At 33.3% G+C, this 57671-nt stretch carries 45 protein-coding genes and 1 other RNA gene (1 of these 46 running past the window's edge); 31 read left to right on the forward strand and 15 right to left on the reverse strand.

Annotated features, from left to right (window positions below; all coding sequences use genetic code 11):
• Both HGK31_RS13920 and hutH read right to left on the reverse strand, forming a co-directional pair.
• A partial coding sequence (locus tag HGK31_RS13920) for a hypothetical protein (protein ID WP_191860879.1) occupies positions 1-742 on the reverse strand: 742 nt, incomplete at its 3' end.
• A gap of 397 nt (positions 743-1139) precedes the next feature.
• On the reverse strand, positions 1140-2648 hold the full coding sequence (hutH, locus tag HGK31_RS13925) for a histidine ammonia-lyase (RefSeq protein WP_191860882.1): 1509 nt from the start codon (positions 2646-2648) through the stop codon (positions 1140-1142).
• A gap of 119 nt (positions 2649-2767) precedes the next feature.
• On the opposite strand from hutH, the gene HGK31_RS13930 reads away from it, so the two are divergent.
• Positions 2768-3811: a TlpA family protein disulfide reductase gene (locus HGK31_RS13930; protein ID WP_191860884.1), complete on the forward strand. Its 1044-nt coding sequence runs from the start codon at positions 2768-2770 to the stop codon at positions 3809-3811.
• Positions 3812-3842: 31 nt separating this feature from the next.
• Here HGK31_RS13930 and HGK31_RS13935 read toward each other — a convergent pair whose 3' ends face one another.
• A complete protein-coding gene (locus HGK31_RS13935) occupies positions 3843-5414 on the reverse strand; it encodes an NAD(P)H-hydrate dehydratase (RefSeq protein ID WP_191860886.1) in 1572 nt (523 codons plus the stop codon).
• Positions 5415-5706: 292 nt separating this feature from the next.
• Here HGK31_RS13935 and thrA point away from each other — a divergent pair, with 292 nt between their 5' ends.
• The 6 genes from thrA to HGK31_RS13965 all read left to right on the forward strand — a co-directional run bounded on the left by thrA (position 5707) and on the right by HGK31_RS13965 (position 12435).
• Positions 5707-8154: a bifunctional aspartate kinase/homoserine dehydrogenase I gene (gene thrA, locus HGK31_RS13940; RefSeq protein ID WP_191860888.1), complete on the forward strand. Its 2448-nt coding sequence runs from the start codon at positions 5707-5709 to the stop codon at positions 8152-8154.
• Positions 8155-8157: 3 nt separating this feature from the next.
• A complete protein-coding gene (locus tag HGK31_RS13945; RefSeq protein ID WP_191860890.1) occupies positions 8158-9081 on the forward strand; it encodes a homoserine kinase in 924 nt (307 codons plus the stop codon).
• Positions 9082-10377, forward strand: a complete 1296-nt coding sequence (thrC, locus tag HGK31_RS13950; protein ID WP_191860892.1) for a threonine synthase — start codon at positions 9082-9084, stop codon at positions 10375-10377. It abuts the gene before it with no gap.
• 210 nt (positions 10378-10587) lie between these two features.
• Positions 10588-11103, forward strand: a complete 516-nt coding sequence (locus HGK31_RS13955; RefSeq protein WP_191860894.1) for a GNAT family N-acetyltransferase — start codon at positions 10588-10590, stop codon at positions 11101-11103.
• A 226-nt stretch (positions 11104-11329) separates the two neighbouring features.
• Positions 11330-11839: a hypothetical protein gene (locus tag HGK31_RS13960; RefSeq protein ID WP_191860896.1), complete on the forward strand. Its 510-nt coding sequence runs from the start codon at positions 11330-11332 to the stop codon at positions 11837-11839.
• A gap of 158 nt (positions 11840-11997) precedes the next feature.
• Positions 11998-12435, forward strand: coding sequence for a hypothetical protein (locus HGK31_RS13965; protein ID WP_191860898.1), 438 nt, complete (start codon positions 11998-12000; stop codon positions 12433-12435).
• 192 nt (positions 12436-12627) lie between these two features.
• Here the strand turns inward: HGK31_RS13965 and HGK31_RS13970 are convergent, their stop codons facing one another.
• Positions 12628-12774 (reverse strand): hypothetical protein, encoded by a 147-nt coding sequence (locus HGK31_RS13970; protein WP_191860900.1) that lies wholly within the window; start codon positions 12772-12774, stop codon positions 12628-12630.
• A gap of 221 nt (positions 12775-12995) precedes the next feature.
• On the reverse strand, positions 12996-14630 hold the full coding sequence (locus HGK31_RS13975) for an aminopeptidase P N-terminal domain-containing protein (RefSeq protein WP_191860902.1): 1635 nt from the start codon (positions 14628-14630) through the stop codon (positions 12996-12998).
• A 197-nt stretch (positions 14631-14827) separates the two neighbouring features.
• Between HGK31_RS13975 and gcvT the strand changes: the two genes are divergently transcribed.
• From gcvT to HGK31_RS14015, 8 genes are all read left to right on the forward strand, one after another.
• Positions 14828-15910 carry a glycine cleavage system aminomethyltransferase GcvT gene (gcvT, locus tag HGK31_RS13980; RefSeq protein WP_191860904.1) on the forward strand — a complete coding sequence of 361 codons (1083 nt, stop codon included), beginning with the start codon at positions 14828-14830 and terminating at the stop codon, positions 15908-15910.
• Positions 15911-15914: 4 nt separating this feature from the next.
• Positions 15915-16829, forward strand: coding sequence for a glutaminase (locus tag HGK31_RS13985; protein ID WP_191860906.1), 915 nt, complete (start codon positions 15915-15917; stop codon positions 16827-16829).
• A 22-nt stretch (positions 16830-16851) separates the two neighbouring features.
• A complete protein-coding gene (locus tag HGK31_RS13990) occupies positions 16852-17682 on the forward strand; it encodes a sugar nucleotide-binding protein (RefSeq protein WP_191860908.1) in 831 nt (276 codons plus the stop codon).
• A gap of 50 nt (positions 17683-17732) precedes the next feature.
• Complete coding sequence (locus tag HGK31_RS13995) at positions 17733-18023, forward strand: 4a-hydroxytetrahydrobiopterin dehydratase (protein ID WP_191860910.1); 291 nt, start codon at positions 17733-17735, stop codon at positions 18021-18023.
• Positions 18024-18071: 48 nt separating this feature from the next.
• On the forward strand, positions 18072-20129 hold the full coding sequence (locus tag HGK31_RS14000; protein ID WP_191860911.1) for a carboxy terminal-processing peptidase: 2058 nt from the start codon (positions 18072-18074) through the stop codon (positions 20127-20129).
• 1 nt (position 20130) lies between these two features.
• Positions 20131-21168 carry a hypothetical protein gene (locus HGK31_RS14005; protein ID WP_191860913.1) on the forward strand — a complete coding sequence of 346 codons (1038 nt, stop codon included), beginning with the start codon at positions 20131-20133 and terminating at the stop codon, positions 21166-21168.
• 46 nt (positions 21169-21214) lie between these two features.
• Positions 21215-21961, forward strand: a complete 747-nt coding sequence (locus HGK31_RS14010) for a YebC/PmpR family DNA-binding transcriptional regulator (protein WP_191860915.1) — start codon at positions 21215-21217, stop codon at positions 21959-21961.
• Between the two features lie 146 nt (positions 21962-22107).
• Positions 22108-23547 (forward strand): carboxypeptidase-like regulatory domain-containing protein, encoded by a 1440-nt coding sequence (locus HGK31_RS14015; RefSeq protein ID WP_223115354.1) that lies wholly within the window; start codon positions 22108-22110, stop codon positions 23545-23547.
• Positions 23548-23669: 122 nt separating this feature from the next.
• Here the strand turns inward: HGK31_RS14015 and HGK31_RS14020 are convergent, their stop codons facing one another.
• From HGK31_RS14020 to HGK31_RS14040, 5 genes are all read right to left on the reverse strand, one after another.
• Entirely contained in the window at positions 23670-24218 is a 549-nt protein-coding gene (locus HGK31_RS14020) for a 1-acyl-sn-glycerol-3-phosphate acyltransferase (RefSeq protein ID WP_104735898.1), read from the reverse strand.
• A 1-nt stretch (position 24219) separates the two neighbouring features.
• Positions 24220-25302 (reverse strand): iron-containing alcohol dehydrogenase family protein, encoded by a 1083-nt coding sequence (locus HGK31_RS14025; protein WP_230401639.1) that lies wholly within the window; start codon positions 25300-25302, stop codon positions 24220-24222.
• Positions 25303-25333: 31 nt separating this feature from the next.
• Complete coding sequence (locus HGK31_RS14030; protein ID WP_104735899.1) at positions 25334-26038, reverse strand: HAD family hydrolase; 705 nt, start codon at positions 26036-26038, stop codon at positions 25334-25336.
• On the reverse strand, positions 26029-26760 hold the full coding sequence (kdsB, locus tag HGK31_RS14035) for a 3-deoxy-manno-octulosonate cytidylyltransferase (RefSeq protein ID WP_233451137.1): 732 nt from the start codon (positions 26758-26760) through the stop codon (positions 26029-26031). The genes HGK31_RS14030 and kdsB overlap by 10 nt, the downstream gene beginning before the upstream one ends.
• Positions 26761-26882: 122 nt before the next feature.
• Complete coding sequence (locus tag HGK31_RS14040; protein ID WP_104735901.1) at positions 26883-28307, reverse strand: ATP-dependent DNA helicase; 1425 nt, start codon at positions 28305-28307, stop codon at positions 26883-26885.
• A gap of 121 nt (positions 28308-28428) precedes the next feature.
• Between HGK31_RS14040 and HGK31_RS14045 the strand changes: the two genes are divergently transcribed.
• The 5 genes from HGK31_RS14045 to HGK31_RS14065 all read left to right on the forward strand — a co-directional run bounded on the left by HGK31_RS14045 (position 28429) and on the right by HGK31_RS14065 (position 32380).
• On the forward strand, positions 28429-29169 hold the full coding sequence (locus tag HGK31_RS14045; RefSeq protein WP_191860919.1) for a hypothetical protein: 741 nt from the start codon (positions 28429-28431) through the stop codon (positions 29167-29169).
• A complete protein-coding gene (locus HGK31_RS14050) occupies positions 29117-29974 on the forward strand; it encodes a DUF3822 family protein (RefSeq protein WP_233451138.1) in 858 nt (285 codons plus the stop codon). The genes HGK31_RS14045 and HGK31_RS14050 overlap by 53 nt, the downstream gene beginning before the upstream one ends.
• Entirely contained in the window at positions 29974-30513 is a 540-nt protein-coding gene (locus tag HGK31_RS14055; RefSeq protein WP_191860921.1) for an RsmD family RNA methyltransferase, read from the forward strand. Before HGK31_RS14050 ends, HGK31_RS14055 begins: the two co-directional genes overlap by 1 nt.
• A 174-nt stretch (positions 30514-30687) precedes the next feature.
• Positions 30688-31452, forward strand: a complete 765-nt coding sequence (locus HGK31_RS14060) for a hypothetical protein (RefSeq protein WP_191860923.1) — start codon at positions 30688-30690, stop codon at positions 31450-31452.
• A gap of 31 nt (positions 31453-31483) precedes the next feature.
• Positions 31484-32380, forward strand: coding sequence for an ester cyclase (locus HGK31_RS14065; protein WP_191860925.1), 897 nt, complete (start codon positions 31484-31486; stop codon positions 32378-32380).
• A gap of 65 nt (positions 32381-32445) precedes the next feature.
• Here HGK31_RS14065 and rnpB read toward each other — a convergent pair.
• An RNA gene (gene rnpB / locus HGK31_RS14070) (RNase P RNA component class A) lies at positions 32446-32771 on the reverse strand.
• A 103-nt stretch (positions 32772-32874) separates the two neighbouring features.
• Between rnpB and HGK31_RS14075 the strand changes: the two genes are divergently transcribed.
• Genes HGK31_RS14075 through HGK31_RS14090 form a run of 4 tightly spaced genes read left to right on the forward strand, consistent with a single transcriptional unit; the run spans position 32875 to position 36930 of the window.
• Complete coding sequence (locus tag HGK31_RS14075) at positions 32875-34626, forward strand: DNA polymerase III subunit gamma/tau (protein WP_191860927.1); 1752 nt, start codon at positions 32875-32877, stop codon at positions 34624-34626.
• Between the two features lie 4 nt (positions 34627-34630).
• Entirely contained in the window at positions 34631-35194 is a 564-nt protein-coding gene (locus HGK31_RS14080) for a hypothetical protein (protein ID WP_191860929.1), read from the forward strand.
• A gap of 4 nt (positions 35195-35198) precedes the next feature.
• Entirely contained in the window at positions 35199-35780 is a 582-nt protein-coding gene (miaE, locus tag HGK31_RS14085; protein ID WP_191860931.1) for a tRNA-(ms[2]io[6]A)-hydroxylase, read from the forward strand.
• A 34-nt stretch (positions 35781-35814) separates the two neighbouring features.
• Positions 35815-36930, forward strand: coding sequence for a T9SS type A sorting domain-containing protein (locus HGK31_RS14090; protein ID WP_191860933.1), 1116 nt, complete (start codon positions 35815-35817; stop codon positions 36928-36930).
• Between the two features lie 335 nt (positions 36931-37265).
• Here the strand turns inward: HGK31_RS14090 and HGK31_RS14095 are convergent, their stop codons facing one another.
• From HGK31_RS14095 to ppk1, 3 genes are all read right to left on the reverse strand, one after another.
• Positions 37266-37796 (reverse strand): porin family protein, encoded by a 531-nt coding sequence (locus tag HGK31_RS14095; RefSeq protein WP_191860935.1) that lies wholly within the window; start codon positions 37794-37796, stop codon positions 37266-37268.
• Positions 37797-37896: 100 nt separating this feature from the next.
• Positions 37897-38802, reverse strand: coding sequence for a Ppx/GppA phosphatase family protein (locus tag HGK31_RS14100; protein WP_191860937.1), 906 nt, complete (start codon positions 38800-38802; stop codon positions 37897-37899).
• On the reverse strand, positions 38803-40863 hold the full coding sequence (gene ppk1, locus HGK31_RS14105) for a polyphosphate kinase 1 (RefSeq protein ID WP_191860939.1): 2061 nt from the start codon (positions 40861-40863) through the stop codon (positions 38803-38805).
• 222 nt (positions 40864-41085) lie between these two features.
• Here ppk1 and HGK31_RS14110 point away from each other — a divergent pair, with 222 nt between their 5' ends.
• The 6 genes from HGK31_RS14110 (at position 41086) to HGK31_RS14135 (ending at position 56529) form a co-directional block, all read left to right on the forward strand.
• Positions 41086-41535, forward strand: a complete 450-nt coding sequence (locus HGK31_RS14110) for a hypothetical protein (protein WP_104735913.1) — start codon at positions 41086-41088, stop codon at positions 41533-41535.
• Positions 41536-41871: 336 nt separating this feature from the next.
• Positions 41872-43167, forward strand: a complete 1296-nt coding sequence (locus HGK31_RS14115; protein ID WP_191860941.1) for a hypothetical protein — start codon at positions 41872-41874, stop codon at positions 43165-43167.
• 100 nt (positions 43168-43267) lie between these two features.
• Positions 43268-44725 (forward strand): T9SS type B sorting domain-containing protein, encoded by a 1458-nt coding sequence (locus HGK31_RS14120; protein WP_191860943.1) that lies wholly within the window; start codon positions 43268-43270, stop codon positions 44723-44725.
• Position 44726: 1 nt separating this feature from the next.
• The gene (locus tag HGK31_RS14125; protein WP_191860945.1) at positions 44727-47255 is read left to right on the forward strand and encodes a PorP/SprF family type IX secretion system membrane protein; all 2529 of its coding nucleotides are present in this window, start codon (positions 44727-44729) and stop codon (positions 47253-47255) included.
• A 64-nt stretch (positions 47256-47319) separates the two neighbouring features.
• Positions 47320-55524 carry a T9SS type B sorting domain-containing protein gene (locus HGK31_RS14130; RefSeq protein ID WP_191860947.1) on the forward strand — a complete coding sequence of 2735 codons (8205 nt, stop codon included), beginning with the start codon at positions 47320-47322 and terminating at the stop codon, positions 55522-55524.
• A 39-nt stretch (positions 55525-55563) separates the two neighbouring features.
• On the forward strand, positions 55564-56529 hold the full coding sequence (locus HGK31_RS14135; RefSeq protein ID WP_191860949.1) for a PorP/SprF family type IX secretion system membrane protein: 966 nt from the start codon (positions 55564-55566) through the stop codon (positions 56527-56529).
• A 19-nt stretch (positions 56530-56548) separates the two neighbouring features.
• On the opposite strand, the gene HGK31_RS14140 is transcribed toward HGK31_RS14135, so the two are convergent.
• On the reverse strand, positions 56549-57034 hold the full coding sequence (locus HGK31_RS14140; RefSeq protein ID WP_191860951.1) for a SixA phosphatase family protein: 486 nt from the start codon (positions 57032-57034) through the stop codon (positions 56549-56551).
• Positions 57035-57496: 462 nt separating this feature from the next.
• On the opposite strand from HGK31_RS14140, the gene HGK31_RS14145 reads away from it, so the two are divergent.
• On the forward strand, positions 57497-57671 hold part of the coding region annotated (locus HGK31_RS14145; RefSeq protein ID WP_191860953.1) for an HYR-like domain-containing protein (this coding region is incomplete at its 3' end). Its footprint extends 1702 nt past the window's final position; 175 of 1877 annotated nt are visible.

The raw sequence follows: 57671 nt of genomic DNA on the forward strand, positions 1-57671 counted from the left end.
GGCTATATGCACATCCGTCATTTGTTGGACCTGCTGTTGTTACTATTGGCTCACCTACACCACAGTTGTCTGTTGCTTCAAACATTGGTGGTACCAATTCAGCATTACAGCCTAAATCACCTGATTCAGAACTATCGGGATTCAAAGAAATCACAGGTGCTTCATCATCAAAAGTCCATGTGTATGTTACACTACAAGCTTCAAAATCATATGATGTATTACCACATGGATCTGTAGCTTTAAAGATATATGTTACACTTCTCTCACATCCTTCATCATCAAGTATTGTTTCATCAACAAAAACAACTGAATTATCAGCTGCTCCAAAACAATTATCATCTACAGTTATAAAATCTATTAAACTTTCTCCGCTTGGTATAGATTCAGGGTTACAACCTAGATCACCTCCTGGAATTGCACTACAATTAACCTTGGGAGGCAGATTGTCTTCTGTCCATGTATATGTGATAGAGACTGGGGTTGCGGTGTAACCACAATTCTTTACTAAATATGCCGTCCACGTTTGAGAAAAACTACAATCAAATCCACCAGCATTTTGTGGTCCGTTTGTAGTAACAAAAATATCGCATTTGACATCTGTATCAAATTCAGGCGGAACCACAATAGGGTTACATCCTAAATTAGAATCAACTGCATTTGTTGTAATAACAGCTTGTTGCTGTTCATCTCCAAGTATAGTTCTTTGACTAAAACCTTGAAAAGATAGAAACAAAAAAACCATTAACGTTAACAACAGTTTATAACTGCTATTAGAATGAATGGTTTTTTTATCCCAAAAAGAACATAGTGTTTTTAGAGAGCTCCAACAATTGGTAACTCTCAATTTTGAGGTAAAAGTGTACATTAACATAACATTTTAGTTTGATTAATAATGCGTTAACATAACACAGTTGTTGTAATACAACAATTACTTTCAAGATGAGCAACATCTTAAAAATAACAAGTTATTCTTATGAAGTAAAATTGAGGCACTTAAATGCTATTAACCAATTAAATGCTAAAATTGTAGGAAGAATAAATTTAGAAAAAATATTCTGATAACGAATATAAATAATTCACATACCCGTTTCAAAGTAAATTAGATAATCGACATTTTTATTAGATAATGTGTAATCTAATTAGTACAATTCAGTATTATCAATTGTTAAATTTTGAAGAAAATTCAATGAGTTCTCTAAATCAATATAAAGCTCCCTGTCATTTGATACAAAAGCAACTTCATTTCTATACACAGCTAGAAAAGATTCAATAAAGTCAGAAGATTTTATCGGACTTCTAAAAGCAATAGCTTGAGCAGCATTAAATAATTCAATTGACAATATGCGTTCAATATTATTAATTAAGTCGTAAGCTTGAGTTGCAGCATTGGCTCCCATACTAACATGATCTTCTTGACCATTACTTGAAACAATACTATCGACACTTGCAGGCGAAGCTAGTTGTTTATTGGCGCTTACAATACTAGCTGCTGTATATTGAGGAATCATAAACCCTGAATTCAATCCTGGATTATCAACCAAGAATGTTGGCAATTTCCTTAAACCAGAAACCAATTGAAAAATACGTCTTTCTGAAATATTCCCTAATTCAGCCATAGCAATTTTAAGATAATCTAAAGCTAATGCTAAAGGTTGTCCATGAAAATTCCCTCCAGAAATAATCTCATCATCCTGACTAAAGATATTAGGATTATCAGTTACAGAATTTATTTCTGTTGTAATTGTTTTATTTACAAACTCTAGAGTATCCTTTGTTGCTCCATGAACTTGAGGCATACATCTAAAGGAGTAAGGATCTTGAACATGCTCTTTTTCTTGCTTAATTAATTCACTCCCATCAAGAAATTCTCTAACTCGCTCTGCTGTTTTGAGTTGACCTGAATGAGGTCTAACCAAATGTACTAGTTCATTGAAAGGCTCTATTCTACCATCAAAAGCGTCTAGTGAAATACTACCTATTAAATCTGCTAAATAAGATAGTTTATATGATTTTATCAATAAACAAGTACCATAAGCACTCATAAATTGTGTTCCGTTAAGTAAAGCCAAACCTTCTTTTGATTGTAATTTAATTGGACTCCAATTAAACAACTTAAGAATATCTTTAGATTCACAAAATTCATCATGATATAAAACGGTTCCTTTACCTAAAAGTGGTAGTGCCAAATGAGCTAGAGGTGCTAAATCACCTGAAGCTCCTAAAGAACCTTGGGTATATACAACTGGTAAAATATTATTATTATAAAATGCTATCAACCTTTCAACAGTTTCCAATTGCACACCACTATGCCCATAACTTAACGATTGAATTTTTAAAAGCAACATAACTTTTACAATATCACTTGTTACATGCTCTCCCATCCCACAAGCATGAGACATAACTAAATTTTCTTGAAGTTTTGTAAGGTTTTCTTTGGTGATTTTAATGTTATAGAGGGAGCCGAAACCAGTATTAATACCATAAATGGGCTTATCTTGACCTCTCAACTTTTCATTTAGATATTCTCTACAAGTATTTATTTTTTGGATGACTTCCTCGGAAAGGGCAAGTTTTTTGTCTTCAGAAATGATATCTGATATTTTCTCAATACTTAAAGTTTCTGATGATATGTAGTGAAATGAATCCATATTAATATTTTATCGGTTTCAAAATTCCACATTCATTGTTTATTATGCAAACAAATATCAATAATTAAATAAGATTTTCATTTAAAATTATATTTTTGATAAATTAAACAAATAAACCCATGAAAAGAACTTTAATATTACTATGCGCATTATCAATTTTTGCGTGTGAAAAAAAAGAAGAAGCTCCTAAAGATTATGTGACTTTTTCAGGTAAAATCACCAATCCTAATAGTGACTCTATAGTTTTGAGAACCAGAGATTACTCAAAGACTATTAAAGTTAACGATGATGGTACTTTTAGCGACACTCTTAAAGTTGAAACTGGCATCTATAATTTTTATGATGGCGCGGAATCCACTTCTGTTTTTCTTAAAAATGGCTATGAAATTGATATGACGTTAGACGCAAAAATGTTTGATGAAACAGCAAAATATACTGGAAAAGGATCAGAACATAGTAATTTTTTAGCGACAAAGGCCTTAAAGGAAGAGAAGTTACTTGACTTTGAGGAGTTAAGCACTATTGAAGACATGCAAACTTTAGAAGAAAGGTTAGCTAATATAAAAACTCAATTGAGCGAATTTTATTCATCAAATAAGGACATTGATACTTCAATAACTAATAGTGCTAATAAAACGTTAGAACCTATGCTCGACTCCTACAAAAGATATATTGGTCAAGCTATAGCTCTCAAAAAAGAATTACCTAAAGGTGCAGAGTCTCCGACGTTTGAAAACTATGAAAATTATGACGGCACAAAAACATCATTAGAAGATTTAAAAGGTAAATATGTTTACATTGATGTTTGGGCAACCTGGTGCGGACCATGCAAAGCTGAAATACCTGCTTTAAAGGCTATTGAAGAAGAATACCATGATAAGAACATTCAATTTGTAAGTATGTCTATTGATGATGACAGAACTCATGGAGGATCTTGGGACCAAGCACGTGAAGACTGGAAGGCCATGGTTAAAGATAAAGAATTAGGTGGAATCCAAATTTTTGCTCCAAAAGGATGGCAATCTGAATTTGTTCAGAATTATAAAATAAATGGTATTCCGCGTTTTATTCTTATAGATCCTGATGGTAACGTTGTGACACCTGATGCTCCAAGACCATCAAGTGAAAAATTGAAAGAACTGTTTACGGAATTAAATATATAATCTCATAAATTTTCAAAACAAAAAAGCCACATTATTGTGGCTTTTTTTGCTCTTTATCATTACTTTCTTCTTCAATAGGCTCTTGATTTTCTGGCAGTTTAAAAAGATCAATATAAGCTTCGCCTAAAGCATCAATAACATCAGAAGCTATAAGGCTTTGATACCCTAAATCTTCAACAGCAATATCTGCAGCTTTACCATGCAAATAAACGCCGAAAACCGATGACGCTAAAGGATCATACCCCTGCGCTATAAGTCCAGTAATTATTCCAGTTAAAACATCACCTGTTCCTCCAGTTGCCAATCCAGGGTTTCCAGTAGTATTGACATACAATTTTTCACCCATTACAACAATTGTTTTTGCACCCTTTAATACTACTATCAGCTTATTTTTTTTGGAAAAGGCTTTGGTTTTAGCAAGTTTATCAAAATCATCTTTCCATGTTCCTATTAATCTCTCTAACTCTTTAGGATGAGGAGTTAAAACGGTGTTTTCAGGTAACAACTTAATTAGCTCTTTGTTTTTAGATAGACCATTAAGTCCATCGGCATCGATAACTAAAGGAGATTCATTTTCTTTAAGAAATTTTTCTAAAGCATCTAGTGTTTGTTCATTAGTTCCCAAACCCACACCAATACCTATAGCACTAGGCTTAAAATCTACTGTGATGTTTGATACAAAAGACTCTTCATTATCCGTTATAACCATAGCTTCTGGAAAACTTGTTTGCAATGGTACATACCCACATTTGGGCACAAAAGCAGTAATCAAACCTGCACCTGAAGTTAAAGCAGCTCTACTGGCTAATGTAACTGCACCTATTTTACCATAACTTCCTCCAATTATTAACGCATGACCGTAGTTTCCTTTATGTGAAAATTTTTCTCGAGGCTTATAAATTGGTAAAACCTCTTGTTTTCCAATCAACTCTACTTCAGTTGGTGTTGTCATTAAATACTCTCTATCTATACCAATATCTAACACTTCCCACTGTATTGTGTATTTACCTGTAGCTGGCAAAAAGAAAACCAGTTTTGGAGCTTGAAAACTTAACGTATAACCAGCCCAAACAACTTGATTTTCATTTTCAGGCACTCTATCAGTTATTAAACCTGATGGTATATCTATAGATAATGTAAACGCTTTCGACTGTCTAAAATGTTGAAACAACTTAACAACCCAATCTGCAGGAGGACGATTTAATCCAATACCAAAAACAGCATCAATAATAATATCTTGAGCCTCAATTGCTGGAAATTCGTCATCAGATCCTAAAAGCGTAGGCCACTTTTTTGTGGTTTCCTTTATACGTTCATAATTTATCAAGAAATCTTTGGAGCGCTTATCACTATAATTTACCACATAAGTATGCACGCTATAGCCATGTGTAATTAAATGACGTGCCACAACCAAGCCATCTCCACCATTATTTCCTATACCACAAAACACGTGAATAGGTACTTGAGCACCTTGCATACGCATGTGAATCCAATTAAAAATTTGCGTACCTGCTCGTTCCATTAGTTCAGTAGAAGTAATGTTTTGACGTTCAGCAGTTAACTTATCGCCTTCATATATTTGTTCTTTTGAAAAAATCTTCATGTGATTGTTTTATATTTTTAACAATTTATCGAATAAAAAAGCCCTTCAATCCAAAAAAAGGGGATTAATTTTTTTATTACAGTAAAAATAATACTTTTGATAGGTATAGACATAAAAAATGCAACTTTCAAACCAAATACACATCAATTTTTCAGCCGTTTCTTCTACGAAGGGTTCTATAATTACAGTTGCTTTTTTTACGACCCTTTGGGGTTAAATCTATATAAAACTCCGTAATTAATTTATCCTTTTTTTCCCTTACTAACATATTCAATTTATCAACTGATTTATTATGAATGTATTAAAATTTGGCGGCACATCTGTAGGCTCCGTAGAAAATATAAAACAAGTTATTGGTATTTTAGAAAACTATTCCAAAACTGAACCGTTAATTTGCGTGGTTTCAGCAGTTGGTGGCATAACTAATAAGCTTCTAAAAGCAGGAGAACTTGCTCAAAACAAAAATGAATCTTATCTATCTGAATTTAAAGATATTAAGTCTATTCATTTAAATATATTGTCTGAATTAATTTCATCTCAGGACACGACTTCAAAAGAGTATTTAGAAACCAAATTACAAGCCCTAAAAAGCCTTTTAGATGGTATTTATTTAATCAATGAATTATCTCCAAAAACAACTGACAAACTTTTGAGTTTTGGCGAGCTTTTATCCTCATATATAATCACAGAAGCACTAAAAGAACGTGGCAACAGTGTTATGAGAAAAAATAGCCAAGAACTCATTGTCACTGATTCCAATTTTACCAAAGCTGAAGTTAATTTTAATCTTACAAATACTAACATCTTATCATATTTTGCAGATGCTAAACAATCTATTACCATTCTTCCTGGTTTTATCTCGAAATCAGAAGGTGGCGAACAAACCACTTTAGGTCGTGGTGGCTCTGATTTCACAGCTGCGATTATTGCTGCTGCATTACGAGTTAATCGATTGGAAATATGGACTGATGTTAGTGGTATGTACACGGCAAATCCGAAATTGGTAAAACAAGCTTATCCTATAAAAAACTTGTCCTACCAAGAAGCTATGGAATTATCTCATTTTGGCGCTAAAGTACTTTATCCTCCAACTGTACAGCCGGTTTTGGATTACAATATTCCAATCCATATAAAAAATACTATGGTACCAGAAGCTTCTGGAACTATAATTTCCAATGATTACACCAATGGCAAAACAACCGTAGCGAGAGGTATCAGCCATATAGATAACATGTCCCTACTCACCCTTCAAGGCAATGGCATGGTGGGCATCCCAGGATTCTCAAAAAGACTTTTTGAAACACTAGCCCAAGAGAAAATTAATGTGATTTTAATCACTCAAGCGTCTTCAGAGCATTCCATTTGCTTTGGAATTGCAAATGTTGATACCATAAAAGCTGAAAAAGCTATAAATGCAACTTTTGAGAATGAAATTTCACTTCATAAAATTGATCCCATAATAATTGAGCATGATTTGGCTGTTATAGCACTAGTTGGTGACAATATGAAAAATCATCAAGGTATTAGTGGACGTTTATTTAGCGCTTTAGGTAAGAATAATATCAATATTCGAGCTATTGCCCAAGGTGCCTCCGAAAAAAATATTTCGACAGTAATTGCTCAAAAGGATGTAAAAAAGGCACTAAACACTATACATGAACGGTTTTTTGAAGAACAGAATAAGCAACTTAATGTGTTTATTACTGGAGTTGGTAACGTTGGTGAACGGTTAATAGAACAAATTAAGCAGCAGAAAAAATACTTAAAAGAACACCTCAAAATCAACTTACGCGTCATTGGACTCTCCAACTCACGTAAAATGATATTTGATGATTCCGGATTATCATTAAAAACCTGGAACGTTGATCTTGATAATGGTGAATCAGCGTCGTTAGAGGCATTTTTTGAACATGTAAAGACTTTCAACTTACGAAATAGTATTTTTGTTGATGTTACGGCCAATGAATCTGTTGCCAAAATGTACACTAATTACTTAAAAGAAAGCATTGCTGTTGTTGCATGTAACAAAATAGCCTGTTCTAGTGATATGGAAAACTATAATAATTTAAAACTTTTATCACGAAAATATAACGCACCTTTCTTATTTGAAACTAATGTTGGTGCAGGTTTACCCATAATTGACACCTTAAATAACTTAATAGCTTCAGGTGATGAAGTCACGTCTATACAAGCTGTTCTTTCGGGCAGTTTGAATTTTGTTTTTAATAATTTTAATGACAAAACAAAATTTCATGACGTGGTAAAGCAAGCCCAATTAGAAGGCTATACAGAACCTGATCCCAGAATTGATTTATCTGGTGTTGATGTGGCCCGAAAAATTCTTATTTTGGCAAGAGAAAGTGGCACAGACATGAATTTAGATGACATAGAGAATAAATCCTTTTTAACTAAAGCTAATTTAGAAAGTGATTCTGTAGATAAATTTTATCAAACTTTAATTGATGATGAAGCACATTTTCAAAAACTTTATGCCTCTGCACAATCCAAAGATTGCCAGCTAAAATATGTTGCCGAATTCAATAATGGGAAGGCACAAGTGGGCTTGAAAGAAATTCCGCAAGGTCATCCATTCTATAATTTAGAAGGAAAAGATAACATTGTCATGTTCTATACCCAACGCTATCCAGAACAACCTATGATAATTAAAGGTGCTGGTGCAGGAGCCGATGTTACCGCTTCAGGCTTGTTTGCTGATATAATCCGAATTGGAACCAACTAAATTATGGACAGAATAAAGATTTTTTCGCCAGCTACTGTTGCAAATATCTCTTGCGGATTTGATGCATTGGGCCTGGCGCTGGAAGGCATCGGCGATGAAATGGTATTCACCAAACGAAATGACAATCAACTCATCATCACTAAAATTGAAGGCGCTAACCTACCCTATAACATTAATGAAAATTTAGTAGGAACCGTTATTAAAGCTATGCTTAATGACCAGAATATGCAGCTGGGTTTAGATATTGAAATTTATAAAGGATTTAAACCTGGAAGCGGATTAGGTTCTAGTGCTGCCAGTGCAGCTGGCACTGCTTTCGCTATTAATGAACTATTAGGTAAACCATTTACAAAAACAGAATTAGTACAATTTGCCATGCTAGGTGAAGAAGCCGCTTGTGGCTCTCCAATTGCCGATAACGTGTCCGCTGCTTTGTTTGGCGGTTTTGTTTTAATTAGAAGTTTAAATCCTGTGGAAGTTATTAGCTTACCAGTTCCCGATAATTTGTTTATATCCGCTTTACATCCACAAATAGAAATCAAAACAGAAGATGCTCGAAACGTATTACCTCAAGAAATCCCTTTAAAAGATGCCATAACACAATGGTCTAATGTAGGAGGTCTTGTCAGTGGCTTATATACAAACGATTACAAATTAATTGGTCGATCACTACAAGATGTTATTGTAGAACCTTATCGCAAAAAATTAATTCCTCATTTTGATTCTGTAAAACGTGCTGCTTTAAATACTGGCGCCTTGGGTGCAGGTATTTCTGGTGCTGGACCAACCATCTTTGCCTTATCAAAGGGCATGGAAACAGCCAAAGCCGTTGAAGAATCTATGCGCAAAGTTTATTCGCATACCGAAATTGAATTTTATACTTTTACATCTGAAATCAGTGTTGATGGCGTCAAAACAATTACTTAAATGAACTTTTACTCATTAAACAATAAATCCAATAAAGCTACATTTAAGGAAGCCGTAATAAAAGGAATCGCTCCTGACAAAGGTTTATACTTTCCAGAAAGCATCACACCCTTACCAAAATCGTTTTTTGAAAATATTGATAATCTTTCATATTCCGAAATAGCTTTTGAAGCTATCAAACAATTTGTTGAGCCAGACATTCCAGAATCAATATTGCAACAAATTATTGATGAAACGCTGTCGTTTGAGTTTCCTATTGTAACCATAAATGACCATATATCAACTTTGGAATTGTTTCATGGTCCAACCATGGCGTTTAAAGATGTTGGTGCCCGCTTTATGGCTCGCTGTCTTGGGTATTTCAATCAAAATAATGAAAATGAAGTGACTGTGTTAGTAGCCACTTCTGGAGATACTGGAGGAGCTGTTGCTAATGGGTTTTTGGGTGTTCCTGGCGTTAATGTGGTTATCCTCTATCCTAGTGGTAAAGTGAGCGACATTCAGGAAAAACAATTAACTACTTTAGGACAAAATATTACGGCATTGGAAGTTGATGGTGTTTTTGATGATTGCCAAGACATGGTCAAGCAAGCCTTTTTAGATACTGACATTACAAATCACATGCAATTGACCTCGGCCAACTCCATTAACGTGGCTAGATGGCTACCGCAACTGTTCTATTTTATGTTTGCTTACAAACAATTGCACAACCAGTATGACAATATCGTGTTTTCAGTACCAAGCGGGAATTTTGGAAACATTTGCGCAGGTATGATGGCACAGCAATTAGGCTTACCTATCAATCATTTTATTGCCTCAAATAATGAAAACAATGTCGTTTCAAGTTATTTAAATTCACAAGAATATATGCCCAAACCATCTGTTCAGACTATTAGTAATGCTATGGATGTTGGAAACCCGAGTAATTTTATAAGGATTCAAGAAATCTATAATCATGATTTTGATACGCTGAAAAAGAATCTTTCAGGATTTAGTTTTACCGATGCTGAAACACGCGAAGCTATGAAAGAACTGTATAATAAATATAACTATATTGCCGATCCGCATGGTGCAGTTGGGTATTTAGGAAGCAAGGCCTATTTAAAACAAAACCCTAGTGCCCATTGTGTGTTTTTGGAAACGGCTCACCCCACTAAATTTTTAGATGTGGTTGAGGAAACCATCAATACAACTGTTGCATTGCCCAAACAAATTCAAGCGGTTATGAACCGAGAAAAGAAAGCCAGCAAAATCGGTTCATACCAAGAATTAAAAAACTACCTACTTATGTCGTAAACCAATCAAAGTAAATCTATGTGTAATTTGATGAAATTCGTCAGTTTGAGTGTCACGCTATGAGCGTGATGTATCGAAAACAAGAATTTCATCTTTAAATAGAGTTCTCGATACAATTTTTCGTTCCTCAAAATCACTCGAACTGACAGATTTATATATTTTTACTTTCAAAATACACATCAAATAGAAATAAGTAAACGCTATTATCTTATGACCACCATTTTAACTGCCACACCAATAGATGCAAAACAACTTGCAGAACTTGGTAAAACTACTTTTTTAGAATCTCACGGCCACAGTGCTTCTAAAAAAGATATTACGAATTACGTAAAATCAAAATTTTCAATATCTGAATTTGAGCGCGAACTCAAGCAAGCTAAAAACCATTACCATATTTTGTATCACAACGAAACACCAATTGGTTATTCTAAATTGGTATTGAATGTTACTGGTAAAAACATTCCTAATAAAACCACCACCAAATTAGAACGACTTTATGTTTTGCAAGAATATCATCATTTAAAGTTAGGCTTAGAACTCTTTAATTTTTGTGTGACCTTCTCAAAAAACCATGACCAAACAGGTATGTGGCTCTACACTTGGGTTGAAAACCATAAGGCTATAGCATTTTATAAAAAAGCTGGGTTTGAAATTGTAGGAAGCTATGATTTTAAAATTTCTGACACCCATTATAATCCCAACCATCAAATGCTTTTGGATTACTAATTACTCTTGTTTTTACATAAAAAAAACAACGAAACTGGATTCCTGCATGCCTATTGGCAGGCAATCTTATAGATCATAAGCAAACACAACAAAAAGTTCTCATATCCCGAAAATGACACCCAAAAAAACTATATTTATACTGATATAACAAGTTGTAACCAATTTGAGAAACCGAATGGCAATTAACCAATTTATAACATACATACTGCCGAAAAAGGCGATTGAAATGAAATTTGGAGAAATACCAAATCAATTGGAAATTAAACATTCTGAATGGGAAAAGTTTTGGGAAAAATATACTGAAACTGACAACGATGATTTAGAGCCTGAATTTGAAGATGCAAGAACAACAAATTGGTGGAAAGAGATAGAAGTTAATATAGCGGAATTAGAAAAACAAATTGACAAAATAATTACTCGTGCAAGTTGGACTGACGATACAATTTGGAAAAGTGAAAAAGCGGAATTTGACCACGATGTTAGTCTTGGTTTAAATAAAACTAATGAATTTATCGATGAATTTATGTTTCGGACTGACTTAACAGATACTACTCTGAATTTCCTTAATTCAATGCTTGATATTTGTAAAGAAAATGATTGGATTTTAATGGACAGAAACGGAAATTTATGCAAACCGAATATTTTGGATTTAGCACAATTAATAAAAGGTTCAGATGCTGACCGATTTTTAAGAAATCCGAGCAATTTTTTTGACGAATTGAGTAATGAAAAATAAAAACTGGTTACAACACCGTATATAAAAAATTGCTGGTTTGGCTAAACCAAAGTTAGTTGCTCGTTTGCTTGTATCTGATTTTCCTTCGGAAAATCGTCGCACACAAACACGCAACTTTCCATATACATAAACGTTACCCTACATTTGACCATACAACAATGAGAAGGAAAAGACTACAACATAATGCTGATATTTTTTGTGATATGTTCGCCGGTTGCAAAATAGTGAATGATATGAAATCTTTGGTTGAATTGAAAAATGGAATTATTGAATTTGATTTCCTAAATAGAACTCAAAAACTCAACAATGCTGAATCGAAAACTGACTTTAATATGTTTCACGAAATTTCGGAATGGTTCGCTGAAGATTTAAAAAAGCACAATATCGAAAAGGAATTAATTAAAGAAGCTAAAGTAAAGGCGGAATTTAAAGTTGAATTTACTACAAGAAAAAAGAAATCTCGAACGAAAGGAATTACTGAACTATATCTGAATTTAAACTCTTGGATATTAACAGACGAAAAAGAATATAAATCGGAAAAGGAACAGACACAAGAATTTCACCATATTGTACGGAAAGAAAAAAACGTCGGGTAACAAAGTACTGCGGTAAAAAGCATTAATTTTTCACTAAAGTACTTCTATAAGTTTCATCATATACTAGTCCTGATATAGCATCCCGAGCTTTTCATTAAATATTCTAGACTTCTTATTAGCCTCTACAAAGTTTTGATTAAGCATTACAATTGCGTGATTGAGTGGTACACCTGCGTTATTAAGCGTTCACGTTCAGTTTTTAACCATTCCAGTTGCGTTATTGGTCATTCCCCAAGAGTTATTGGTCATTCCCCGAGTGTTATTGGTCGTTCCAACAGTCATCAACACGTCATTGCGATGCTGACTGCAAACGTCAGCAGAAGCAATCTCATAGTCCATAAGTAAACAAACAGATTACTTCGGTCGTACCTCCCTCGTAATGACAATCAACCAATAACCAAATTAACAAATCAGCAAGTCTCCCGACCTTTAGCGTCGGGAATCATCGGTCATCTGCCATCTGTCATCAATTGTCAATCGTCAATAATTACCCAATAACAACAAACCCAAACAACAATCAAGAGCTATTTGGGTTTTTATAAATAGTAATTCGTTTTTATCTAATCTAATTTCGGCAGTACAAAGTCATCTAATGCACTTTTTTCTTTCATTAAGGCTTCAATCTCATCAGACTTGCGTGGTGCTTCGGCTGATAAGTTTACAGGACCTTTATCGGTAATTAATATATCATCTTCAATACGCACAGCAATGCCCCACCATTTTTCATCACAAGGGCTTCCATCAGGAATATAAATTCCAGGCTCAACCGTAATAACCATATTAGCTTGTAAATCACCATAATCGCCTGGATCATGAACGTCTAACCCTAAATAATGTGAAGTTCCATGAGGGAAATATTGGCGTGCTTCATCTACTGTTTTAACAATGCCTAATCTTACTAAACCTTCATTAACCACTTTTCTACTAGCTGCATCAACAGACCTAAATGGTGCACCAACTGTAGAAGCCGCAATACCTGCCTCTTGGGCATCATAAACAATATCGTAAACAGCTTTTTGCTCTGGTGTGAATTTACCATTTGCTGGTATAGTTCGGGTAACATCAGCTGTATAACCATGGTATTCTGCACCTAAATCCATTAAGACCAAATCGTTTTCCAATTTCATTTTCGTATTTTCTATGTAGTGTAATACACAACCATTGTTTCCTGCTCCAACAATACTTGGATAACCTTCATACTCACTACCATATTTTTTGTAAACATACTCATGAATACCTTGTACTTCGGTTTCAGACATACCAGGATGCATAGCTTTCATAATCTCGCGTTGCCCCATGGCCGAAATTCGCACTGCTTTATTCAGTAAAACCATTTCTTCTTCAGTCTTCAACTGGCGTAAACTTGCCATAATAGTTGATAATGATTTGGTATCTAAATTACTTTTTGGTGCTTCCGATTCAATTCTAATAACCTGTTGCTTCAACTCAATACGGGTTTTATCATCAGTGGCATTTACATAGCCAGCAATAACCTCATCGTTTTCCAATTCTGGAAACTGCTCAAAAGCCCTGCTAATCATCTGTGCCACATTAGCACTATTTTCTACCTCTGTAGCTTTTATCATCTCATAAACACGCTTTTTTATAGGATCTTCATCAACAGATTCATCAAAATTCACTTGTGTTTTAAACGATTCTACTAAACTGTATAAATCGGCTTTATCACGTTTAGAATCACGATAATCATTATTAAAATTATTAAACATGACTTTGTTAAACGCACTATAATCTATTCCAGAGTTCGCAAATTCAGATCCATTGTAGGCCACATCAAAACCCAATTGATTTTTAGCACCTTCTATTCCTAACCGTCTTCCCGTCCACTGTTCTGCTTGCGCATTTCGTTCCTGTACATATAAAATTTCATTATAGGTATTACCCTTGTCATCGGTTTGATTGTCTTTAAAAACCACCAATACAGCATGAGGTTCTTTATAACCTGTTAAGTAGTAAAAATTAGGATCTTGATGATACACATAATCCACATCGTTAGCACGATTTCTCACGGGATTGGCAAAAAATACAGCAACACTGTTATCAGCCATTTTAGCCCGCAAAGCAGCACGTCTTTCTTTGTGGAAATCAGCACTCAAATAATCGGTTGGCAAACCATCTTGTGCAAAAATGGTCATTGAAAAGAAAAGTGAGCAAAGAATAAATAATTTTAGTTTCATTATGAATGGGTTTTAAGAGCCCTAAAATAATTTTTAATTGTGAAAAGCACCATATAAATAAAAAAAATTAACAAAGTTTTAATTGCAGAATATCAACCCAATCCTAAAATAAAACAGATAATTTTCAATACTTTTGCGAGTAAATTAATGACAAATAAATCGCATTTCGTAACAACGGAATCAAAACCTATTTTTTGATGAAAAATACCGCTTTAACTGAAACACACATAGCTCTTGGAGCAAAAATGGTTCCTTTTGCAGGATACAATATGCCAGTACAATATGAAGGCGTAAACATAGAACACGAAACTGTACGTAATGCTGTTGGTGTGTTTGATGTATCACATATGGGTGAATTTTTAATAGAAGGTCCTCATGGTTTAGAACTTATTCAAAAAGTGACGAGTAATGATGCTTCAAAATTAACAGTCGGCAAAGCACAGTATAGCTGCTTACCCAATGACAATGGTGGTATTATTGATGATTTAATAGTTTATCGTGTCAAGGAAGAAACCTATTTATTGGTTGTTAACGCTAGTAATATTGAAAAAGATTGGAACTGGATAGAATCTAAAAATGATGTTGGAGCTACTATGCGTGATTTAAGTGAGGACTATTCCCTCTTGGCAATTCAAGGTCCAAAAGCTGTTGAGGCTATGCAAAGTTTGACCAGTCATGATTTATCAGAAATTAAATTTTACAATTTTGTTGTTGGTGATTTTGCAGGTATAGAACATGTTATTATTTCAGCGACTGGTTATACAGGAAGTGGCGGATTTGAAATTTATTGTAAAAACAATGAGGTTAAACAAGTTTGGGATAAGGTCATGGAAGCTGGAGCTGATTTTGGTATAAAACCAATTGGTTTAGCTGCCCGAGATACCTTGCGGTTAGAAATGGGATATTGTTTATATGGTAATGATATTGATGATACAACCTCACCTTTTGAAGCTGGATTGGGATGGATTACAAAATTCACCAAAACATTTACTAATTCCGATAAGCTTTCAGAAGAGAAAAAACGTGTTTTAAGACGTAAATTAATTGCTTTTGAATTAGACGACAAAGGTATTCCTAGAAGTGGTTATGATATTGTTGACAGTAATGGTGAACTTATAGGTAAAGTAACTTCTGGAACCATGTCTCCTTCCTTAAAAAAAGGTATTGGTCTTGGATATGTTGCTCCAGCATTTAGCGATTTTGGTAGTAAAATAAATATTCAAATACGTAAAAATGCCGTTCCTGCTACTGTAGTAAAATTGCCTTTTTATAAAGGTTAACACGATGATTGATTACCAAAACATTTTAAACACCATTAACCAATCTGTTAGACAGGAAAAAGACAAAGGTAAAATAGCCAGTTACATTCCTGAATTGGCCAATGTTGATATTAATAATTTTGGTGTTCATTTACAATTAATTTCTGGTGAACAATATGCTGTGGGAAATTCGCAACAGCTGTTTTCTATTCAAAGTATTTCAAAAGTTTTATCTCTGGCATTGGCAATGTCTCAAATGGGTACTGCCATTTGGAAACGCTTGGATGTTGAACCTTCCGGAAACCCCTTTAATCACTTATCGCTTTTAGAGTTAGAAAAAGGCCTTCCCAGAAATCCTTTTATTAATTCGGGTGCTATTGTTATAGCCGATATTTTAGTGTCAAATTTAGAAAACCCCAAAACAGATTTTTTAAATTACGTACGTGATATAACAGGCGATAACAGTATAAATTATAACCTCAAAGTAACTCAATCAGAAAAAGAAACTGGTTTTAAAAATTATGCTGCAGCCAATCTTCTAAAATCGTTTAACAACTTAAATAATGATGTTGAAGTTGTATTGGATTTTTACTTTCATCAATGTGCATTAGAAATGTCATGCGCACAACTCAGCAAAGCTTTTTACCTTTTTGCTAACAAGGGTGAATGTTTAGCCAGTAAAGGCCGACTTACCAAAAGTCAAGCCAAGCGTATAAATGCCATTATGCTTACTTGTGGATTTTACGATGAGGCTGGCGAATTTGCCTTTGAAGTTGGATTACCTGGTAAAAGTGGTGTTGGTGGAGGCATCGTTGCTTTATTACCCAATGAGTTTGTAATATCCGTATGGTCTCCAGGATTAAATGAGCGTGGCAACTCCAAACTAGGCATGCAAGCCCTTGAACAATTTACCACACTAGCCAATCAGTCTATTTTTTAATTCGTTTATTTTTAAAATGTAAATGAAGAAAGAAGAAAATAAACATACCATATTAATACTTGGCGCCAGTGGTTTTATAGGAAATGCTATATATAAAGAGCTTTGTGGCTACTTTAGAACCTTTGGAACGTATAGAACTCCCAAACGGGAATTTGAAAAAAATCATCACTTTTTTCAGTATGCTGTTGAAGAAGATGATGTTTTTGAAATATTGAACATCGTAAAACCAACCATAATTATTTCATCATTACGAGGAGATTTTTCGGCACAAGTTATTGCTCATACGCACATAGTGGATTACATGAAATTACATAAGTGTAAAATGCTATTCTTATCATCTGCCAATGTTTTTGATGGCTACAGTAAGTATCCCAGTTACGAAAATGACAAAACTTACAGCAATAGTGTTTATGGACATTTCAAAATAAAAATTGAAAATATGCTTATGCGTTTACCTAAAAAGCAAGTAGCCATTTTGAGATTGCCTATGGTATTGGGAAAACATGCTCCGAGAGTTGAAGAGATAAAGTTATTGTTAAAAGAAAAAGAGCCTATTGAAGTATTCCCTAATTTAATAATGAATGTAACTTCAGATCTGAAAGTCACACAACAAATCCATTATATAATAAATCGCAATAAATTCGGAATTTATCATTTAGGAAGTCAGGATTTAGTGCATCATGAAACTTTTATTGAAGAAATTATTGAGTCATTAAATGCCAAAAACCCTATTATAAAACGCGTTTACACAACAAATGATGATAGATATTTGGCTGTTTTACCCAAAGAGCATTTACTCCCAAAGCATTTACAATTACAAAGCAAAGATGTTTTAAAAGAATTAATACAATAAGTTCAATTTTAGTAAGTATTTCATTACTTTTAGGTAATAAACCTATAAAAATGAAAAAATTAGATCCACAAGACATTGAAAAGAAATTATTGCGTTTCCCAGATTGGGAGTATTATGATGGTGCGCTTTACGCTGAATTTGAATTTGATAATTTCAAAGACTGTTTTAGCGCTATGAGCCGCATTGCTTTTGAATGTGAAGCTCAAAATCATCATCCGGAATGGACAAATGTTTATAACGTACTATCCATTTCATTATCAACGCATGACGCTGATGGTGTAACCGATAAGGATTTCAAACTAGCAGAAGCTATTGAAATGATTGTTGAAGTTCAAGATTAATTACTCCAATTTTTTTATTACTTTTCCCTTCTAATTACTAACCAATTGATGATTTTTAAATTTAGGAGTCTTGCCTTACTATTCCTTTCTATTCAAGCTTTAGGACAAGACCATACCCTTTTTTGCAAGCAACTTGAAGCTGTTCATGAAACAGTAAACCAACATCACTACAATCCTAAACCAGTTGATGATGATTTTTCAACGGCTGTTTATCATTTATTTATCAATAAACTGGATGATAGACAACACTTATTTACTCAAGAAGACTTGCATAGTTTCAGCAAAGACTCACTATTATTGGATGATTATGTAAAGAACAATGATTGTGATTTTATTTTAAAATATACATCAACTCTTGACAACCGAATTCAGCAATCTAAAGCCATCCTTGAGAATCTAAAAAGCACAACATTTGACTATACAGGAAAAGACACCTTATATTTTGATGCTGATAAAAAGTTTAAATATTTTAAAAGCGAAGCTCATCAAAAAAGATATTGGAACAAACGAGTACGATACGAAATAATTACCAGCATTATTGAAAAAGATTCCCTGCTCACAAATGCTGAAGCTAATTTCACTTCACTAGAGAAAACATTGAAGCCTAAAATCATTCAGCAGCAAATTTGTATTCTAGATGAACTTTTAAACCAAAATGGTGGGATTGAGCGTTTTGTGAAAGAAGCTTTTTTAAATGCTTATCTACATTATCAAGATCCGAATTCAACATTTTTTAATGCTTCTGAAAAAACACAATTTGAAACCTCTGTTTCAAATAATCAACTATCCTTTGGCCTTTTTACTGGTAAAAATAAAAATGGTGAAATAATCATTACCTATATACAACCTGGTAGTTCTGCATTCAAAAATGGTACTTTAGAAGTAAATGATATTGTAAAATCACTGGAATCAAATGGCGATGTTTTAGAAACCTATTGTGTTGCAAACAATGATATAATGGCTTTTTTGAATGATTCCAATCATAAGACTGTACACTTTGAATTAAAAAAACAAAACGGCACTATTCAGACAGTCAGATTAACCAAAATTAAATCAGAGGTCGAAACTAATAATATTACAGGCTACATTATAAAAAATGAAGAAAAAAATATTGGCTACATCAAAATCCCTGGATTTTATACAGATTTAGAAACACCAAACGGTTTAGGTGTTGCCAATGACGTGGCTAAAGAATTATATAAGCTACAAAAAGAATCAATTAACGGTTTAATCCTAGATTTGAGATTTAACTCAGGTGGCTCCATGAAAGAAGCAACTGACTTATCGGGAATGTTTATAAACAGAGGTCCTTTAGCAATTATAAAACATAACAATGGCGAACAGTTTACAATAAAAGATTCGCAACGAGGAAGCTTATTCAATAAACCCTTATTAATTTTAATTAATGGTTACAGTGCTTCTGCTTCAGAATTTTTTGCGGGAGCCATGCAAGATTACAACCGAGCTGTTGTTGTTGGCTCACCAAGCTATGGTAAAGCGACTGCTCAAGTAATACTACCACTCCATGAAAATTCAAGCTATGGCTTTGTGAAATTGACTGTAGAAAAATTCTATCGTGCTACTGGAAAAAGTCATCAACAATTAGGCGTCAATCCTGATATTAAGCTACCATCCGTTTTTGATAATTTTGATTCAGGTGAAAAAAATATGCCATATGCTTTAGGAAATGATACTATATTACCTCAACTAAAACTCATGCCTTTAAAAAAGGTATTACTTAAGGATATCGCCAATAAAAGCTATGCGAGGCAAAAACAAGACAGTAGTTTTTTAAAAATACAAAACGTAAATACGGCTGTACTTAATAAGTTAGTACACAAAAAAAAGCAATACCCATTAACGCTCAATAATATTTATGATGATTTTAATGAGTTTAAAACAATTTGGAATGCCTTTAATTCTCTTAAACTAGAAAAAGAAGCTTTCCAAATAACCAATTCAGATTCTACAACCGAAATTATCAGCTACAGTGATGAAGACAAACAACAGAATCAGGAATATTTAACATCACTTTCAAGAGATGTTTATATTAATGAAGCACAAAAAATTCTAACCGATATTATTAATCAAACCAATAACCATTAACATGAAAACCAGTATTAAGACCTTATTTGCCATAAGCTTATTTGCCATTTCTATTAATTCATTTTCTCAAAGCTTTTCTAATGCTTCAGAATATTTGGATTTTGTGGCTGCCGAACAAGAAGAGATTACAAAAAAAATGTGGCGCTATACAAAAGCTCTTGCACATAGTAAAAATGACAGAAATATAAATAGTAAACGTAAAGCATTAATAAAAACAACTGAACAAGCCATAGAAAAAATTGAAAAAGCTGATGGCTATGATGGCAATGAGTATAAAAACCAAGTACTTAAACATATGCGATTAAATGAGAGCTTACTCAAAAACGAGTACGCTGACATTGTTGATATGAAATCGGTTGCAGAACAATCTTACGATTTAATGGAAGCTTACATATTAGCACAAGAATTAGCCGATGAGAAAATGAAAGAGTCTCAAATGGAATATGAAACAAATTTTTATTCCTTTGCAGCAAAAAATAATATTAACATTATAGAGAGTGAAAGTGATTTAGGCAAGAAAATGGCCATTTCAAATGAGGTCTTTCAGCACTACAATAAAATGTACTTAATTTATTTTAAGGTTTATATTAATGAAGTTTACCTCATGGATGCCTTGAACAAACAAGACGTTAGCGCAATACAACAAAATGCCAACGCTTTGAGTCAAAGTGCAAAAGATGGCTTGGAAATTCTAAAAACTGTTGAAACTTATAAAAACGATAATTCTATTGTGGAATCCACAAAATCGGCCTTTGAATTTTTTATTGACGAAGCCGATAATCAAATACCTAAGCTAGTTGACTTCTTGATACTTAACGAAGATTTTGAGACTATTAAAACCACATTAGAGAAAACACCAGAACGCAAAAGAACAAAAGATCAGATAGATACTTATAACAAGAAAGTAAAAGAGGTTAATAAAGGAGTAAAAACATACAATAGCATTAATCAAAACCTAAATAGTAACAGGCAAAAAGCGCTAAATAATCTCAATATGACTAATGAAAAATTTTTAGCACGACATATTCCAAACGATTAGGTTTTTATTAAATTTGTCAATGAAATTTATAAATATAAAATAGAATATGGGAAGAGCTTTTGAATTCCGTAAAGCACGAAAAATGAAACGTTGGTCTGCTATGAGTAAGGCCTTCACTAGAATTGGAAAGGATATTGTAATGGCAGTTAAAGAAGGTGGTCCTGATCCAGATAGTAATTCTAGATTGCGTGCCGTGATTCAAAATGCCAAAGCCGTAAATATGCCCAAAGATAATATTGAACGTGCTATAAAACGCGCGAGTGATAAAAATCAAGGGGACTATAAAGAAGTTATTTTTGAAGGTTATGCGCCTCATGGTATTGCTGTCTTGGTTGAAACTGCAACTGATAATAATACTCGAACTGTTGCTAATGTAAGAAGCTATTTTAATAAATGTGATGGCAGTTTGGGAACATCAGGTTCTGTTGTATTTATGTTTGATCATACTTGTAATTTTAAAATAAAAGGTGAAGAGCTTGATTTAGAAGAACTAGAATTAGAACTTATAGATTTTGGTGTTGAAGAAATCTTTGAAGATACCGATGAGGATGCTGATGGAAATGAAATAAATAGTGTTATGATTTATGCACCATTTGAAAGTTTTGGAAAAATACAATCCTATTTAGAAGAGAATAATATTGAAATTTTATCTTCTGGATTTGAGCGTATCCCTCAAGTCACTAAACCTTTAAATACTGAACAGGTAGCAGATGTTGAAAAACTTTTAGAAAAATTAGAAGATGATGATGACGTTCAAAACGTTTACCACACCATGGAAGAAAGCACTGAATAAAAATTTACACATAATTTAACCTAAAAATCCTAAACTTCTCGTTTAGGATTTTTATTTTTATAAGTAACAAAACGTCTGTAAAAACGTTTGATAAGTAAAAACATATGACTAATCAGTATACTTCTCGCCTACTATTTTTATTTGCTATGATAATTTTTAATTATTATGGCCTTGCCCAAACTGTAAAAGGAAAAATCCAAAATCAAAATAATGAAGCTATTCCTTTTGCCACCATTCAAATAGGTGAAGATTATGGTGTTATATCAAACGATGAGGGCAACTTTTCAATCGTAACTTCTGGCTTTAAGGCGTCTGATTCTGTGACTATATCCTGTCTTGGTTATGAAAAACTAGGCATGCAGTTACAAGAATTTTCTTCCCAAAATTATACGCTTAATGAACGCGTTAATGAACTTTCCGAAGTTTATATTACTGACCGAAATTTGGGTGTTGATTCAATTATGCACTATGTTAATGCAAATTTGAAAAAGAACTACAAAATAGACTTGCAAGCAATGAAGTTTTTTGGAAGACGAACTGAATATATAGTTGGAAAAACTGCTGATTTTGAAATTGAAAAATCATCAAATTTCAAAAAGAAACAACTAGAAGCTTTTAATCAGGATTTTGATGCTTTGGAAACATCCCTATTGAACAATAAATCAAAACAATATACCGATGTGGTTTCTACACTGTATATCTTGGATGAAAATAAAGCTAAATTAAACGTTGAAAAAGCCGTTAAACTTCTTGATGAAAAAAATGACCAATCATTGGAAAAAGTTGCCGAGAAAGGAAATGATATTGTTTTAAAACATCTGGACAAAAATAGTGTTTATACTGTAAAATCAGGATTGTTTAAAATATCAGATTCTGTTTCGCTTGATAATAGAGAGGATAAAATGGGAGATAGTATAAGTTCGGTTAAAAATGTTAGAAATGCCACCTTTGGAATCATTAAAAACAACAGCCTAATATCAAACGAGCCTGATTTAGATTTTGTAAGCGAAACAAGAAAATATCGTTACGAACTAGAAGATTTGACTCTTCTAAATAATGAAATTGTATATATCGTGAATTTTGAACCCAGAAGAAGCTCTGCAAAATACACAGGTACCATGTATATTTCCAACGAAACCTTTGCTGTTATAAGGGCTGATTATAAGTTTTATGAAAATAGAATTGGTGAAAAATTCAATCTGCGTTTGCTTTTAGGAATAAAGTATGTAGAAAAAAATAGAGCAGGATCAGTAGCTTACAAAAAGCATAATGACACCCATTACTATCCTTACTATATAAGTGAACAAGTTGACAGATATTTTTATGTAAACCGTCCCATAAAGTTTATTGACAACGCCAACGGAGATAAAGTAGCCTTTAATTTCAAAATAGAAGGTACTTTTAAAGAACGTTCCGAAATACTTATGCTAGAGATACAAGAAATCACTAGCGCTGATTATAATAATGCTGTAGAGTCTAAAAGCATAGACTACGAAAATATCAAAACATATGATCCCTCAATTTGGTCTGATTACAATGTACTTGAACCACTGAAAGAGATGAAAGAATTTAAAGTCACTGACTAAAATGAAAAAGCTACTTTATAATAAGTAGCTTTTTTATTGGTAAATGTTTCTTTTTAGGGACATAATCGTTTACTTTATGTTTCATTTACACATTAAAATATTTTCAAAATTCATGCCAAAAATCAAGAGTATTCAGGGATTTTACCTTTAACACCCTTGAAGAAATTTTTCATGAAAGTAAAATCGGCTTCAATATCATCCGTAGGATAAAAGGGTTCAGATATTCTGTTTTGTTTATTTTGAAAATCCAACGTAAACATAATGATGGGCACATTTGCAGCTTTCGCAATGTAATAAAAACCTGTTCGCCATTCACTAACTTTTTTTCTGGTACCTTCTGGCGCTAAAGCTAATCTAAATTCTTCACGTTCTTCAAATAATTTGGCAATTGCTTCAACCTTATTTTGATTAGAACTTCTGTCTATAGGTGCACCTCCAATAGCTTTTAAATACCATCCAAAAGGACCAATAAACAGTTCTTTTTTTCCGATAAAATTTGACTTGACACCAATAACCTTTCGTAAAAGAACGCCAATATAGAAATCATGCCAACTGGTATGCGGAACGGCTATTAATACAGCTTTTTTTACTGTGTCTTTAGACATGTTGGTATTACCCACAACTTTCCAGCCCAATACTTTAAAATAGATGAATTTGGCCAGCCAACGCATATTACATTTTTTGATAAAGATCTTTTAATTTTTGGGGTGTAATAACTTTTTTCCAGTTTTTACCTATAGCATTCTCCCACAGTGGTTCTAATCCCATAGCAACATTTATCATAGTGTTAAACTCATCATCGCTCAAATTATCACATAATCCTTTTGGAATTTCAATGTTGTTTTTGGCTTTCATTTTCTTAAACAAGGCTACACCTTCTGGATAAAATTCTTCCAAATGATCAAATACAATACAATTTCCAATACCATGTTTTGTTCCTAAAACATATCCTAAACCATAACTCATAGCATGTGCTACACCTACTTGAGAATATGCAATACTCATACCTCCATGCCAAGATGCCATCATGAGTTTATCCTGCGCCTCTTCAGGAGTTAAATTGTTGTCTAAAAACAGTTCATTACACAATTCATAGGCTTTTTCACCATAGCTTTTACTAAAAGCATTTAAAAAGGTTCCATTTAAGGATTCTATACAATGAATAAAGCAATCCATCCCTGTATAAAACCACTGCTGTTTTGGTACATCTTTGGTAAGTTCAGGGTCTAAAATAACCTGATCAAAAGGCGTATAATCTGAATTTATACCTAATTTTTTGTCTGGACCAGTTAAAACGGTTGTTCTAGAAACTTCGGCTCCTGTTCCCGATATTGTTGGGATACCAACATGATAAACTGCTGGATTTTTCACCAAGTCCCAACCTTGATAGTTTTTGGATTCACCATCATTGGTAAGCATAATTGAAACAGCTTTTGCCAAATCCATAATAGTTCCACCACCAATACCTACAATTCCAGAAGGTCTTTCTTTGCTGGTTAAAATAATATCTTCAACCAATTTATCAACTTGAGAAGTTTTAGGTTCTTCATTGGCAGATATATATAAAAGCTTATCCTCATAGGCTAGAGGAATTCTTGAAGTTAACCACGAATTACCTTTAAAAACATCATCCACTAAAAATATAAAAGGTGCTTTTACACTCAACCTTTTAGGAGAAATAATTTCATCTAATTGATTAAAACTGCCGCGTCCAAAAACGACTCTGGACACCATTGGATAATTTTTATAACTCATGTAATTCGTTCTGTAACAAAAATATTATTTTTTAATTTATAAGCGGTAAAATATCTAATAAACTCCCTACGGTTTTATATTTCAGTCCATTTGTCTCACTTTCATGCACTTCTTCATGAAGCCATGTAGTATGAAATGGTACATGAATAGCGTGAGCTTTTATGTTAATTAATGGTAATACATCTGATTTTAGAGAATTACCTATCATTAAAAATTCAGATGGTTTTATATCCAAATGATTTAACAATTTAGAATAATTAACTTCTTTTTTATCACTCAACACCTCAATATGATGAAAATAATCAAGTAATCCAGATTTTTCAAGCTTTCGTTCCTGATCCAATAAGTCTCCTTTTGTTGCTAGTATTAAACGGTATTTTTGTGATAGATTTTTTAAAACTTGCTCAACACCTTCTAACAACTCTACAGGTTTATTAATCATATCCTTACCAATGTCCAAAATCTCCTTAATTACGTGATTGGATACTTTACCATTTGAAAGCTCAAGTGCCATTTCGACCATAGAAAGAACAAATCCTTTCACACCATAACCATATAATGGTAAATTTTTCATCTCCATTTTAAAAAGCTCTTGATCTATTTTATTTAAGGTTTCGTATTTAGATAATAGTTTACCAAAAGCCTCTTCAGCATCTCTAAAATATGTTTCATTGACCCAAAGTGTATCATCGGCATCAAATCCAATTACCTTTATACCACTATAATCTATTTCCATAGTTTTTTTGCACGTTCCAAATCTTCAGGCGTGTCAATTTCAACACCTTGAACATCTGTTTCAACCATCTTTATTTTTTTACTATACTCCAAATAGCGAATGCATTCTATTTTTTCCGACGCTTCAAGTTCTAGCATAGGCAATCTATAAAAATCCAATAATGCTTCTCTTCTAAAGGCATAAACCCCTTTGTGCTTAAAATATTTAGTATTCACTGTTTCATCACGAGGAAACGGAATAGGACTTCGGGAAAAATAAAGCGCAAAATTATTTTTGTCTGTAATAACCTTCACAGTATTGGGATTACTGATTTCTTCCCAATCAGTGATATTTACCATCAGGGAAGCGAGATCTATTTCCTTTGAAGCATCATTTTTAAACACGTCAATAAGCTTTTGTAATGACGTCAATTCGGTAAATGGTTCATCTCCCTGAACATTAACAACAATATCTACATCTGTCATATTCTCAACAGCTTCAGCTATTCTATCACTACCACATTCATGTTCCTTGATACTCATCATTGCCTTTCCACCATTATTCACTATTTCGTTGAAAATGATATCGCTATCTGTAACAACAAAAACCTCATCAAAAAGGTTGGTAGCAACCGTTGCTTCATAAGTTCTTAAAATTACGGTCTTGCCTTCTAGATCTTGCATTAACTTACCAGGAAATCGAGATGCGCTGTAACGCGCAGGAATCATTGAAATAATCTTCATTGGAGTAATTTCGTTTCTAATTCAAAAATACATAATTAATACAACTTCACCTACCTGATTGTATCTTTCTGCAAAATTCAAAATCATAAAAATTATTAATAGTTTCTGAATTCTATTTTGGCTTAATCCATAAAAAACTCATCTTTAAAACCAATTAAATATAATTTCTCTTTAGCTCTTGTTACGGCCGTATATAGCCATCTTAAATAATCCTTATTGACACCTTCAGGAAGATAAGGTTGCTCAACAAAGACTGTATGCCACTGCCCTCCTTGTGATTTATGACATGTAATAGCATACGAAAACTTAACTTGCAAAGCATTAAAATATTTGTTGTTTTTTACGCCTAAAAACTTTTTATAATTACTTTTTTCATCTTGATAATCCTTCATAACTTCTTGGTAGAGTCTATTGGACTCTTCGTATGGTAATGATGGTGTTTCTGCAGAAATAGTATCTAACAATAAAACGGTTTCAAAAGGTCTCATTTTTGGGTAGTCCACCATGCGAACTTTTACCTCTGCAAAACGAAAACCGTATAAATCTAGAATGTTAAATATTTCGAGAACTTCAATGATATCACCATTAGCAATAAAACCTGCTTCAGTAGTTGGTTTAATCCAAAAGTAATTGTTTTTTACAACCATGAGATAATCGCCACTTGTCAATTCATTTTCATTAAACAGAATACGACTTCTTATTTGCTGATTGTATAAATTTGCTCGTTTGTTGCTTCTAACGATAATTGCTGTTTCTTCATTTCCCAGATCGCTATAAGCTCCATTTATGGCATCCATGATTTCATGACCATCTATTAATCTAACAATATCTGAAAAGTTATTTAGTTGAAACTGAAAATCATCAAAACTATTTCCTGATAAGGTTTCCCTTAAATTGGTAGCATTGAGTAAAATCCCTGACTCCTGCTCCTGTCTTACCACTTCATCCAATTCCATTTTGGTTACATCCTTATTATAATGTAACTCCAAAGTGTTTTCATTCAATGCTGGACTTAAGTCTAATTTTACAGGAGGTAATTGAGCTGTATCACCAATGAGTAGCAGTTTACAATTATGCCCTGAATAAACATACTGCATTAAATCATCTAATAAGGAGCCATTTTCAAACAGTTTAGAATCGCCTGGAGTATCTGGAATCATAGATGATTCATCAACAATAAACAAGGTGTTTTTATGCTTATTGGGCTGAAGGACAAACTTTACTCCTCCACTTTTTTCTTTTTTTGGAAAATAAATTTTCTTGTGAATTGTGAAGGCTTCTTTACCTGAATAATTAGATATTACTTTTGCGGCTCTACCAGTAGGTGCCATAAGTACTGCACTTTTTTTCGCTTTCCATAAATTAGTAACAATTGTTCCAACTATGGTTGTCTTACCAGTTCCGGCATACCCTTTTAATAGATATAATCCTTTTTTATTTTTATCAAAAATAAAATTTGATAATTGTTGTAATACAAGGTCTTGCTTTAATGTGGGTTGGAATGGAAATTGTTGTTTAACAAGGGAATAAAATTCGTTTGAATTCATTAAAGCAGATTAAAAATTTTAATTTCATCAAATATAAGAATGATTTTTAGTCGCATTGGCTTTTACGATTAAAAAAAAATTGTAGATTTGCGTATATCCTTAATTAAATTAATTAAACACTATGTTAACAATAATCCTTATAGTTGTAGCAGTTATACTTCTTACTACTGGCTTGGTTTGGCTTGTAGATAAATTTATTCCATCTAAATTCAAACCAGTACTAACTATATTACTTTGGATCTTAATTTTCTTTCTAGGCTACCAAACATTCATGTCAATTTATGAGCCTATTAAATTTAATGAAGTAAAAAACAAACGTTACCTACAAGTTATTGAGAACTTAATTGATATTAGAGATTCACAATTAGCGCACAGACAAGTTACAGGAAAATTTGCTGGAGATTTTGATGGTTTGGTAACATTTATTGATACCGCAAAATATACCATTACACAACGTCGTGACACAACAGTTATTGATAAAGAATTGACCAAACGATATGGTGGTGTTGAAACTGTAAAAGATAGTATCATTATCGATACATTAGGTTTTGTATCAGTTAGAGATTCACTTTTTGGTAGCTCTGATAGATATAAAACCATGATGAATGTTCCTACTGCCAAAGAAGGAACTAAGTTCACAATGAAAGCTGGATTTCTTGAAGAAGATGATGTAAGAATACCAGTTTTTGAAGCTTTTGTTAAGAAAGAGGATATTTTATATGACCAAGAAAGAGATTTGATTTTACAAGAAAATGAAGTCATTTCTGTTGATGGTGTAAACGGAGATGCATTGCGTGTAGGATCTATGGATGAAGTTAGCACCTCTGGAAACTGGCCTAAAACCTATGGTGATAGCGAATAATATTTCAGAAAAAGAAAATAATCTAGAACTGTCCATTCAAATTAGTTTGAATGGACTTTCTTTTTGTGTTTTAAACAAAAAACTAAATACCATTACTTTTTTAAAACGGTTCTACCAGAATAAGAAGGTTACACCTATCAAGATACTGGACACTTTAATTAATGCTTTTGAATCTGAAACAGAACTTCAAAAAGAGTTTAAAAACGTTTTAATTATTCATGACAATGAACTTTCAACGTTTGTACCCAAAAACTTATTTGATAGTAATCTTTTGGCAGATTATTTAAAGTTTAATTCCAAGATATTAAAGTCAGATTTCATAGCTTATGATGAGATCAAAACCAATGAGAGTGTTAATGTTTATGTCCCTTATGTGAATATAAATAACTACATCTATGAAAAGTTTGGAGCGTTTTCATATAAACATATTTCAACCATATTGGTCGAAAAAATTTTAGAAGCCGAAAAATATGCCCAAAACGATAAAGTATATGTGCATGTTGAACATTCGCAATTTAATCTTGTTGCTATTTCAAAAGGCAACCTGATACTTTACAATTCTTTTGAATATAACACTAAAGAGGACTTAATTTATTATTTACTCTTTACATTAGAACAGTTAGGTTTAAATCCTGAATCTATAGACGTCATATTGTTGGGTGATATTAAACTAAACGATAATGTTTATGACATTATCTACAAATATATAAGACATGTAAGTTTTGGAACCCGATTTGATGATTACAAATTTAAGAACGAGCCTGCTTCTAATCATTCTAATTTTCCACTAATACATAGTTTCTAATGCGTATTATATCAGGAACATACAAAGGAAGGCGTATTAATGCACCAAAAAAATTACCAGTCAGGCCAACGACTGATATGGCTAAAGAGGCTTTATTCAATATTCTTAATAATTTGTATTACTTTGATGATATTTCAGTGTTAGATTTATTTGCAGGTACGGGAAATATCAGTTATGAATTTGCCTCTAGAGGAACAAATAATATTACAAGTGTTGATGCCGATTATGGCTGCATCAAATTTATAAATGAAACTGCACATGATTTTGAAATGCCAATAAACACCATTAAGAGTGATGTTTTTAAATACCTAGAATCTGCCCGAAATAAAAACACCATTATTTTTGCCGATCCACCATATAATTTCTCATTAGATTTGTTTTCAAAAATTCCAGAGTTAGTATTTAACAATCAACTTTTAGAAGATTCTGGTCTATTAATCATTGAACATTCCAAACACACAAATTTATGTGAATTACCAAACTTTAGCTACTCCAAAAGTTATGGCGGCAATGTGTTTAGTTTTTTTGAAGCATCTTAAACCCAAATATTTTTTTCTCTAATTCGTTTTTTTTCAGTACTTTAGATTTCTCTTTATAGCACTCAATAATAAATAGCACATTACGCATCCCCTTTTTATTGAACACAACCGCTACATTGCTATGGTTAGTATTTGACTATTAATCAACAATTTTTCTAACCAAAACCATTAATTATGAAAATTTTTAAAAGAGGAATTATTTTCCACACACTCGTTTTATGTGCACTTTTTAGTGTTTCAGCACAAGACAGCCAACCAACCATGTTTACTGTGCATACAGACAACGTGAAATTTGACAAAATGATGCAGTATGAAGAAGCTGCAAAAGAACTTAAAAGTAATTTTGAAAAACACAACATAAAAAATGTAAGCTGGACAGCGTTAAGTATTGAAGATGGCCGCTATGTCTATGTTACTCCCATTAAAAACATGTCTGAACTAGACAAAAATATGATGGAAGATCTATATAAGAAGATGGGAGAAGATAAAGCTGATGCCCTTTTTGAGAAAATGAATGAGTGCTACGATTCTCACCATGACAATGTTGTTCATTACTTACCTGAAATGTCTTATCATCCTGAAAGCGAAGGCTCAATGGAAGGCAAGAATCATCGTGAATACCATTTTCTTTATTACGCACCAAAAAATGGAAAGGCCATGAAAGAAGGCATGAAAGATATTCAAGCTATGTTTCAAAAAAGAGGCATTAAAAATGGCTATAGCGTTTATCATAGTGGATTTGGAAGCGATGAAAGCTATTACATGGTGTCCATTTCTGGGAAAGACGGATTGGAAATAGCACAAAATGGTAAACTAAACGATGAAACTTTTACTGAAGAAGATCAAGCTAATTTCTTTAAGGTTATACAATCTACAACACGCTATGATAAAATAGAAGGGCGAGTGAGACCTGATTTAAGTTACCAACCAAAAAACTAAAAATAGATTAAACAAACTAAAACTCTCACATATGAAAAAACTTATCATTATGGCACTTGCATCTTTTATGATTGCTGCATGCCAAGATTCAGATCAGCGGTACACTCAACAATCTTCTGAGATTGAAACTGTAAAAAAGTTGATCAATAATTACAATAATAAAACGTATGATACCAGTATGTATGCTGATAGCTCAAAAACCTTTTACAATTCAAAAGATAAGAGTATGTCGCCATCTGAAACCATAGCCTATCATAAAGCTAATGACGAAAACTATTCATCCAGAGGTTTTATGAGTGAAGATCAAGACTATGAAATGGTTAAAACAGACGATGGTCATACTTGGGTTAATTGTTGGCTAGATTGGAAAGGCACGTTGGCACAAACAGGCAAAGAGGTTATAATTCCAATTCATTTAACCTACCGCTTTATTGACGGAAAAATAGTTAGAGAAGTCGGCATGTGGGATCCTACCGAAGTTGTTCTTGCCCTACAGGGTGTCAATTTTAAAAACAGTCCGGTAATGCAAGCTGTCAATAAGGTAGTAGAAGGCTGGAATGCTCATGATATCAGTAATCTAAAATCTGTATCGGTTGAAAATCTAACAAGATCTTCTAATGGCAACGTAGATGTCAATAATATTAATGAATATGAAGGCTTCATGAATACTTTTGTAACTGCTTTTCCTGATTTTAAAGTAGCAATTGATGATGCCGCAATGAGCGGAAACAAAGTATATTTAAATTGGACAGTCACAGGAACACATAATGGAGATTTTATGGGTAATGCACCAACTGGTAAGAAAATGAAATCACATGGTTTTAGTATTTGGACTATGAATGACGATGGAAAATTTACAAGAGAAGATGCTTACTATGATAATCTTGTATTGTATAACCAATTAGGCTTAAAGCCACCAAAAAAATAATAGCAATGCACTAACCAACCAACTTGTTATTATGTAAAAACCCTCTTAAAAAAGAGGGTTTTTTATGCTTGAGTAAATCTATAAGCCGAATTCTGTTACACAACACCAATAACTTGATGCCAGTACCTTATCATTTATCTGGATGTATTGTTACCAATACACTCTAGCTGCCTACCCTCCAACTATCGCACGTGCAGCGCTCAAACGTTGGTTTACATGACATTGCACCACATAGAGTTTACCTGGTTTCACTACAGCATGACCTGTACATTCTTTCTGTTGCACTTTTCCTAGCCTCGCGACTGGTGGCTGTTAACCACTATGTTTGCACTATGGTGTTCGGACTTTCCTCCAAGACAATAAATATCTTGACGATAAGGCGATTTACTACCGCAAAAGTAATTCATTTATTGTTAATAACTACTTTCAATTTCAGACTTCAAAATTCAGAAATCAGAATGGATTTTATATTTTTGTTATTCTAACAATTCTCAATGGAACATTTTGTTGTATCGGCTAGAAAATATAGACCACAAACATTTAAAGATGTTGTTGGTCAACAGGCCATTACCAATACGTTATTGAATGCTATTGAGAATAATCATTTAGCTCAAGCCTTATTGTTTACAGGACCGCGTGGAGTTGGAAAAACCACATGCGCAAGAATACTGGCAAAAATGATAAACAGTGATGGCAAAGAACGGGAAGATGAGGATTTTGCTTTCAATATTTTTGAACTAGATGCCGCTTCTAATAACTCTGTTGACGATATTAGGAATTTAACTGATCAGGTGCGTATTCCACCGCAAGTAGGCAAATACAAGGTGTATATCATTGATGAAGTCCATATGCTCTCACAGTCTGCTTTTAACGCCTTTTTAAAAACGTTAGAAGAACCACCAAAACACTGTGTATTTATTTTGGCAACAACTGAAAAGCATAAAATAATTCCAACAATTTTATCGCGCTGTCAAATTTTTGATTTTAAGCGTATCACAGTTACTGATGCCAAAGAGTACTTAAAATATATTGCTGAAGAACAAGGCATAGAAGCTGAAGATGATGCTCTTCATATCATTGCGCAAAAAGCTGATGGCGCTATGCGTGATGCGTTATCAATATTTGATCGAGTAGTGAGTTTCTCGGGAAAAAACCTTTCACGTCAAGCAGTAACCGAAAATTTAAACGTACTAGATTACGAAACTTATTTTAAAAGTACTAACTACATAATTGAAAATAAAATACCTGAATTACTTATTCAGTTCAATAATATACTTTCAAAGGGATTTGATGGTCATCATTATATAGCAGGTTTAGCTTCTCATTTTAGGGATTTACTAGTCTGTCAGAACTCTGAAACGGTTGTGCTTCTTGAAGTTGGTGATGAAACCAAAGAGAAATATTTAAAACAATCAAAACTAGCTTCAAAAGAATTTCTACTAAAAGGTATAGAACTGGCAAACGATTGTGATTTAAAATATAAAAGCAGCAAAAATCAACGCTTACTTGTTGAATTATGCCTTATGCAACTAGCCTCTATCAATTTTGATGGAGAAAAAAAAAATAATAAAAACTTCATAATTCCTGCTAGTTATTTTCAAAATAAAGGTATCAAACCTATAGCGGTTGATAGGCATAAGAAAATTGATAAACCTAACTCGCAAGAAATTCAAAAGGGACAAAGTAAAGAGGTAAATTCTGATGAAGAATTAATTAGCCAAAGTACCAATACGCCAACAGCTGTTATGGAGCCAAAACGACCAAAGATTTCTTTGGAAGTAAAAAAGAAAGCTACTTCAGGTCTATCATTAAGCAGTATTCGCGCAAAAAAGGAACACCAAATAAAACAAATGGAAGTTGTGGTAGATGAGACCAATCTACCTAAAGATCCTTTTACTGAAGAACAACTCATATCAACTTGGAACACCTACGTTAAACAACTTGAAAAAAATGGTCAGTTTAATTTAGCTTCTATCTTGTCAATTGATACACCAAAACTTACTGATACAACTATTAATCTTGAGTTTCCAAATGCCACAAATAAAGTTGAAGTTGAAAGGCAACAATATGATTTATTGGCGTTTATAAGAAAAGAATTAAATAATTTTGATATTTCATTGGCTATAACCATAAATGAGGTTATGGAAAAGCAGTATGCCTATACAGCTCAAGAGAAGTTTGAAAAACTTAAAGAAAAAAACCCAGCTATTTCTGTATTAAGAAAAACATTTGGCCTAGATATTTAATAATATGAAAAATATTTTTTGCTTTCTCATACTTGTACTATCTGCAGTTGTTTTGGCTTGTACTGATGGACAAGAGCGCACACATAAATCAGCACAAGAAATTTTACAGGAAAACAAACTATTAGATTCATTTTCTGAAAAGCAAGTAAAATTCATTCCAGAAGCTTACGCTGAAAAAACGACTGATACCGTTTTTGATAATGGCTACGAAGTTCATGTAAAAATGTACGCTGATATGAAAAACCATATTACCGTAAATTTGAATGGTGAAACGGTAAATTATAGAGATTTTAATTTAGATATTAAAGTCATAAAAGATAATAGGGCTATTCTTTCTTTAACTATTAGTAAAGACCATGACATTAATGAACAATTGAGTGATGATGTAGATTTAAATGAATACTATTTAAGAGATTTTTGGATTGCAAAAGAAAATAAGCATCACAAAGACATTCCTGGAATTTATTTTGAATATTATTCACCTACATCAAAAGATTCTATTATACAAGAAATATTACCATATCAGGAAAATGACATTAAATTTATGACTTCAGTCCTAACCAATTAAATATATGCTAGGCCTAAAACTTCCCACGGACCCAAGATGGGTAAACATTGTAGAAAAAAATATTGAAGATATTTTAACTGATCATGCGTATTGTGAGCAAAAAGCAGCAAGTACTGCCATATCACTTATTGTAAGCTTTCCTGAATATACAGAACTTGTACAAGAAATGATAGCCTTGGTTAAAGAAGAGATTAGTCATTTTAAAATGGTCCATGATAGAATTCTAGACAAGGGTTGGACTTTGGGTCGTGACCGCAAAGACGACTATGTTATTAAATTAGTAACCTTCTTTCCCAAAGGTGGTAGCAGAACGACACAATTAGTACATAGATTGCTGTACGCTGCATTAATTGAAGCAAGAAGCTGTGAACGCTTCAGATTACTATCTGAAGAATTACAAGATAAAGAATTGGCTGAATTCTACAGAAAACTTATGGTAAGTGAAGCTAATCATTACACCATGTTTCTAGGTTTTGCAAGGCAATATGGTAATAGAGAAGAAGTAGATAAAAAATGGCAAGATTTACTTGATTTTGAAGCCGAAATCATAAAGGATTTAGGTAAGAAAGAAACCATTCATGGGTAATTTGTATCTTTAGTCAAGATTCAACCTATTAATCATGAAGCAATTAGTATATGTTTTCGTTCTTCTTTTAAGTTTAGAACTTTCTGCTCAAGATATTATAGGTGAATGGTTTTTATACTCTATTACTATTGATGGTGATACCCAATCGAATACTTTTTCAAATGATTTTACAATTAATTTCATTGAAGATACTAACAATAATGAAATAAGCTTTGTAGGTCATGCTATCTGCAATGATTATGGTGGCACATTACCCAATGTAGATACGAGCATAACCATCGAGCTTAACTATTTTGACACCAATAATTGTGCTTATGAAGCTGAAAATCAATTTGAAGAAGATTATTTCTCGGTACTTCAATATAATAATCCAGCAATTTTCAACTATCATTTAGTAAGTGATAATCCGGGTTACAATAATAGAACGCTTACTATTACCAACGAAGATGGTGACATATTAACATTCGGTAAAGAACTGATAATCGAAGACAATCCTCTTGCTGGTGAATGGTTTTTGTATGAAATCTTAAATCCATCATCGTTTATTGATGAAATTCCCCAAATTGTAAGTATTGAGTTCATAAATAATACTGGTGTGACAGAAAACCCACTAATCATTAATGGAGTTTGTAATAGCTATACTAGTAATTATTTAACTCCTATTTACGAGAGTTCCTTCGCTCCTTTTGAACTTGATTGGACTCCTTCAGATTGCAGTTCTGATACTTTTAATATTGATATGCTATTACATGATCTCTTTAATCTGCAGTTTGAAGGAACATCAACTATAAATTATCAAATTACTGGTACAGGTAATGAAGCTCTTCTCGAAATTTCTCAAGTTCATTTCGGCCCTGGACATGCTGGCATTTTGTCTTATATTGGACGCTTTAGCAGACAGTTATTAAGTGTAGGCGATGTGAGTTCTAAAATGAACATAAGCATATTTCCAAATCCGACTGATGATTTCCTGCATGTTTCAAATTTAAAAGCATCACATTTAAACTATTCTATTTTCAGTACTGATTCAAAAAAAATCATTGATAATAAACCCGTAAATGGATCAAAAATTGGTGTGTCTTTTTTGGAAAAAGGAATATACATACTTCAAATAGGCAATCATTATTTTAAGTTTATAAAATTATTTTAAGTTTATAAAAAAGTAAAGCACAACTATTTAAAAAGCCTATGCTAGTTTAAATGAGATGTTTTTATTGGATTATTAGAAATACGTAGTAATTTTAAATGTTTGATTGGCTATGTGGTAATTTAAATTCAAGCTTACTACATAAAATTATTTACATTCTTTCCGATTTTACTAACTTGATGTAATGTTAAAATTTAAAATGGTTCACGACAGACTATTTTGCGTTGTTTTTGTTAGAGCGAAGTATCATGAAAATATTAGTTAGAAAAAACATTTATAAATAAAAAAACTCCAACACATTATCATGTATTGGAGTTAATTATAAAGTTGGTATTTAGTTAGATTTTTATACCTATACCAATTTGGATATTCGTGTTTTTTGCTTCTAATCCAGCTGGGTTATCGTCTAAAATATTTGTAATACCATAATGGTATCTAGCATCAATAAAGATCTCATCAGTCACCATATATTCAAAAGCGCCAACACCGGAAAAACCAAAGTTTCTATAACCATCTTCAAACTCATGCACCTTAACACCTACTAGAGGTCCTGCACCTAATGCTATTTTGCTACCAATTCTAAATTTAACTAAAATCGGAGCTTGAATATAATCTACTCGTAAAGATCTGTCTTTCGCACCTTCAGCAGAAAACTGTAATTCAGGAGCCAAAGCTATGGCTGCTGATAAATCGTATTCTCCAAAAACACCAATAGCAAAACCATTCCTATGCTGATTATCAAAGGTAGGGTATGGCTCGAAGTCTAAATTTGAAATATTATAGCCAACACGTAAACCATATTTAGCGTTTTGGGCATAAGACATTGAAGCTACAATTATAAAGGTCAATAATAGTATTGTTTTTTTCATAATTACATATTTTAATAGGTTCGTTTATACTGATTTAGATGTGGCTAATATAATTTAATTTGTGAAATATCATATATTAAAAAGACAAACTGCCTGATTTTTACTGTGTATTACTTGAAACCGTATCATAGTAAATGCTTTTAATAATTCCATCGGCTAGACCAATTTTAGGTACATAAATGTCTTTTGCTCCACTCCATTTCATTGCAGATAAATAAATTCTAGTCGCTGGTATGATAACATCTGCCCTATCCTGATTTAGATCTAATTCTGTGATACGTTCTTCATATGAATAGGATTGAAGCATGTTATAATAAGAGGTTAGATAAAAATAAGTCAATGGTTTCCCTAATGCTTTCCCTGAAATTTTAAATATTTTATTAATATTCCCACCAGATCCTATCACATCTATCTTTTCATAAATAGCCGTATGTTCTTTTATCCAAACCTCTAGCTCATTCCAAGTTTCTTTTTTAACGATATCATTTAGAAGTCTAACAGTTCCTATCTTAAACGAGCGTGATGTTATGGTTTTACCTAGATGAATCACGGTAAACTCGGTACTTCCTCCACCTACATCCACATATAGATAGGTTTTGTTGTCGTCTATAAAGGAATGTAAATCTGTAGCTGCTATAATAGCTGCCTCTTCTTCACCTCCAATAATATCAATTTTTATATCAGTAGCAGCTAAAATGGCATTTGCAAGCTTTTCACCATTAGAAGCTTCGCGCATAGCTGATGTGGCACAAGCCTTATACTTCTCAACCTTATGAGATTTCATGAGTAACTTAAAAGCTTCCATGGTATCCAGCATACGTTCCTTATTGACTTTAGATATTTTTCCTTTTAAAAATACATCAGCTCCTAAACGGATTGGAACTCGAACCAATGAGCTTTTTTTAAATCTTGGCGTCTTACCTTTTTCTTCTATAATATTAGCTATCAACAATCTAATGGCATTTGAACCAATATCAATAGCTGCATACTTTTTTATTGAAAGCATTTACTCTCTTAATTTATTTAAATAATATTCGTAGGTAGCAAATTGCGCACGAACTATAGGTTTTTTTCGCTTTTTATATTCATTGTTTTGCGTATCATTCAAAATACGTGCTTTTACGTTGGCACTCCAACAAATATTAAAATTATCAATTAATTCCTGTTTGATATCTTCATTATAAATAGGACAACTTACTTCTACCCTATTTTCAATATTACGTGTCATCCAATCAGCTGAAGATATATAAATCTTAGCATCGCTATCATCTCCAAAGATATAAAGACGCGAATGTTCTAGAAATTTATCAACAATACTTATAACTTCAATATTCTCACTCATCCCTTTAATCCCAGGAATTAAGCAGCAAATACCGCGAACTACCATTTTTATCTTTACGCCTGCTCGACTCGCTTCATAAAGTTTGTCAACCATTTTATAACTGGACAAACTGTTCATTTTTAAACGAATACCAGCTGGCTTGCCTAATTTTACTTTAATAATTTCTGTATCAATAAGCTTATAAAATGCTTTTTCAGAGTAATGAGGTGATGTAATAATATGCTTATACCTAAAAATCCTATAATTGGTTTCAAAAAAGTTGAATACTTTATTTATGTCTTTTAGTATTTTTTGATCTGCCGTAAAAAGGGTGTAATCCGTATATATTTTAGCAGTAGATTCATTAAAATTACCTGTACTTATAAATCCATATCTTCTACTTTTACCATCTTCTTCACGCTCAATTACACACATCTTACTGTGAACTTTTAATCCTTGAACTCCAAAGAAAAGGTTAACACCTTCCTGCTGCATTTGTTCAGCATAGTCTATGTTTGCTTGTTCGTCAAATCTCGCTTGAATTTCTATAGAAACCGTAACTCTTTTACCATTTTTGGCAGCATTTATCAGAGAACTTGCTACATGTGAAATTTGAGCCAATCTGTAAATTGTTATTTTTATTGTTGTGACTTTAGGGTCCAGGGCAGCTTCCCTTAAAAACTTAACCACATAAGAAAAGGTGTGGTAAGGTGTATGTATTAAATAATCTTTCTTTTTAATGGTTTGAAAAATACTCGTTTCAAGGCTTAAATCTTTTACTGGTAAAGGTTCTATTTTATCGTATAACAAATCATTTCTGCCCAAACTTGGAAAATCCATATAATCTCTACGATTATGGTAGCGACCACCTGGTATAATACTGTCTGTTGACTCAATTCCCATTTTATCCATTAAAAAAGACAGTGTTTTTTTGTCAATGGTTTTATCATAAACAAACCTGACTGGCTCTCCTATTTGTCTGTGTTTTACACTATCAGAAATTTTTTCAATAAAACTTTTACTTAAATCACTCTCTAAATCCAACTCACCGTCACGTGTTATTTTGATCATATGCGCACTAATACTTTCATAATTGAAAATATTAAAAATATCATGTAAACAATAGCGTAATAAATCATCAAGCATCATGATGTAGCTATTACCTTCAGATTCCGGTAGCACCACAAAACGGTTCATACTTTTTGAAATTTCAATTAGAGCATATTGATTGCTATCATCCTTCAAATCTAGTTTTACAGCCAAATAAGCAGCACTATCCTTAAGATTGGGTAATTCAACTGTATCACTTAATATTATGGTAACTAAAGCAGGACTAACTTTTTGAATAAAATAATTTTTAATAAAATTATGTTGGTCAGGTTTAACTTGGGTTTCATTAATCATAAAGATATTTTCGGCCTCCAATTTTTTATGAATCTTACTCAATATCTCTAAACTATCACTCTGCTGCTTGATTACTATTTGAGTGATAATATCTAACAATTCATTAGATTTTATACCTCCTAACTCGCTTTTCCCTCCCTTACCAGCTTCAACAATGCGCTTTACAGTTGCGTAGCGGACTTTAAAGAATTCGTCTAAATTATTTGAAAAAATACCCAGAAACCTCAACCTTTCAATTAATGGAACGGTCTCATCATCTGCCTCTTGCAAAACTCTGGCATTAAATTGTAGCCAACTTACTTCACGATTAATGTATCTATTTTGCGGTTCTTCTTTTGTCATTAAGCTTTCAGTTTATATTACAAATATATTTCATTTTTAATAGCTTAAAGGATAAGTATTGATAATTTGAAAAAAAAGCATTTTTGTAGTATTTTTAATACAAATAGTGTTGTTTGTCGTAAAAATTATACACTTTATTGTGTAAAAAACTAAAAAATCAGTTGTATATTTTAATAAATTGTATAGATTTGCCTCAAAGGAATAATTTAAATAATATTAATTATGAAAACTAAACTACTTGTTTTTTGTGCTATTTTTTTTCTAACGTTAAGCACCAATATCTTTTCCCAAGATAAACCTCAAGGTATTATCAGTCAAAAAGTGGCTATAAAAAAATACCATGATAGAGACGAATTGAACCAAATGAATAAAGGTGAACTTTTAGATTTATATACGGAGCGTATAGAAGTAATTGTAAAAATTCTTCCAAATATTGCTTTTACAAATAAACCTGGTGTAACCATAAAAGATTTAGGAATTCCAGACACAAAAGAACACAGAAAAGCACTTGAAGAAAATAAAGAAGCTGCAAGTGACTATTTTGACAATACCATTGAGTTCCAGACAAAAATTCTTCCTTATTCTGATAAAACCAACTTAATAGCTGCTATTTTGTTTTATGAACAAACTTTAAAATCATTACATACTTATAATGAGTTTAACGAATATTAATAAGTAACTGAATTTTAAAATAAAAAATCCTCTGAATGAATCAGAGGATTTTTTATTTTATGGACGAAGATATATCCCATAAAGAATGACCAAATAGTAAAGGTTTTTATCAATCATTCTTACTGGTTATATACCTTGTTTCACTAAAGAATTTTCAACCATCGGATTGAAACACATCGCAAAGTCTTCAATAAAGTGTTTATTCTGTAAGTTTTTACTTTCAAATAATATTAAAAAGTGTATTTCATCGATATTTTTTGTCTTTAAAAGAGTTTTTCCATATGTTTGACACTAAAGAAACCCAAAAATAAATATTGATAAAAAATCTACTTTACTATGAAAAATTTTACTCAAATTTTATGCTTATTCCTTTTAGCTTTTGGAAGCATAAACGCCCAACAAGAGAAAGGCATAGTTGGTTATAATAATTGGATGTCATCATGGACAGAGTTTCAGCCGAATAAAGTTGATTATGGTGAGCCTACCCAAATTCTTAGTGGTGATATAACCGAAGACACCAAACTTTTAAAGAAAAACACTTATTTATTATTAGGTAGTGTGTTTGTTACAGACAGCACAACCCTTACTATAGAACCAGGTACAGTAATCATTGGAGATTTTAAAACCAATGGATCTTTAACAATAAGTAATGGTTCAAAAATAATTGCCGAAGGTCTAGAAACTGATCCTATTATTTTCACGTCTAATAGAGGTGTAAAAAAGCAAGGAGATTGGGGTGGTATTTTTATTCTAGGAGATGCACCTACTAATAAGTTTGGAAACGAGTCAGCCATCGATTTTGGTCTAAAACCATCATCTTACAAAAACGTTAGCTATGGTGGCGATTGCCCAGACAGTAATTCGGGTATCTTAAAATATGTTCGCATAGAATATGCAGGAAAAAGGACTAAAGAATATGGCTATTTTAGTGGTTTAACACTAGCTGGTGTAGGTCACCAAACAGTTATTGAAAATGTAATGGTTAGTTATTCTTATGGAAATTCTTTCAGTGTAATTGGTGGTGAAGTAAAATTAGATAAAACAATCTCTAATAGATGTAGCCGTAATGATTATGAATTTAATTTTGGTACACAATGTAAAATAACCAATTCTATTGCTATAAGAACACCTTATATTTCAGGTTCTGAAGGTTCAAAATGTATGTATGTTGCTTCATATGATAACCTTGATAAGGTTGATTTAACTAAAAAGAGAACCGATGTTCAAGCTGAAAACATGACTTTAGTAAATGTTAGTAATAATTTAACTAATGATATAGAAATTGGTCTAGTAAAAGAAGCGCTATACATTGCACCCGAAACTTATGTTTCTTTGAATAAAACTGTTATTTCAGGGTTTAATCCAGCTGTGATATTGGACGAAGAAATTAAAATCAATAATAAAAGTTTAGATCGCATAAAATTTAGAGAAATGTATTTCAATAATTGTAATGGAAACATTTTTACAAAAGGTCATTCTAATAATGATGATTTGGAAAATTGGTATGGTAACAGCATATTCCAGAATGTCTATTCTAAAGGTGATGACAAAGAAACCTTTATTGATTTAAAAAACCCCAAACGCCCAGATTTTAGATTAAGAATCAATAAAATTATTGCTTCTAATGATTAAAACAAATCTATTAGAGGAGTAACAATTACAATTGTGCTCCTCTTTATAATATTAATTGGCTTACCCAAATCCACCTAATTAAACCTTAAACTACTATTGAATGCACAACTTTACTATCTCAAGAAAATTGTATGTTATTATTTGCTTGTTTGCTCTAATTAATAGTGCGAATGGGCAAATAGTTATTGGTACACCTAACTTGGGGTTTAGTCAGGCATGTGCTAGTGAGTCCTTCAATTCTTATAATACAACCTTTGTATTTTCCCCAGAATCAAACTTAGAAGCCTCAAACCAATTTATAATAGAAATGTCTGATGCCAATGGTGATTTCACTGACCCAACAGTCTTATTTACATCTGCTGCTGGTTCGGTTACAACTTCGCCTGCTACTTTAAGTTTCTCAATACCAAATACAACAGCTGGTGAAGGATATAAAATAAGAATAAAAAGTACTGCACCTGCTGCAACAAGTGCGAGATCAGCAGCTTTTGCTGCTTATTACAAAATCCAAGATAGTCCTTTTACAATAAACAATTTAGTGTCAACTGGAGCTTTTTGTTCAGGTGGCAGTTACTTGCTAACCATTGATAATCCAGGTACAGGTGATAATGATTCTCCTTTGAATTACCCGTCACTTACTTTTAACTGGTTTAAAGAAACTAGTCAAACTACTTCAGTTTTTGTATCGCAAGGAGAAACATTAGATGTTACTGAAGAAGGCACTTATTTTGCTGAAACTAATTATGGTACTTGTACTTCTGATTCTTTCTCAAACCGAGTAACCATTACTGAAGTGAATTCAGGTCAAGCTGATGTTACAATTAGTTCAAGCTTGGGAAATCCATTTTGTCCAGACCAAGGTTTAACAACATTAAGTACTATAAGTGGTAATAGTTACCAATGGTTTAAGGATGGTAATGCCATATCCAATGCAACAGGACAAATGTATCAAACTGATGAATCTGGAGTGTACTCAGTACAAGTCGATTTAGGCAGTTGCTCCGCTTCTGGATCCATTGATTTAGTAAGTGAATTATTTGAAGCAACAATTAATGTTGATGAAGAAAACACTATTGAAATTGGTGAAACATTAACTGTTATTATTTCATCAACTGCCATAAACCCACAATATCAATGGTACTTAAATAGTAATTTGATTTCTGATGCTACAAGTGACATGTATGATGCCACTGAATATGGTGATTATACGGTAGTTGTTTCAGAAAGTACTGGTTGTGAAGGTTCAAGAGAATTTATGTTTACAATTAATGAGCCAATTGACCCATTTCCAGATGTTGAAAAAATTCCAAATGTTATCAGTCCGAATGGTGACAGCGTCAATGATACATGGGTAATTCCAAATATATATGTCAATGGAACCAATACTGAAGTTTTGATAATGACCAATCAAGGAAAGGTTGTTTTAAAAACCAACAATTACCAAAACAATTGGCCAGAAAACCAATTAAACCAAACTAGTATAAACCAAGTTTATTATTACATCATAACAACACAAGACAACGAAACAAAAAAAGGTTCTATAACCATTATAAAGTAACATGAAAGCAATTGTGCTAACCATATTATTTTTCTGCACTACGCAGTTTTTCTATTCTCAAGAAGAGGATGGTGTGGTTTCTCTTGCTTTACCAATACGGAATTCTTTAACCTATAATCAATATGCCATTAACCCTACATTTAGTTTTGTAAGACAGCAAAACAAATACATCAGTATTACCAATAAAAGAGAATGGATTCAATTTGATAATGCACCACTTACCTATTTGGCAAGTTACTCAGGAAGGTTCAGAGAAAATATTGGTATTGGCGTTGGTTTATTTCAACAAAACTATGGTGTACTTACAACATTTGGTGGTATTGTAAACTTCGCTTATAATGCACAGTTAAATAGGGACAGCAATTTAACATTCGGTATCAATGTTGGCGCATATAGCAGCGGCATTAATAATGGAAACGTAGTTACCAATAATCCGGATCCATCTTTAGATAATATTCCATCTAACTTTTTATTAAGTGTAAGCCCAGGAATAAATTACGGTACTGCATTTGTTGATTTTGGTGTCACAATAAACAATGCTATTCTATATAACTTCAGTACTTCAGAATTAATTCAAGATAACCCTGAACAAGGTATTCAAGGTCATATAATGTACACTGGTTACATGTATAGTAATAGTTTTATTGATGAAAGTAAGTTTACAGGGCTTGCTAGAGTAGAATTTAGAGATGAAAACACAAACATTACCGGAACAGCTATGCTAACGATTCCAATGGGTATTTGGGCACAAGTTGGATACAGTAGTTTATATGGATTACATGGTGGTTTTGGTCTAAATATTACCCAACAAATTTCTATAGAATATAATTATGAAAAAGCCATGGGTTCATTATCAAATTTTGGTTCAGCTCATGAGCTAACTTTAGCATATAAGTTTACCAACAAAGAGCGCTATGATTACAGCCGTGAAGATGATGTAAGTGGTTTATTCACTACAAATAAAAAGAAGAAAAACACAGCAAAACCAACCAATACCAAAGCTGAAGCTAACAGAAAAGCATCTGCAATTGCTAAAGCTGAAGCTGAAGAACAAGCACGTATTACGGCTGAAGCTAAAGCACAACAGGAAGCCCAAGAACAAGCACGTATTGCTGCGGAAGCTAAAGCGCAACAAGAAGCTCAAGAACAAGCGCGTATTGCGGCTGAAGCTAAAGCTCAAGAACAAGCTCAAGAACAAGCACGTATTGCTGCGGAAGCTAAAGCGCAACAAGAAGCCCAAGAACAAGCACGTATTGCTGCGGAAGCTAAAGCTCAACAGGAAGCTCAAGAACAAGCGCGTATTGCGGCTGAAACTAAAGCTCAACAGGAAGCTCAAGAACAAGCACGTATTGCTGCGGAAGCTAAAGCGCAACAAGAAGCTCAAGAACAAGCACGTATTGCGGCTGAAGCTAAAGCGCAACAAGAAACCCAAGAACAAGCGCGTATTGCTGCTGAAGCTAAAGCGCAACAAGAAGCCCAAGAACAAGCACGTATTGCTGCGGAAGCTAAAGCGCAACAAGAAGCTCAAGAACAAGAACGTATTGCTGCGGAAGCTAAAGCGCAACAAGAAGCTCAAGAACAAGAACGCATTGCTGCTGAAGCTAAAGCACAACAAGAAGCCCAAGAACAAGCTAATGAAAATATCATTCCAGAAGCTACTGATGCACTTGCAAAATCAATGAATGATTTAGCAAATGAAACTGAAAACTCCAAAGAAGTGCAAGCTGATCTTTTGAATGAGTTAAAGGCTGTGGTTGCTAGTAAAGATCAAGATCTTAAAGACTTAAAAGAAGAAAACGATTTAAGCGAACAAGGTATTTATATGGAACCTAAACCTTTTAAAAGTATTTCTGCTGAAAATGCAAAATTAGAGGCTATCAAATCAGATTTAGACAATGCCATAAAATCACGTAGTTCAAAAATCAAAGAGCTAGAAGAACTTTATGAGCAAAGACAACAAATTGATACTATTGAAATGGATGAAGTGAGTTTGTTCTATAAAAAGACCATTCAGAAATTAAAATCTGAACAAGCCACAGCAATAAAAACAAAAACTGATTTAGAAGCACAGTTAATTGACATTAAGGTAGCAACCGATTATGAAAGAAAACGTAGAATTAAGCGTGCAGCCTATAAAAATGAAGAAGATAGATACTCTCAAGACAGAGCGACTTTAAAAGCTATCAAAGAGAATACAGAATTAAGTTCAGAACCACTGACAAAAGAAGATTTCGATTTTGGAGAAGAACGCAGTGGAAATATTGAAATAATGAAGAATGTGGCAAATGTTGATGAAGGTTATTATATGATTTTAGCTGTTCATAACGACGTTAGCAAAAGGGACGAGTTCTTAAGAAAAGCTGTAGCATCAGGAGAAAGCAATATCAACTTCTTCTACGATGTAAACACGAGTAAGTATTACATCTATGCAAACAAATTTGATAACATAAACGAAGCAAACCAAGCACAAAAAACTAAAGGATCAAAAGCATACAACAACAAAATGTCGATTGTAAAAATCGAAGATTAAAATATAAATAACTCGCTTTTCGAAAGACATTGCCCCAAGTCACGAAAAGACAAATATAAATAACATGAAAAAGCCTACTTATTCAAAAATCGCTCTTATTGCATCACTGATTTTTATTGGGTTACAAAGCTATGCCCAGAACTATGTGCCATTCACACCTAGGTTTAATCAGGACTTACGTGGAGATATTGTTTTAATTGGTAACAATATTCTTGGCCCAGATAATAACGCTTTTAATGACAATAATACCTACAATCATAATGTAGATATGCAATATATTGACATAGACGGTGATGCTTCTACTTTTAGTTCTTCAAGTGCTGATTTAGAAATACCAAACCCGAATTGTTATAGAATTATTTATGCGGGTTTGTATTGGGGAGCCGTAACTAATGGTGATGAGCCAATAACCAATGTGAAGTTGAAAGGCCCAACTGGTGGATACAATGATGTAACGGGAACCATCATATACGATGCCAACGGATCGGCTACAGGCAATAGCTTTCCGTATTCATGTTATGCAGATGTTACGTCAATTGTTACAAGTTTTGGTTCTGGTGCAGATTTAGGTACATATACTGTAGCAAATGTATCTAGCGCATTAGGTGAAACTGCTACTTTTGATCCATACAACGGAACTGGTTTTTCTGCAGGATGGTCTTTATTCATTGTATATGAAGACCCAACCATGCCTGGAAAATCTATTACGAGTTTTGATGGTTTTAGTGCCATAAGTAGTTCAGTAAACGTGGATATTCCCATTTCTGGATTTAGAACCGTTCCTGCTCCTGCCCCTGTAAGAGCTAATTTGGCATTTGCAACATTGGAAGGTGATAAACCTATTCAAAATGACCGTTTAGAGTTAAATGGTGTACCAATGTCTGCTGCAGACAGACCAGCAAATAACTTTTTTAATAGTTCTGTTACGCGATTAGATGCAACACCTGTTAATAACAGAGTACCAAATAGTACGAATACTTTAGGTTTTGATACAGGTGTAATGGTTGTGCCTAACCCAGGAAACTCATTAATTGCTAATGATGCTACTTCTGCAACGTTTAGTTTAGTCAGTGATCAGGATGTTTATTTTCAATATTTCTTTGCATTTGCAGTTGAAATCATTGAACCTAATATTGTTCTGACTAAAATCGTAGAGGATGACGCTGGAAATAATATTGGTGGACAAACAATAGGTCTCGGACAACCTCTAAATTATATAATTGGTTTTCAAAATGTAGGTAATGACCACGCTACTAATTTTCAGATTAGAGATATTCTTCCAATAAATATCATATTTAATTATCCTACAGATTTAGTATTGCCTCCTGGTGTTACAGTTGCCAGTTACGATCCTGGAACACGTGAAATTATCTTTAATATAGCAGATTATTTAGTTGAAGAAAACGATCCTGTTTATGAAATAAGAATTGAAGCGCAAACGGTTGAAACCTGTAATGAATTAGCCGATTCATGTTCTAATATAATTAATAACCAAGCATTTGCATCGTACTATGGTTTTTACAATCCAAATTTTTACGTAACTGATGACCCTAGTTATAGCAGTAATACAGGCTGTTTAATTTCACCTCAAGCAACCAACTTTTTGGTAAATCTTGATTGTGAATTTGTTCAGGATATTTCACTTTGCGGAGATAGTGTTTTGGTAACAGCCGCTGATGGTTATGACTCCTACTCTTGGTCAACAAGTCCTACAGGAACTCCTGAAATAGGTACAGGTCAAAGTATTACAATAACCTCAACTGGCACCTATTATTCATTTAACAATGCCATTGCACCATGTCAGTCTATAGTTCAACAATATAATGTTTCTGTTTTTGGAGGCAGTAGTTTAACGAACCCTGTTATCCCTTATGCTGATGAAGTAGTTACTTGTCCTAATGATGGTAAACCATTGCCAAACATCTTTTTATGTGGTGCCAATGATATTAGAGAAATAGAAACTAACATCGCTGGGGCTACTTCAATTATATGGGAACAGTTAGATGAATCTAGCTGTGCTCCTGTTACTGATCCTGATTGTGCCAATGAAAATAGCGCTTGTACATGGAATGAAGTCGCAACTGGACCAAATTATGTAGCAAACACAGCTGGTCAATTTAGAATTACAATAAACTTTGAAGGTGGTTGTTTTGCACAATTTTATTTTAACGTTTATCAAAATATATTGAATCCGACTGTAACCTCAACAGATATTATTTGTACAACACCTGGTTCCATTACGGTTAATAATGTTCCTAGTGGTTATGAATACAGTATTGATGGCACAAACTTTCAAGCAAGTAATGTGTTTACAGTTCCTACACCTGGAACTTACACAGTTTACATCAGACAGGTTGGAATTGATACCAACCCATGTATTTTTACTGTACCAGATGTACAAATCAGAGCTCGTGATTTTACAGTATCCAATATCGTAACACAACCACTTTGTCATGGCGATTTAGGAAGTATTCATTTAGCTGCAAACGATGTAGATCCGCAATATTTCTTTGCCATTTATGATGGTGGCACACTTGTAAACAGTGTGGGTCCAATAACCGAAAACAGTTATACGTTTGCTAACCTCAACCCTGGAGTATATACTGCCGTAATTGAAACTGAAGACGGTTGTACCCATACAGAAGATATTGAAATAATTGAACCACCATTATTAACGGTTACAGCTGCTATTACAATACCATTAACTTGTACCGATGGTGAAATAACAGTGTATCCTGAAGGAGGAACACCACCATACTTCTATTTTATAAATGGTTCTTCGGATTTTCAAACCGTTCCTGAAATAGTTGTTACTAGTGCTGGAACTTATGATATTACTGTTATAGATTCTAACAACTGTAGCGCCAGCACAACTATTGAAGTTGAATCAATACTTGCCCCAGAATATACAGTTTCAACCACTGATTTGGATTGTGCTGGAGATTCTAATGGTTCAATTATTTTTAATGTAACCAATGCCAATGGCAATAGTTTAGAGTTTAGCATTGATGGTGGTGCATCGTATTCAAACTCATCGACCTTCACCAATTTACCTGAAGGCAATTATGATGTCGTTGTTCAATATTCGTTTGGTGGTTCGGTTTGTAATTCCGACCCACAAACAGTTACTATTTCATCACCTGACCCAATAATTGGTACCGCAACCTTAACAGCTGCTTATACCTGTACATCAGATGGAACCATTACCGTAACTGGAGTTTCTGGTGGAACACCCCCTTACACTTACAGTATTGATGGCGTAAATTTTCAAGCAAGTGATACATTTACTGGATTAACAACAGGAACTTACACAATAACCATTCAAGATGCTAGTGACTGTACCTTTATTACAAATGATGTGACTATTGACCCATTAAATCCTCCAACCGATTTAATGTTCGATCATACACCTTTGACCTGTCCATCTAATACAACAACGGTAACTATTACTGGTACAACTGGAGGTGTTGGTATTTTAGAATATCAAATAATAGCACCAGCATTTGCTGTAACACCTTATCAAACATCTAATACCTTTTCTGGTTTAGTTCCTGGAACCTATACATTTCAGGTAATTGATGAGAACGACTGTACCTATAGTGAAACCTATACTATTGACCCATTACCTACACCAACGGTCGCTACTGTGTTGACTGAAGATTTAGATTGTACATCAGATCCAGATGCCGTAATTACCGGAACTATTTCTGGTCCTGCTCCATATACTTATGCTGTATCTATTAATGGTGGAAGTTACACTGGTTTAGGTGCAACCGGAACAACGTTTACTTATAGTACCACAACTCCAGGTACGTATCAATTTGAAATTACAGATGCCAATGGTTGTACCGCAGAATCTATGGTACACACCATCAATCCTATCGTGCCACCTGCAATTAGTTTAATTATCCAAACACAGCCCATATTATGTAACGGTGATTCCAATGGCGCAATTGATATTACTATTGATACATCGGTTGGAACACCTCCGTTTGTTATCAATGTGCATAATGACACAACAGGAACCGATTATGGAACACAAACTTCTGGATTGCCAGCTGGTACTTATACTATAACAGTAACGGATGCCAAATCATGTACAGGAACAGATACCATAACTATTAGCGAACCAGATCCCATACTTGTAAATTATCATACAGTAGATATTTCATGTACGGGTGGAGGTGTGTCTCAAGGCTCCATAATTATTGATGGTGTAACTGGTGGAACAGCTCCTTACAATTACTTTGTTACGGGAACCAATGGATATTCAAATTCTGAAACAAATTCAACCGGAACAACTTCTGTTAGTTTTGATGTTGTTGATTTTGGACTATATCAAGTCAATGTTGTAGATGCAAACGGTTGTTCAGTACTAATCCAAGATGTGATTATTGCATCGCCTCCTTCAGATTTAGATATCTCTGTTTCTGCAACTGTGGATTGTGCTACTGGTGGAACAGCTGTTGTGAGTATTGGTAGTACTTTAAGTAGTTCAGGACCATTCTTTTTCAGTATTTATCAAGGTGCAATTTCTGTATATCCTAATCCACCAGGATCATGGATTCCTGAAGATGCTCCTGGAAGTGAATCGGCTACTTTTACAGGCTTAACACCTGGTGTTATATACACATTTATTGTATATGACGCGTCAACTAATTGTAGTTATTATGAGCCTGCAACTACGCCTATTCCCACTAACTCTACATTGACTGTTAGCGCTGTTAGTGCCAATAACATCACCTGTACAGGAAGTGCTGATGGTAACGTTTCCTTTACAGTTAACAGTTCTTATGGTGTTGCTACAAATATCAGCTATGAAATTTTTGATTCATCTACTTTAGGATCAACAGGAATTTCTGGAACTGGAACAGTAGCAGCTGGTGGGTCTGAAACAATTACCAATTTAGGACCATTGCCATATGGGAATTATTATGTACTTATTAATGAAACAACTGGACCAAATGCCGGTTGTGGAATAGTTACGGCACCATTTAACATAACGGAATCTGCTATTCCATTAAGTCTGACTGTGTCAGTAGATCAAAATGCAAATTGTAATGCCAATTCTGGTGTTATTAGTGCGGTTGGTCATGATGGAACGGCTCCATATCAATATCAAATAACAACTAGTGCAACAGCTCCACCTGCAAATGATACATCTTGGGCGTCATCAAGTACATTTAATATGGATGCCGGCAATTACTACGTGCATGTGCTAGATGCTTATGGTTGTATTGAAACAAGTCCTGTTATAGTTTTACCTATGGATCCTACTCCTACTATTACTGCAACTTTAACTGATCAATGTACAACAGCTGAAGGTGATTTTGAAATTGATGTTGCATTAACAAATGCTGGAATACCACCATACAGTTTTAGCATTAATGGTGGTGCTTTTCAAACACAAACGGCTCCTTTTACGATTTCTAACTTATATTCTGGAACCCATACTATCGAAGTGAATGATGCCAATGGTTGTGGTAATTTAGTTACTGTAACTATTGAGGCACCATTAAACTTAACGCCTTCAGTTACGGCTACTCCAACATGTAATGATAATGATGGAGAAATAACAGTTACTGCTATTGGTGGTTCTGGTTCATACACTTATAGTATTAACCCAAATCCTGCTTCTATTAGTTTAGCTGGGAATGTGTTTTCAGGTGTACCATCTGGATTATATACCATAACAATTACTGATACAGCAACATCTTGTTCAGAAGATGTACAAATTTCATTAACTGCTGCTGTTCCACCATCAATTAGTATGACACCAACAGCAATAACGTGTTTTGGTGGTAATGATGGTTCTTTTGAAATATTAGTAAATGGTTATACTGGAGCTTATAATTATGAAGTTTTTGATAGCACAGCTACATCTGTAACTGGTGTTATTAATGCTAATACTTCTACTAATCCAATTACTGTTTCAGGTATGTCGGCTGGAAGTTATTCAGTTGTTATGACAGCGACTGAATCTCCATTTTGTTCTACTACTTCAGATATTATTATTAGCTCACCAACTGAAGCCATAGCATTGATGGTAAATGAAACCTCAAATGTAACTTGTGATAACATAAACGGTACAATTACTGCCATTGCAACAGGTGGTTGGGGAGATTATGAATATGAACTAACTGGTGCTGCTACTGTAGCATATTCAACTAATAATACGTTTACAGGTTTATCTGCTGGATCATATACCGTGAATGTAAGAGACTCATCAGGTTGTACGGCTTCAATGCCAATTACACTTGTTGAACCAACACCAATCAATGCTACATTCACACCTAGCACTACGCTATTGTCTTGTTTTGGTGATCAAAATGCGACTATTACGGTTTCTAATGTCACTGGCGGTCAAGGAAGCAACTATTCCTATACTTTAAATACTATTTTACCAACACCTAGTACATCTGGTCCACAAACATCCAATGTGTTTTCTAATTTAGGTGCTGGTACTTATAATATAATGATTACTGATGGTTTTAACTGTGAGACTTCATCTCTAGATATTGTAATTGACCAACCAACACCTATTGAAGTAGATTTAGTAACAGCTTCAACACAAAGTTGTTTAGTTGATGCAACTCTTACTTTAAGTGCTTCTGGTGGAACAGGGCCTTATACCTATAGTGATGATAGTAGTTTTTCTACTGTTTTAGGATCATTTACAGCATCAACGACATTTTCTGTTAGTCCAGGAACATACACTTATTATGTCATGGATGCCAATGGTTGTGTTAACAATGCATCAAATGAAATTACAATTGACACCTTACCTACTCTACTGATTAATTTAGAATCTACTAATCCAACAATTAATTGTGCTGGTGATAATACAGGTTCAATTGTAGCAACAGCTCAAGGTGGATTAGGAAACTATATTTACACCCTACAGGATACTGCTGGAAATACCATTCCTGCAACACAAAATTCACCTGGTGTCTTTACAGAACTTGTTGCTGGCACTTATGTAGTATATGTTGAAAGTGGCGATTGTGATACTGCAACTGCACCAATTACTATTACAGAACCTACTACACAATTAGATGCTACTTTTGTGGTTAATGATGTCACGTGTACAGGATCGGAAGACGGTGTTCTAGAAATTACAGCTAGTGGTGGTACTGGAATTATCAAATATGCCATCTCACCACAATTAGACCAGTTTTTTGAAACCAATATTTTTGAAAATTTAGCTCCCGGCGATTATGATGTCATTGTTCAAGATGAGTTGGGTTGTTACTTAACGTTCAACTTTACCATTACGGAACCTATACCAGTTATTATCAGTATAGTAGCAGATTCTATGTTTCCAGAAGTATGTGAAGGTGATTTAGATGGTGAATTTAGTATTGATATTTCAGGTGGAACCGCTCCATATAGTGTGAGTTTAGGTAACTATGATGGTCCTTATACTACAGGATCTGCAACTCAAACACAATTTGACTTTACAAACCTTGGTGGTGGCGATCATACCGTATTTGTTAGAGATAGTCAAGGTTGCGAATCTGAATGGAATATTACATTCCCTGAATCGGTAAGCATTAACCCTCTTGTAGTTGTTGAATATAATTGTGTTAATAATGCACAAAGTAATACAGTTACTGTTCTAGTAGATGATAGCATTACCAATCCAGATGATTTAGATTACTCATTAAACGGTGGTCCTTACCAAGCAAGCAATGTGTTTATAGATGTGCCAGCTGGCAATGGACATTATATTGATGTGAGACATACCAACGGCTGTATTCAAACTACTGAATTTTTTAATATTGATATAGTCGAACCTGTTACTTTGGTACTTAATGAAACTGACCTTAATGAATTTACTGCGATTGCTAATGGTGGTACTGGAGATTATCAATTCACTTTAAATGGTGAAGATTACGGTAGCACCAACACCTTTATTATTACAGAAACTGGCGAATATGTTGTTGTTGTAACTGACAGTAGTGGTTGTACAGCTATGGCTACCATTTTCATGGAGTTTGTTGATATCTGTATCCCTAACTATTTCACACCGAATGGTGATGGTGTTGCCGATTATTGGACGCCTGGTTGTACAAACAACTATCCTAACCTAACCTTCTCAATATTTGACAGGTATGGTCGTAAAATTGTTACATTAAATGTTGGTGAAAAATGGGATGGCAGATATAATGATAAAGAACTACCAACTGGTGATTACTGGTATGTAGTGAACTTAAACAGCTCTAATTCGGACCGTGATTTTGTCGGTAATTTCACACTTTACAGATAATGATGATGCATGATGAACTTGACAACTAAACTTAACCTTATGAAAAATTTACTAAAATATATACTAGTCTTAATCATTGGACAGAGTTTTGCCCAAGAGTTAAATCTACCCGTTTGGACCCAGTATTTAGCTGATAATGATTTTGTGATTTCACCAACATATGCTGGTATTGGCGACAATATGAGAATTAGAGTCAACGGGTTGACACAATGGGTAGGCATTAAGGATGCTCCTGACAATCAATCACTGTATGCTGATATTAGAGTTGCCAACAGATCTGGTGCTGGTATATCGCTTTACAATGATAAAAATGGAAACACACACCAGAAAGGGTTGAAAGTGTCATTTTCACATCACTTAACCCTTGATTATACGACAAGACAGTTTTTATCATTGGGTGTATCTTATAACCTCAATAGTTTTCGAGTAGATGTAAATAATTTTCAACCTACCTACGATATTCCCATCGTAGATCCAAATATTGACGGTGATCGATCAAATTCTAATAATAACTTTGATGTAGGCGCATTATACAGATATGGTGGATTTTATTTTAGTTTAAATATCAATAATTTATTGAGTAAGGAAATTGAAGACTTTAGAGGTATTGAACCCGAGTTATTACGTAACTACCAAATATATTCTGGATATGTCATAAAAAGCAAGCACAATAAACGTGTAGAGTTTGAACCATCTGTTTTCTTTCAAATGTTTGAAAGTGATAACCGTTCTAGTACCGATATTAATTTTAAATATAGAAAGTATAATAGAAAGGAAGATTACTATTGGATTGGTGCTTCTTACCGTTTTCTTAATGATCAACCATTCAAACCCCTTAATCTAGGACCTATGGCTGGTATCATGAAATCAAAGTTTTATTTTGCTTATTCTTATCAAATAACCATGAATGATTTAGCAGGTTATAACTCTGGTACCCATATGATTACTATTGGTTTTGACTTCCTACAAGGATTGAGTGATTGTATATGTACAGATACGAATTAATAATTCAGGAAATAGTTGCCTATTTTAATTCTTTAGGAAAAAGTGTCAAGATTGTTTTTCCTTTTTTGAGTTGACCCCAATCTGTTATATCAAAATTGATGACTACAACGCCACTTGTTGGTACATTATCAATGTACTTACTACCATAACTATTCACAAAATTAGTTAACGCATAATTATGACCAAAAATCATTAATGAGTCAATATTATTATTACAATTCTTTATAACATTTACTAAACTCTCACCTGAAAAATCGTAGAGTGCGTGTTTCAAACTAAAATCAATTTCAGAAATTTTTAATACATCTTTAAATATTTCCGCTGTGGTCATAGCACGTACAGCATCACTAGATAGTACAGCGTCAATTTGAAAATTGTAAGTATCAAAAGTCTCCGCTACCAATCTAGCATCATTAAAACCTCTTTCCTTTAATGGTCTGTTGATATCACTTAAATCGTGTTTCCAAGAGGATTTTGCATGCCTAACTAGAATTAATTTTTTCATATTCAATCGATTAAATTCAAAAAATATCGATAAAGTGTTTGATATTTCAGACAAATGACATATATTGGCCCAATAAATTAAAAGTAAAAAAAATATTAACCAAATCTAGAACTAATTTATTAACCAATGGTAACATCCTGTATTATAGACTGCAAAAAAGTCATCCGTTAAATTATCTCAATAATCCGATGAAAGGTTTTTCTCATACTTTTTATCGAATTTATGAGTTATTTGGCATTTTTATTTGATTTGATAGCAATATCGCTATTTATTTGTGTCGTAAGCTATTAATTAATTTATGACCCCAAATCAAAATGAAATATCTTAATCCATTCGCATTATTACATAATGCACTTCCCTCAATAACATTTTATTATATCATCTATTTGTATAACAATTAAGCTTGTTAATACTTAATAGATAAAAAACAAATTTTTGCAGTAAATACAAATCTACAATCTTATGAAGACAATTACTCATAAAATTAATCTGCCTAGCTATGTGATAATATTTATATTATTTGTACATAGTTTCGCAATGGGGCAAACACCAAGTAAAGAAGCCGCACTGTCGGTTGATTCAGGTGTTACTAACACGGATTCGCTATCATCAGCACTCAATGTTGATTCATGTTCAG

This window comes from Hanstruepera ponticola (assembly GCF_012931685.1).
In the GTDB taxonomy this organism is placed as follows: Bacteria; Bacteroidota; Bacteroidia; order Flavobacteriales; family Flavobacteriaceae; genus Hanstruepera; species Hanstruepera ponticola.

Coding starts and splice junctions, on each gene's coding strand:
- HGK31_RS14135 (WP_191860949.1), top strand. CDS start 55,564: ATGAAAAATTTACTAAAATATATACTAGTCTTAATCATTGGACAGAGT.
- HGK31_RS14120 (WP_191860943.1), top strand. CDS start 43,268: ATGCACAACTTTACTATCTCAAGAAAATTGTATGTTATTATTTGCTTG.
- HGK31_RS14115 (WP_191860941.1), top strand. CDS start 41,872: ATGAAAAATTTTACTCAAATTTTATGCTTATTCCTTTTAGCTTTTGGA.
- HGK31_RS14125 (WP_191860945.1), top strand. CDS start 44,727: ATGAAAGCAATTGTGCTAACCATATTATTTTTCTGCACTACGCAGTTT.
- HGK31_RS14040 (WP_104735901.1), bottom strand. CDS start 28,307: ATGAATTCAAACGAATTTTATTCCCTTGTTAAACAACAATTTCCATTC.
- HGK31_RS13945 (WP_191860890.1), top strand. CDS start 8,158: ATGGACAGAATAAAGATTTTTTCGCCAGCTACTGTTGCAAATATCTCT.
- HGK31_RS13935 (WP_191860886.1), bottom strand. CDS start 5,414: ATGAAGATTTTTTCAAAAGAACAAATATATGAAGGCGATAAGTTAACT.
- HGK31_RS14050 (WP_233451138.1), top strand. CDS start 29,117: ATGAAGTTAGCACCTCTGGAAACTGGCCTAAAACCTATGGTGATAGCG.
- hutH (WP_191860882.1), bottom strand. CDS start 2,648: ATGGATTCATTTCACTACATATCATCAGAAACTTTAAGTATTGAGAAA.
- HGK31_RS14140 (WP_191860951.1), bottom strand. CDS start 57,034: ATGAAAAAATTAATTCTAGTTAGGCATGCAAAATCCTCTTGGAAACAC.
- HGK31_RS14065 (WP_191860925.1), top strand. CDS start 31,484: ATGAAAAAACTTATCATTATGGCACTTGCATCTTTTATGATTGCTGCA.
- HGK31_RS13965 (WP_191860898.1), top strand. CDS start 11,998: ATGAGAAGGAAAAGACTACAACATAATGCTGATATTTTTTGTGATATG.
- HGK31_RS14080 (WP_191860929.1), top strand. CDS start 34,631: ATGAAAAATATTTTTTGCTTTCTCATACTTGTACTATCTGCAGTTGTT.
- HGK31_RS14010 (WP_191860915.1), top strand. CDS start 21,215: ATGGGAAGAGCTTTTGAATTCCGTAAAGCACGAAAAATGAAACGTTGG.
- HGK31_RS13930 (WP_191860884.1), top strand. CDS start 2,768: ATGAAAAGAACTTTAATATTACTATGCGCATTATCAATTTTTGCGTGT.
- HGK31_RS14020 (WP_104735898.1), bottom strand. CDS start 24,218: ATGCGTTGGCTGGCCAAATTCATCTATTTTAAAGTATTGGGCTGGAAA.
- HGK31_RS13975 (WP_191860902.1), bottom strand. CDS start 14,630: ATGAAACTAAAATTATTTATTCTTTGCTCACTTTTCTTTTCAATGACC.
- thrC (WP_191860892.1), top strand. CDS start 9,082: ATGAACTTTTACTCATTAAACAATAAATCCAATAAAGCTACATTTAAG.
- HGK31_RS14090 (WP_191860933.1), top strand. CDS start 35,815: ATGAAGCAATTAGTATATGTTTTCGTTCTTCTTTTAAGTTTAGAACTT.
- HGK31_RS14060 (WP_191860923.1), top strand. CDS start 30,688: ATGAAAATTTTTAAAAGAGGAATTATTTTCCACACACTCGTTTTATGT.
- HGK31_RS14110 (WP_104735913.1), top strand. CDS start 41,086: ATGAAAACTAAACTACTTGTTTTTTGTGCTATTTTTTTTCTAACGTTA.
- gcvT (WP_191860904.1), top strand. CDS start 14,828: ATGAAAAATACCGCTTTAACTGAAACACACATAGCTCTTGGAGCAAAA.
- HGK31_RS13970 (WP_191860900.1), bottom strand. CDS start 12,774: ATGGACTATGAGATTGCTTCTGCTGACGTTTGCAGTCAGCATCGCAAT.
- HGK31_RS14025 (WP_230401639.1), bottom strand. CDS start 25,302: ATGAGTTATAAAAATTATCCAATGGTGTCCAGAGTCGTTTTTGGACGC.
- HGK31_RS13995 (WP_191860910.1), top strand. CDS start 17,733: ATGAAAAAATTAGATCCACAAGACATTGAAAAGAAATTATTGCGTTTC.
- HGK31_RS14075 (WP_191860927.1), top strand. CDS start 32,875: ATGGAACATTTTGTTGTATCGGCTAGAAAATATAGACCACAAACATTT.
- HGK31_RS14095 (WP_191860935.1), bottom strand. CDS start 37,796: ATGAAAAAAACAATACTATTATTGACCTTTATAATTGTAGCTTCAATG.
- HGK31_RS14100 (WP_191860937.1), bottom strand. CDS start 38,802: ATGCTTTCAATAAAAAAGTATGCAGCTATTGATATTGGTTCAAATGCC.
- HGK31_RS14130 (WP_191860947.1), top strand. CDS start 47,320: ATGAAAAAGCCTACTTATTCAAAAATCGCTCTTATTGCATCACTGATT.
- miaE (WP_191860931.1), top strand. CDS start 35,199: ATGCTAGGCCTAAAACTTCCCACGGACCCAAGATGGGTAAACATTGTA.
- HGK31_RS14005 (WP_191860913.1), top strand. CDS start 20,131: ATGAAAACCAGTATTAAGACCTTATTTGCCATAAGCTTATTTGCCATT.
- thrA (WP_191860888.1), top strand. CDS start 5,707: ATGAATGTATTAAAATTTGGCGGCACATCTGTAGGCTCCGTAGAAAAT.
- ppk1 (WP_191860939.1), bottom strand. CDS start 40,863: ATGACAAAAGAAGAACCGCAAAATAGATACATTAATCGTGAAGTAAGT.
- HGK31_RS14000 (WP_191860911.1), top strand. CDS start 18,072: ATGATTTTTAAATTTAGGAGTCTTGCCTTACTATTCCTTTCTATTCAA.
- HGK31_RS14030 (WP_104735899.1), bottom strand. CDS start 26,038: ATGGAAATAGATTATAGTGGTATAAAGGTAATTGGATTTGATGCCGAT.
- HGK31_RS13985 (WP_191860906.1), top strand. CDS start 15,915: ATGATTGATTACCAAAACATTTTAAACACCATTAACCAATCTGTTAGA.
- kdsB (WP_233451137.1), bottom strand. CDS start 26,760: ATGAAGATTATTTCAATGATTCCTGCGCGTTACAGCGCATCTCGATTT.
- HGK31_RS14045 (WP_191860919.1), top strand. CDS start 28,429: ATGTTAACAATAATCCTTATAGTTGTAGCAGTTATACTTCTTACTACT.
- HGK31_RS13960 (WP_191860896.1), top strand. CDS start 11,330: ATGAAATTTGGAGAAATACCAAATCAATTGGAAATTAAACATTCTGAA.
- HGK31_RS13990 (WP_191860908.1), top strand. CDS start 16,852: ATGAAGAAAGAAGAAAATAAACATACCATATTAATACTTGGCGCCAGT.
- HGK31_RS14055 (WP_191860921.1), top strand. CDS start 29,974: ATGCGTATTATATCAGGAACATACAAAGGAAGGCGTATTAATGCACCA.
- HGK31_RS14015 (WP_223115354.1), top strand. CDS start 22,108: ATGATAATTTTTAATTATTATGGCCTTGCCCAAACTGTAAAAGGAAAA.
- HGK31_RS13955 (WP_191860894.1), top strand. CDS start 10,588: ATGACCACCATTTTAACTGCCACACCAATAGATGCAAAACAACTTGCA.